Source organism: Curvibacter soli, from assembly GCF_029211125.1.
GTDB classification, from domain to species: Bacteria; Pseudomonadota; Gammaproteobacteria; order Burkholderiales; family Burkholderiaceae_C; genus Curvibacter_A; species Curvibacter_A soli.
Window position 1 is genome coordinate 1 of the sequence record NZ_JARGEN010000019.1, and the last position, 50,844, is coordinate 50,844.

At 68.1% G+C, this 50,844-nt stretch carries 38 protein-coding genes and 1 riboswitch; of the genes, 17 read left to right on the forward strand and 21 right to left on the reverse strand.

Translation table 11 applies throughout. The features are described 5' to 3' along the window. Positions 1-104 precede the first annotated feature (104 nt). On the reverse strand, positions 105-1,892 hold the full coding sequence (locus tag PY257_RS04535) for a serine/threonine protein kinase (protein ID WP_275739307.1): 1,788 nt from the start codon (positions 1,890-1,892) through the stop codon (positions 105-107). A 185-nt stretch (positions 1,893-2,077) separates the two neighbouring features. Here PY257_RS04535 and PY257_RS04540 point away from each other — a divergent pair, with 185 nt between their 5' ends. Beyond that, positions 2,078-2,935: a 23S rRNA (adenine(2030)-N(6))-methyltransferase RlmJ gene (locus tag PY257_RS04540; protein ID WP_275739309.1), complete on the forward strand. Its 858-nt coding sequence runs from the start codon at positions 2,078-2,080 to the stop codon at positions 2,933-2,935. A 2-nt stretch (positions 2,936-2,937) separates the two neighbouring features. On the opposite strand, the gene PY257_RS04545 is transcribed toward PY257_RS04540, so the two are convergent. The 6 genes from PY257_RS04545 to PY257_RS04570 all read right to left on the reverse strand — a co-directional run bounded on the left by PY257_RS04545 (position 2,938) and on the right by PY257_RS04570 (position 9,871). Continuing rightward, positions 2,938-3,474: a septal ring lytic transglycosylase RlpA family protein gene (locus PY257_RS04545; RefSeq protein ID WP_275739311.1), complete on the reverse strand. Its 537-nt coding sequence runs from the start codon at positions 3,472-3,474 to the stop codon at positions 2,938-2,940. Further along, positions 3,458-4,312 (reverse strand): methylenetetrahydrofolate reductase [NAD(P)H], encoded by an 855-nt coding sequence (gene metF / locus PY257_RS04550; protein ID WP_275739313.1) that lies wholly within the window; start codon positions 4,310-4,312, stop codon positions 3,458-3,460. Before metF ends, PY257_RS04545 begins: the two co-directional genes overlap by 17 nt. Beyond that, positions 4,309-5,097: a TlyA family RNA methyltransferase gene (locus PY257_RS04555; RefSeq protein WP_275739315.1), complete on the reverse strand. Its 789-nt coding sequence runs from the start codon at positions 5,095-5,097 to the stop codon at positions 4,309-4,311. Before PY257_RS04555 ends, metF begins: the two co-directional genes overlap by 4 nt. A gap of 4 nt (positions 5,098-5,101) precedes the next feature. Next, positions 5,102-6,532 carry an adenosylhomocysteinase gene (gene ahcY, locus PY257_RS04560; protein ID WP_275739317.1) on the reverse strand — a complete coding sequence of 477 codons (1,431 nt, stop codon included), beginning with the start codon at positions 6,530-6,532 and terminating at the stop codon, positions 5,102-5,104. Between the two features lie 68 nt (positions 6,533-6,600). Continuing rightward, positions 6,601-6,680: riboswitch (S-adenosyl-L-homocysteine riboswitch) on the reverse strand. Between the two features lie 32 nt (positions 6,681-6,712). Further along, a complete protein-coding gene (locus tag PY257_RS04565; protein WP_275739318.1) occupies positions 6,713-8,128 on the reverse strand; it encodes a hypothetical protein in 1,416 nt (471 codons plus the stop codon). Positions 8,129-8,326: 198 nt separating this feature from the next. Then, on the reverse strand, positions 8,327-9,871 hold the full coding sequence (locus PY257_RS04570) for a hypothetical protein (protein WP_275739320.1): 1,545 nt from the start codon (positions 9,869-9,871) through the stop codon (positions 8,327-8,329). Positions 9,872-10,145: 274 nt separating this feature from the next. On the opposite strand from PY257_RS04570, the gene PY257_RS04575 reads away from it, so the two are divergent. The 5 genes from PY257_RS04575 (at position 10,146) to PY257_RS04595 (ending at position 15,404) form a co-directional block, all read left to right on the forward strand. Further along, positions 10,146-11,789 carry a peptide chain release factor 3 gene (locus PY257_RS04575; RefSeq protein ID WP_275739322.1) on the forward strand — a complete coding sequence of 548 codons (1,644 nt, stop codon included), beginning with the start codon at positions 10,146-10,148 and terminating at the stop codon, positions 11,787-11,789. Between the two features lie 9 nt (positions 11,790-11,798). Next, entirely contained in the window at positions 11,799-12,839 is a 1,041-nt protein-coding gene (locus PY257_RS04580; RefSeq protein WP_275739324.1) for an acyltransferase family protein, read from the forward strand. Positions 12,840-13,020: 181 nt separating this feature from the next. Beyond that, on the forward strand, positions 13,021-13,509 hold the full coding sequence (locus tag PY257_RS04585) for a hypothetical protein (protein ID WP_275739327.1): 489 nt from the start codon (positions 13,021-13,023) through the stop codon (positions 13,507-13,509). After that, complete coding sequence (locus PY257_RS04590; RefSeq protein WP_275739329.1) at positions 13,506-14,546, forward strand: acyltransferase family protein; 1,041 nt, start codon at positions 13,506-13,508, stop codon at positions 14,544-14,546. The genes PY257_RS04585 and PY257_RS04590 overlap by 4 nt, the downstream gene beginning before the upstream one ends. A gap of 30 nt (positions 14,547-14,576) precedes the next feature. Then, positions 14,577-15,404 (forward strand): HAD family hydrolase, encoded by an 828-nt coding sequence (locus PY257_RS04595; RefSeq protein ID WP_275739331.1) that lies wholly within the window; start codon positions 14,577-14,579, stop codon positions 15,402-15,404. Positions 15,405-15,410: 6 nt separating this feature from the next. On the opposite strand, the gene PY257_RS04600 is transcribed toward PY257_RS04595, so the two are convergent. The 8 genes from PY257_RS04600 to PY257_RS04635 all read right to left on the reverse strand — a co-directional run bounded on the left by PY257_RS04600 (position 15,411) and on the right by PY257_RS04635 (position 28,244). Beyond that, positions 15,411-16,520 (reverse strand): mechanosensitive ion channel family protein, encoded by a 1,110-nt coding sequence (locus tag PY257_RS04600; RefSeq protein WP_419095657.1) that lies wholly within the window; start codon positions 16,518-16,520, stop codon positions 15,411-15,413. Between the two features lie 105 nt (positions 16,521-16,625). Then, complete coding sequence (uvrA, locus tag PY257_RS04605; RefSeq protein WP_275739333.1) at positions 16,626-22,556, reverse strand: excinuclease ABC subunit UvrA; 5,931 nt, start codon at positions 22,554-22,556, stop codon at positions 16,626-16,628. Between the two features lie 232 nt (positions 22,557-22,788). Further along, positions 22,789-23,811 carry a porin gene (locus PY257_RS04610; RefSeq protein ID WP_275739335.1) on the reverse strand — a complete coding sequence of 341 codons (1,023 nt, stop codon included), beginning with the start codon at positions 23,809-23,811 and terminating at the stop codon, positions 22,789-22,791. Positions 23,812-24,058: 247 nt separating this feature from the next. After that, positions 24,059-25,732 carry an MFS transporter gene (locus PY257_RS04615; RefSeq protein ID WP_275739337.1) on the reverse strand — a complete coding sequence of 558 codons (1,674 nt, stop codon included), beginning with the start codon at positions 25,730-25,732 and terminating at the stop codon, positions 24,059-24,061. 190 nt (positions 25,733-25,922) lie between these two features. Then, positions 25,923-26,555 (reverse strand): 2-hydroxychromene-2-carboxylate isomerase, encoded by a 633-nt coding sequence (locus PY257_RS04620; protein ID WP_275739339.1) that lies wholly within the window; start codon positions 26,553-26,555, stop codon positions 25,923-25,925. A gap of 23 nt (positions 26,556-26,578) precedes the next feature. Continuing rightward, positions 26,579-26,827, reverse strand: coding sequence for a DUF1289 domain-containing protein (locus PY257_RS04625; RefSeq protein ID WP_275739341.1), 249 nt, complete (start codon positions 26,825-26,827; stop codon positions 26,579-26,581). Beyond that, the gene (locus PY257_RS04630) at positions 26,824-27,327 is read right to left on the reverse strand and encodes a YbaK/EbsC family protein (RefSeq protein WP_275739343.1); all 504 of its coding nucleotides are present in this window, start codon (positions 27,325-27,327) and stop codon (positions 26,824-26,826) included. The genes PY257_RS04625 and PY257_RS04630 overlap by 4 nt, the downstream gene beginning before the upstream one ends. Positions 27,328-27,335: 8 nt before the next feature. Further along, positions 27,336-28,244, reverse strand: coding sequence for a hydroxymethylglutaryl-CoA lyase (locus tag PY257_RS04635; protein ID WP_275739345.1), 909 nt, complete (start codon positions 28,242-28,244; stop codon positions 27,336-27,338). A gap of 237 nt (positions 28,245-28,481) precedes the next feature. On the opposite strand from PY257_RS04635, the gene PY257_RS04640 reads away from it, so the two are divergent. After that, on the forward strand, positions 28,482-30,323 hold the full coding sequence (locus PY257_RS04640; protein ID WP_275739347.1) for a M48 family metallopeptidase: 1,842 nt from the start codon (positions 28,482-28,484) through the stop codon (positions 30,321-30,323). Positions 30,324-30,532: 209 nt separating this feature from the next. Here the strand turns inward: PY257_RS04640 and PY257_RS04645 are convergent, their stop codons facing one another. From PY257_RS04645 to PY257_RS04665, 5 genes are all read right to left on the reverse strand, one after another. After that, positions 30,533-32,554, reverse strand: a complete 2,022-nt coding sequence (locus PY257_RS04645) for an acetyl-CoA carboxylase biotin carboxylase subunit (RefSeq protein WP_275739349.1) — start codon at positions 32,552-32,554, stop codon at positions 30,533-30,535. 305 nt (positions 32,555-32,859) lie between these two features. After that, a complete protein-coding gene (locus PY257_RS04650; protein ID WP_275739351.1) occupies positions 32,860-33,642 on the reverse strand; it encodes an enoyl-CoA hydratase/isomerase family protein in 783 nt (260 codons plus the stop codon). A gap of 14 nt (positions 33,643-33,656) precedes the next feature. After that, a complete protein-coding gene (locus tag PY257_RS04655; RefSeq protein ID WP_275739353.1) occupies positions 33,657-35,264 on the reverse strand; it encodes a carboxyl transferase domain-containing protein in 1,608 nt (535 codons plus the stop codon). Next, the gene (locus PY257_RS04660; RefSeq protein WP_275739355.1) at positions 35,261-36,988 is read right to left on the reverse strand and encodes an AMP-binding protein; all 1,728 of its coding nucleotides are present in this window, start codon (positions 36,986-36,988) and stop codon (positions 35,261-35,263) included. The genes PY257_RS04655 and PY257_RS04660 overlap by 4 nt, the downstream gene beginning before the upstream one ends. 33 nt (positions 36,989-37,021) lie before the next feature. Beyond that, positions 37,022-38,200: an isovaleryl-CoA dehydrogenase gene (locus PY257_RS04665; RefSeq protein ID WP_275739357.1), complete on the reverse strand. Its 1,179-nt coding sequence runs from the start codon at positions 38,198-38,200 to the stop codon at positions 37,022-37,024. Between the two features lie 86 nt (positions 38,201-38,286). Between PY257_RS04665 and PY257_RS04670 the strand changes: the two genes are divergently transcribed. The 10 genes from PY257_RS04670 (at position 38,287) to PY257_RS04715 (ending at position 48,075) form a co-directional block, all read left to right on the forward strand. Further along, the gene (locus tag PY257_RS04670; RefSeq protein ID WP_275739360.1) at positions 38,287-39,333 is read left to right on the forward strand and encodes an AraC family transcriptional regulator; all 1,047 of its coding nucleotides are present in this window, start codon (positions 38,287-38,289) and stop codon (positions 39,331-39,333) included. 132 nt (positions 39,334-39,465) lie between these two features. Then, a complete protein-coding gene (locus tag PY257_RS04675; protein WP_275739362.1) occupies positions 39,466-40,425 on the forward strand; it encodes an ATP-binding cassette domain-containing protein in 960 nt (319 codons plus the stop codon). 97 nt (positions 40,426-40,522) lie between these two features. Then, the gene (locus PY257_RS04680) at positions 40,523-41,284 is read left to right on the forward strand and encodes a GGDEF domain-containing protein (protein ID WP_275739364.1); all 762 of its coding nucleotides are present in this window, start codon (positions 40,523-40,525) and stop codon (positions 41,282-41,284) included. Next, complete coding sequence (locus tag PY257_RS04685; RefSeq protein WP_275739366.1) at positions 41,281-42,120, forward strand: ABC transporter permease; 840 nt, start codon at positions 41,281-41,283, stop codon at positions 42,118-42,120. Before PY257_RS04680 ends, PY257_RS04685 begins: the two co-directional genes overlap by 4 nt. 152 nt (positions 42,121-42,272) lie before the next feature. Continuing rightward, positions 42,273-43,121 (forward strand): 3-hydroxybutyryl-CoA dehydrogenase, encoded by an 849-nt coding sequence (locus PY257_RS04690; RefSeq protein WP_275739368.1) that lies wholly within the window; start codon positions 42,273-42,275, stop codon positions 43,119-43,121. 380 nt (positions 43,122-43,501) lie between these two features. Then, positions 43,502-43,975 carry a MarR family winged helix-turn-helix transcriptional regulator gene (locus PY257_RS04695; RefSeq protein ID WP_275739369.1) on the forward strand — a complete coding sequence of 158 codons (474 nt, stop codon included), beginning with the start codon at positions 43,502-43,504 and terminating at the stop codon, positions 43,973-43,975. A 65-nt stretch (positions 43,976-44,040) separates the two neighbouring features. Beyond that, entirely contained in the window at positions 44,041-44,472 is a 432-nt protein-coding gene (locus PY257_RS04700) for an organic hydroperoxide resistance protein (protein WP_275739371.1), read from the forward strand. A 42-nt stretch (positions 44,473-44,514) separates the two neighbouring features. Next, on the forward strand, positions 44,515-45,552 hold the full coding sequence (locus tag PY257_RS04705; protein ID WP_275739373.1) for a serine/threonine protein kinase: 1,038 nt from the start codon (positions 44,515-44,517) through the stop codon (positions 45,550-45,552). Between the two features lie 67 nt (positions 45,553-45,619). Further along, positions 45,620-45,769, forward strand: a complete 150-nt coding sequence (locus PY257_RS04710) for a hypothetical protein (protein WP_275739381.1) — start codon at positions 45,620-45,622, stop codon at positions 45,767-45,769. Next, positions 45,766-48,075 carry an FAD-dependent oxidoreductase gene (locus PY257_RS04715; protein ID WP_275739375.1) on the forward strand — a complete coding sequence of 770 codons (2,310 nt, stop codon included), beginning with the start codon at positions 45,766-45,768 and terminating at the stop codon, positions 48,073-48,075. Before PY257_RS04710 ends, PY257_RS04715 begins: the two co-directional genes overlap by 4 nt. A gap of 476 nt (positions 48,076-48,551) precedes the next feature. On the opposite strand, the gene htpG is transcribed toward PY257_RS04715, so the two are convergent. After that, positions 48,552-50,603, reverse strand: a complete 2,052-nt coding sequence (htpG, locus tag PY257_RS04720; protein WP_275739377.1) for a molecular chaperone HtpG — start codon at positions 50,601-50,603, stop codon at positions 48,552-48,554. Positions 50,604-50,844 lie beyond the last annotated feature (241 nt).

The following is a 50,844-nucleotide window of genomic DNA, read 5'->3' on the forward strand; positions in this document are numbered from 1 at the left end:
TTCATCCTCTGATGGCCTCCTGGGCCAGGGACAGGCGTGTCCTGGTGGGCGCTTCTTTCACGCTAAACAGTATTGGGCTCATGCCTGAATTGGAAAAGACTTGGCTATCGCAATTCGGTTTCCTGCTCACGGCGGCGGCGCAGTTCCACGCATTGCGGGTGCTGGGCCAGCGCGGGCTTTTCACACTCGCGGTAGACGCAGAGGGAGCGCGTGAAGAACCCCTCGCTGGCGCATAGTGGAGCAGGCGCAGCGGGCGGGCGAACCACCTTGACAGGAGCTGGTGCCAAAACCGGTGCTTCGGGCGATGCATCTGCACCGTCCGGTGGCGGCGCGGGCAGGGGTGCCTGGGCTGCGGCGGTCTTGGCGGCGGCATGGCCGCCTGCCGGGGCCGGCTTGCGGGCAGCAGGCGGGGCGGACGCGCCTGCCGCGGGTGCGGGCAGGCTGGCGGCAGACGCCGCCGGTGCGGGTGCCGCGTACTCGGTAATGATGTCGTCGGCAGGCCGTGCCGCCTCGGGCGCCACGCCAGACGGTGCAGATGGGGCGGCCGGTTGCAGCGCCCACCAGGCCAGCGCCACCAGCACCACGGCGGTTGCAGCGGCCCACGCGAGCTTGCGGCGCGGCGACGGCCCGGCGCCGTCGGTGTCAGTTGCGGCAGGTGGCAGTGCCGCATCCGGCAGGGTTGCGAACGGCGGTACGGTGAACGCCGTGGCGGACACGGGCACGAATGGCGGCACGGGTGACGGGGCGGCGGTGTCGCCCTCCTCTTCGCCCTCTTCGCCCTCTTCCTCCTTGCGCGGCGGCAGCCGGTGCGTGCGCTGCTCCACGGCGGCATCGGCGGTAAGGCCCGCAGGCGCGTCCTGCAGCGCGGGGCCGCCGCCGGCCAGGACTGGCTGCCAGATGCCGCCCAGCTCCGCACGCCAGTCGAACCCGGCCAGCCCAGCGGACGGCGCCGCCAGGTCCATGGCGGCGATGAAATCCTCGATGCGCTGCGGGCGCTCCTCGGGCCGCACGGCCAGCGCCCGGTCCAGGGCTGCCACGAATGCCGGCGAATAGCGCTGGCCGAACTGCTCATCGAGCACGCGCGCCAACTCGGCCATAGGCTGCATGCGGTCCTTGAGCACGCGGAAGGTCGAGGGCGGCGGCGGCTCGTTGCTCAGACAGCCGTGCACCACGGCGGCCAGTGCGTACAGGTCGGTCCATGCCCCCTGGCGCAGTTCCTCGGTGCCCCCGCCGTACTGCTCGATGGGGGCGTAGTTCACCTTGAGGATGGCCGTATGGCTGCGCGTGCGGTCGCCGATGGCGCGGCGCGCGGCGCCCAGGTCCAGCAGCACGGGCGCGCCGCTGTCCTGCAAAAAGATGTTGTCGGGCGAGATGTCGCGGTGCAGGGTGTCGCTTTCGTGCAGCACGCGCAGCGCACCGAGCACCGACCACAGCAGCTTGCGCAGCCAATCCTCCGGCGGGGCTTGGCGCATCTGCGCGCGCGCCTGCTTGAGCGTCATGCCCTTGTACAGCGGCATGACCATGTACGCGGTGTTGTTGGCCTCCCAGAAGCGGAACACCTTGACCAGCGACGGGTGGTCGAAGCGGGCCAGCAGGCGCGCCTCGGCCACGAACGAGCGCAGGCCGGCGAGGAAGGTCTGCTCGTCGGCGGACGATCTGATGGAAAGCGACATGCCCGCGGAGCGGCCCACGAGCGCCGAGGGCATGTATTCCTTGATGGCCACCTCGCGGAACAGTGAATGGTCGAAGGCCCGGTAGACCATGCCGAAGCCGCCCACGCCCAGCAGGCCCTGCACCTCGAACTCGGCCAGGCGCGTGCCCGGCGGCAGCGCGTCGATGTGGGTGATGTCCCCGGCGCTCGGATGCACGGACGCGGCGGCAGATTTGGACATGGGATGGTGGGCGCAATGGACGGGTGTGAATCCGCATCATGGTGGAAATAAGGCCATGTGCGTGCAAGCAAACGCGCGCAAAGCGCCAAAAACCTCACGGCGGATGTCGCATTCTGTAGCCCAGCGTTGCAGCATGCAACCGCGATGCGCGCGGCCGGCCCCGGCAAGGTGGGTACTATGGGCCCATGTTCAGTTACCGCCACGCCTTCCATGCCGGAAACCACGCCGATGTGCTCAAGCACACCGTGCTGATCGCCACGCTGCAGCACCTGACCGCCAAGGACACGGCGCTCATGGTGTTCGACACCCATGCCGGCGCCGGCCTGTACCGCCTAGACGGCGACTACGCCACGACCAGCGGCGAGGCCGCCGATGGCGTTCTGCGGCTGGCCGCGGCCACCGTGCCGCTGGCGCCCGCGCTGCAGGACTATCTGGACATGGTGCGCGCATTCAATGCCGGCAGCGCGCTGAAGATCTATCCCGGCTCGCCGTTCATCGCCCACCGGCTGATGCGCGCGCAGGACAAGCTCAAGCTGTTCGAGCTGCACCCGACGGACGCGAAGACGCTGGCGGCCAACATCGCCCAGCTCGACGCGGGGCGGCAGATCGCGGTGCTGCGCGAGGACGGCTTCGCGGGCGTGAACAAGCTGCTGCCCCCGCCCTCGCGCCGCGCGCTGCTGCTGTGCGACCCGAGCTACGAGCTGAAGGAGGACTACGCGCGCGCCGCCGCGCTGCTGGCCGACGCGCTCCAGCGCTTCGCCACCGGCACCTACGCCGTGTGGTACCCGATCATCCCGCGCACCGAGGCGCACGCGCTGCCGCGCCGACTGAAGACCCTGGCCGCCAAGGCCGGCAAGCCGTGGCTGCACGCCGCGCTGACGGTCAAGTCCGGCAAGCAGGCGCATGGCCTGCCCGCCAGCGGCATGTTCCTGGTCAACCCGCCCTTCACGCTGCGGCCCGCGCTGGCGGCGGCGCTGCCGCAACTGGTGGAGCTGCTGGCGCAGGACCGCAATGCGGCGTTCACGCTCGAAACCGGCGGCTGAGCCTACCGCGCCCCACCGCAGGCGTGGCCGGTCTCTCCAGGCAGGAACAGCGCCACCTCCTTGATGCCCAGCCCCATCATGCCGATCGCCTCCGCCGCCGCGCGGCTCAGGTCGATGATGCGGCCCGGCACGTGCGGGCCGCGGTCGTTGATGCGCACCGGCACCTCGCGGCCATTGACCAGGCTGCGCACGCACACCAGCGTGCCGAACGGCAGCGTGCGGTGCGCCGCGGTGTAGGCAGCCATGTCGTAGCGTTCGCCGCTCGCTGTGCGTCGGCGGTGGAACCGCAGCCCGTACCACGAGGCGCCGCCACGCTCGAAAAAGACGCCGGCATCCCGCGGCGCCGCCGCGCCGGGCATGCCGAACAGCGAAAAGCCGTCGTCGTCCATGCCGCTGGCGGCGGGCGGCGCATCCGGGGCGACCGCGCCATCCTCGGCGGGCTGCTGGGCATGGACGCCCAGCGCCCAGCACAGCGCCCAGGTCGCGCCCAGCCACAACCCCGCTCGGCGGGGCGGGCGGCCTTCAGCCGCGCGCGCCATCCTGCCCCAGCCGCTCGCACAGGGCCAGCGTGGCCGCGCTCTGGTTCATGGTGTAGAAGTGCAGCCCCGGCGCGCCGCCTGCGCGCAGGCGTTCGCACAGCGCTGCCACCACGTCTAGGCCGAAGTCCTTGATGGACGCCACGTCGTCGCCGAAAGCCTGCAGCCGCAGCCGCAGCCAGCGCGGGATCTCGGCGCCGCAGGCGTCGGAAAACCGCAGCAACTGCGACGAACTGGCTATGGGCATGATGCCCGGCACCACCGGCACGTCCACGCCCAGGCGGCGCGCGTCGTCCACGAAGCGGAAGTAGGCGTCGGCGTTGTAGAAGTACTGGGTGATGGCCGCGTCGGCCCCGGCCTGCACCTTCGCGGCGAAGGCCTGCAGGTCGGCCTGCGGGCTGCGGGCCTGCGGATGCACCTCGGGGTAGGCCGCCACCTCGATGTGGAATGCGCGGCCCGTCTCCGCGCGGATGAAGGCCACGAGGTCGCTCGCGAACTGGAACTCGCCGCCGCTGCCGTAGCCGCTGGGCAGGTCGCCGCGCAACGCCACCAGGCGCTTGACGCCCATGGCCCGCAGTTGCGCGAGCTGGGCGCGCACCGTGTCGCGCGTGGCACCGACGCATGAGAAATGGCTGGCCGCGTCCACTCCCTCGGCCAGGATCTCGGCCACGGTGTCGAACGTGCCCTGCTGGGTGGAGCCGCCCGCGCCGTAGGTGACCGAGCAGAACTGCGGCGCCAGCGCGTAGAGCCGCTGGCGCGCGGCGCGCAGCTTGACCGCGCCCTCCGGCGTCTTGGGCGGGAAGAATTCGAAGCTGATGGGAAAGGCTGCCGCTGCCGTCATGGCGTCTTCCTTCTTGCATGGACAAAAAACTCGCGGTTGCCGTCGCCGCCCGCGATGGGGCTGGGCAGCCATTGCCGCACCGCCAGGCCGCAGTCCGCGCAGGCGGCGCGGATGCGCTGCTCGACCATGGCATGGAGGCCGGTGTCGCGCACGATGCCGCCCTTGCCGATCTGGCCGGGCTGCAGCTCGAACTGGGGCTTGACCAGCAGCAGCAGGTCGCCATCCGCCGCCAGCAGCGGCGCCAGGGCCGGCAGCACCAGCGTCAGCGAGATGAACGACACATCGCCCACGACCAGACCGAAATTTGCATCAAATCGGCCTCCAGCGCCCGAATTACCTGCGGTGGCAGCTATCAAAACAGAAGCATCCAGGCTGCGTGCGTTGATGCCCTCCAGGCACAGCACGCGTGCGTCGGCGCGCAGGCGCGGGTGCAACTGGCCGTGGCCCACGTCCACGCCCAGCACCTGCGCCGCGCCGTGCCGCAGCAGGCAGTCGGTGAAGCCCCCGGTGGACTGGCCCACGTCGAGGCAGCGCCGCCCCTGCGCGCTGACGCCGGTGGCGCGCAGCGCGCCTTCGAGCTTGAGGCCGCCGCGCGAGACGTAGCGCGCCTCGGCGGCATCCAGCAGATCCAGCGCGGCATCGGCGGGCAGTTCGTCGCCGTTCTTGGCCACGGCCTGCCACGCGCCGGCGCCGGCGCGCCACTGCACGCCGGCGGCGATGAGCCGCGCGGCCTGCGCGCGCGAGGCGGCCATGCCGCGCGCGACCAGGAGCTGGTCGGCCCGCATGGGCTCAGTATCTGTAGCTGTCGGGCTTGTACGGCCCGTTCTTGTCCACGCCGATGTAGGCGGCCTGCGCGTCGGTCAGTTCGGTGAGCTGGGCGCCGAGCTTGCTGAGCTGCAGCCGCGCGACTTTCTCGTCGAGCAGCTTGGGCAGCACATAGACCTTGCCGGCCTCGTATGCGTCGGGCTTGGTGAACAGCTCGATCTGCGCCAGCGTCTGGTTGGCAAACGAGCTGCTCATCACGTAGCTCGGGTGGCCGGTGGCGCAGCCCAGGTTCACCAGGCGGCCCTTGGCCAGCAGGATGATGCGGTGGCCGTCGGGGAAGATCACGTGGTCCACCTGCGGCTTGATCTCTTCCCACGGGTACTGCTCCAGCGAGGCGACGTCGATCTCGTTGTCGAAGTGGCCGATGTTGCAGACGATGGCCTCGTTCTTCATCGCTGCCATGTGCGCGTGGCGGATCACGTCCTTGTTGCCCGTGGTGGTGACGAAGATGTCGGCCTTGTCGGCGGCGTATTCCATCGTCACGACCTTGTAGCCTTCCATGCAGGCCTGCAGGGCGTTGATCGGGTCGATCTCGGTCACCCAGACCTGGGCGCGCAGGGCCGAGAGGGCCTGGGCGCAGCCCTTGCCCACATCGCCGTAGCCGGCCACCACGGCCACCTTGCCGGCGATCATCACGTCGGTGGCGCGCTTGATGCCGTCCACCAGCGATTCGCGGCAGCCGTAGAGGTTGTCGAACTTGCTCTTGGTCACCGAGTCATTCACGTTGATCGCGCGGAACATCAGCGTGCCCTTGGCCGACATTTCCTTGAGACGGTGCACGCCGGTGGTGGTTTCCTCGGTCACGCCGATGATCCGGGCGCTCTTGCGGCTGTACCAGGCGCCGTCCTCGGCCAGCTTGGCCTCGATGGCGGCGAACAGGATGCGCTCTTCCTCGCTCGCGGGGTGGGCCAGCACCGATGCGTCCTTCTCGGCCTTCTGGCCCAGGTGCATCAGCAGCGTGGCGTCGCCGCCGTCGTCGAGGATCATGTTCGGGCCCTCGCCGTCCGAACCCTTGGGGCCGAAGTCGAAGATGCGGTGCGTATAGTCCCAGTAGTCGGCCAGCGACTCACCCTTGATGGCGAACACCGGCGTGCCGCCCTCGGCGATGGCGGCGGCGGCATGGTCCTGCGTGCTGAAAATGTTGCACGAGGCCCAGCGCACCTGCGCGCCCAGGGCCTGCAGTGTCTCGATCAGCACGGCGGTCTGGATCGTCATGTGCAGCGAGCCAGTGATGCGCGCGCCCTTGAGCGGCTGGGTCTTGGCGAATTCCTCGCGGATCGCCATCAGGCCGGGCATCTCGGTCTCGGCGATGCGGATTTCCTTGCGGCCCCAGGCGGCCAGGGCGATGTCGGCGATGGCGCTGTCGGCGCCGGTGGATTTGGGAACAGCGTTCATGGTGGCTCCTGTTTGCTGCGAAACGGCGGGCACCACGGTTCGGGCGGACACACTCACGCCACGAAACTCGTGGGTGAGCGCGGTTGGGGAACATCGTCTTCGAGCCTGGCCCGCATGCGGTGGGCGGGTCGCAGCGCTCCTCGAAGATCGCGGCGGATTGTAAACCGGGGTTGTCCCGGCCTATTCGTCCTTCGAGCCCCCGGCCTGGTAGGCCATCACTTGGTAGAGCGCGGACTGAAAGACCAGCTTGATCGCCTGGATGCGCGTCACCTCTCCCCCATCGTCGAGGTGGAATTCGCGAAACGGATGGAAATGGTGGCCGGAGATCACCACCGTGGAATGGCCTTGCAGCCGCAAGGCATGCTGGTAGGGCTCCATCTGGGCCATGACGGGCGCAATCATCACGGCATGGGGCATGCCGCCGACATGCTCGATGCCGCACAGCGTGGTCAGCGATTCGGCCTGGAAACCCACCCAGCGGATCATGCCGGTCTGCCATGGCTTGCCCAGGCGCCGGTACGCCACGATTTCGCCTGGAATCAGGTGCTGGCTGTCCGACTCGCCCTGCAGCAGCATGCCGGAATCGCTGGTGTTGAGCACGTCGAATACGGTGCCCGCCTGCGCGCCGTCGCCCTGCTGGGCGATATCCCAGCAAACGGCCATGGAACTGACCATTTCGACCCGCTCCCCGTCCGCGCGGCTGCGGCGCTCATGGCGGCGCTGGGCGGGATACTGCCATTCCCGGCGCACGCGCTCATACACCTGCCGCTGCCGCCGCGACAGCGGTACGGCGCCGGCGCGCGGTTCATCCATTCGGCGCTGCAGCACTTCCACCGCCTCCTTGACGTCCACGACGTAGCGGGAACCACCTTCCGCCGGCGCAGGAGGCAGGCCGAATGCCGGCGGCTCGTCCTCGTCTAGCCGGAAGAGGAATGCCGCCTTGTCCTCCGCCATGCGGTGCGCCGCCACGATTCCGGTATGGGGGGCAGCCTCCGCCACGAGATCGATCAGGGTGCCGATCTGGTACGGCTCGTACCGGTTGGCCCCCGTCATGCTCATCAGCAGGATGCGGATGTAGGTTTCCTCCATGCTGGGTTCCGCAGGCCCGTGCGACTTGGATTCCCAGCCCTGCTCCACCGCGTGGGCGAAGAATTGATGGCACTCGGCCCAGAAGCGCGCCGGCAGCGCCGTGTAGGTGTGCGCATACACGCAGGCAAGCTCCCACCCCGTGAGCAGCGCAAGCGACAAAGCCTCCACCGCCGGACGCTGGCGCGCGAACAGCCCCTTGGTCAGGCTGCCCTGCGCCGCAGCCTGCTTGAACGCCTGGTGCATGGCGCGCGCGAGCTGCTGCGCCAGCCGCACCGCCGTGCGGGACTGTTCAGCGCTCGCGCCGTCGCTTCCGTGGACCCGGGCCAGCAACTGCGGCAGCAGATCCGCCACGCGCCCATGGTGTTGCCGCAGCAGTTGGAGGCGTTCATCGAGCTTTCCGCCGGCGGCATCGGGCGCACATACTGCGGCCAGCAGATCCAGCCCCTTGGCCAGCACAGGATCCTGCCGCAACTCCACCAGCGCGCCCGCCGCATCCGATGCGAGCAAACTGGGCGCATATACGGACAATTCTTGTGGAAATGTCAAAATAACATCCTTGTTCCGGCAAGAGCATCGGCATCGGCGGCGCCGCTGGCACGGCAAACCGGCCGTCCATCCCGTGCGAGATGCCGCCGTCCGAGGAAGGCGACCATTTGCGGCTAAAACAGAAATGGCGGGCACGACGGATGCGCGCCCGCGGCCAGATCAACCCTCGGCCGGACCCACCACCTGGTACTCCATGGCTTGGTACTGGATCGATTGCAGCACCAGCCGCACCGCCCGGATGCGCACCAGTGCCTGGGCGTCGCCCATCAGGAATTCGCGGAACGGATGAAAGTAGCGCCCCTCGACGACGATGACATTGCGCCCATTGATGCGTAGCGCCTGCTGATAGTCGCCCAGGCTCCCGGCCGTGACGGGGGCCACCATGACCGCCTCCAGCGAGCCCCCGAGGTATTCGATGCCGCACTGCGTCAGCATCGATTCGAGCCGGAAGTTGACCCAGCGGATGAGGCCGAGCCGCCACGACCTGCCGGGCCGCCGGTAGACCGCGACTTCGCCCGCGCCCAGCGGCTGGCTGCCCGGGTCGCCCTGCAGCAGCAGGCCGGAATGGCTGATGTTGGCGACGCTGAGCATCGCCGCCCGCGTGGGCAGTTCCGCCGGGGAGGCGCTCTCGGCGGCGGGCGCGTCCCGCGGCTCCGGCGCGAAGCGCTGCGCCCATGCGCCGGCATGCGCGCGCTCGCTGTCCACGACGGCCCAGCAGGCGGCGAGGGCACTGATCAACTCCACCCGGTCGTCGCCCGCGCGTCGCCTGCGCGTGTGCCGGCGCTGGGCAGGCCGGGTCCACTCCTGCTGCAGCCGCTGGTAGAGCTGCAGCCGGCGCGGGGACGACACGGCGGCGTTCTGCTGCGCGTCGATGCGGCGCTGCAACTCCGCCTCCACGCGGCGCGTATCCACCGCCAGGTAGGGATGCTCGCCGCCCGCATGCGGCAGCGGGGCCGTGAACAGCGGCGGGCGGTCACTGTGCTCCTGGCAGACGAAGGCGCCCTGGGGGGCGGTGCGCGGCCCCAGCCAGCCAACGCCAAGTTGCGGGGCGGATTCCTCGATCAGCTCGATGAGCATGCCCAGTTGGTCCGCCTCGTAGCGGTTGCTGCCCGTCATGCCGAGCAGCAGGATGCGGCGGTAGCTTTCGCCCAATGGCGTCGGCACATCCGCGCCGGGCGCCTTGTCGTCCCACCCTTGTCCCGCGGCATAGACGAACAGCCGGTGGCAATCGCTCCAGAAACCGGGCGGCAGGGCCGTGTAGGCGCGGGCATGCAGCACGGCCAGTTGCCAGCCGCTCCACATGGCGAGCGCGAAGGCCTCGATCGTGGGCCGGTGGCGCGCGAACAGGCCCTTGGCCGCGCTCCCGTCGACCGCCGCGCGCTTGAAACCCTGGTGCGCGGCCTGCAGCATCTGTTGCGCCAGCCGCAGGGTCCAGCGCGCTTGCCGCGGGCTGGACAATTGCGCATCGTCGGCGCGCGCGCGCAAGCGCGGCGCCAACTCCAGCGCCGCGTCGAGGTGCGCGCGCAGGCGCGGCAGCCGCTCCGGCAGCGGCCCCCCGGATTCATCCGCCCGCGCCAGTGCCGCGAGCAGTTGCAGGCCGCTGGCCACAGCGGGGTCTTGCTGCAGGGCCTTCAGCTCTTCCCCCAGGTCCTCTGGCAGCAGGCTGGAAAGACGCGACGAAGTGGGAGAGGAAAGGCTCAGCATGGCAGTCCGCAAGAGGGGGTGGCGCCGAACCGGGGCCGACGCCGTGTTCCGTTTATAGCTCGTGCCCGGCCCGCGGCCCACCGCGCCATGCGCGCTGCGCGCGCTCTTGCCCGGGCCGCCTGTGGACTGCAGTCACCTAAAATCGGCGATTCCGCCCCGCGCCCGCGTCCACCTTCCTCTGCAGGGCGACACTGCGCCCCTGCTTCTTTAGGCATGCGTGGACACATCCTCCAGGCACGCCCGCAGCGGCCCCGACATCGACAGGATTTTTCTCATGGCAAGTGGTTCTTCGTACGCGCAGCAGGTCCGGGCAAGACGGTCGTTCGCGATCATCTCCCACCCCGACGCGGGCAAGACCACGCTGACGGAAAAACTGCTGCTGTTCTCCGGCGCGATCCAGATCGCCGGCAGCGTGAAGGCCCGCAAGGCCAGCCGCCACGCCACCAGCGACTGGATGGAGATCGAAAAGCAGCGCGGCATCTCGGTGGCGTCGAGCGTGATGCAGATGCTCTATCGCGACCACGTCATCAACCTGCTGGACACGCCGGGCCACAAGGACTTCAGCGAGGACACCTACCGCGTGCTCACCGCCGTGGATTCTGCGCTCATGGTGATCGATGCGGCCAACGGCGTGGAGGCGCAAACGCGCCGGCTCATCGAAGTCTGCCGCCAGCGCGACACGCCCATCATCACCTTCGTCAACAAGATGGACCGCGAGGTGCGCGAGCCGCTCGACATCCTCGACGAGGTGGAGCGCGAGCTCGGCATGCCCTGCGTACCCATGACCTGGCCCGTGGGCCAGGGCAAATCGTTCGGCGGCATCATCAACCTGCGCACGCGGGCCATGACGGTGTTCGAGGCCGGCAGCGAACGGCGCCCGCAGGATTTCGAGACCATTGCGCTGACCGAGGCCGGCGCCCTGCGCGCACGCTTCGGCAGCGAGTTCGACGCCGCGCTGGAGAGCATGGAGCTGGCCACGGGCGCCTCGCCGGCATGGGACCACGAGGCCTTCCTCGCAGGCAGGCAGACGCCCGTGTTCTTCGGCTCGGGCGTGAACAACTTCGGCGTGATGGAAGTGCTCGACGCGCTGGTGGACCTGGCCCCGCCGCCACGCCCGCGCGTGAGCACCATGACCGTCAACCGCCAGACAGTGGAGCGCACCGTGCAGCCCGACGAGGAGACGTTCTCGGGCGTCGTGTTCAAGGTGCAGGCCAACATGGACGCCAACCACCGCGACCGCATCGCCTTCGTGCGCGTGGCCTCGGGCAGGTACGCGCCAGGCATGAAGCTCAAGGTGCAGCGCACGGGCAAGGAGTTGCGCCCCACGAGCGTCGTCACCTTCATGAGCCAGCGCCGCGAAGCCGTGGAGGAAGCCTATGCGGGCGACATCATCGGCTTCACCACCCATGGCGGCGTGCAACTGGGCGACACCATCACCGACGGCGCCACCTTGCAGTACACCGGCCTGCCCTTCTTCGCCCCCGAGCTGTTCATGACGGTGGTGCTGAAGAACCCGCTGCGCACCAAGCAACTCCAGCAGGGCCTGGCGCAATTGGGCGAAGAGGGCGCCATCCAGGTCTTCAAGCCCGATGCCGGCGGCGCCATGCTGCTGGGCGCCGTGGGGCAGTTGCAGTTCGAGGTGGTGCAGCACCGGCTGAAGGCGGAATACGACGCCGACGTGCGGCTGGAAGGCTGCCAGTACACGGGCGCGCGCTGGATCACCGCCGATACGCCGCAGGACCTGCGCACCTTCACCGACACCTACCCCTTGCGCATGGCGCACGATGCGGCCAATGCGCTGGCCTACCTGTGCACCTCGCCGTATGACGTCCGGCTGGCACAGGAGCGGTTTCCGAAGATCCATTTCCATCCGCTGCGCGAGCATGCGGGGCTGGCATTGCAGGCCAACAACAACTGAGTTTTTGCAATGATGCCCTCCTCACATACGTCACCCCCGGTAGCCCATCCGGGCAACAACTTTGATGCCATCCGTGTCGTAGCGGCGTCCATGGTCCTGATTAGCCATCACTATGCGTTGACAGGTCAAACGGAGCCCTCCTTCTTCAACATCCACAGCCTCGGCGGCCTAGCCGTTACGATTTTTTTCGTCGTAAGCGGCTATCTGGTAAACGCCAGCTGGCAGCGTGACCCAAATGTGTGGAGATTCGCGCTAAGACGATTTCTGCGCATCTGGCCCGCTTTGACGGCGGTACTCATCCTCACCGCATACGGGCTTGGCGCTTGGGTGACCGAATTACCGGTCAAGGAATACCTGCTGCAACGCGCTACTGCTGACTATCTACAAGGGCTGTGGATGAAAATTCACTTTGTTCTACCGGGAGTTTTTGAACATAACCCCTCCCCACGCGGAGTCAATGGCTCGCTATGGACTATCCCAATCGAAGTACGGTGTTACATCCTACTGGGGTTGGCCGGGTTGCTTGGACTTCTGAAGTACCGTCCTATTCTATTGCTCTGCATTGCGCTATACATGACCTGGTTTATATTTCGGAGCAACGCTGACCTAACAGGTGTTGTCAGCTACGGCAGCGAACTCAGCGCATTTTTTTTGATGGGAGTTGCACAGTTCACACTACAGCCATATTGGAGCCGCCGCCCAGTATTCTGGGCCACAGCGATCAGCCTCGGCACTGCAGCCGCATGGGCGGTAGGCTGGCGCCACACTGCCTTGCTGATCGGATTGCCATTTATGGTCATCTACGCGGGGACACGCGCCACTCCCATTATTAGGCGTGCTGGTCGCTGGGGCGATCCTTCATATGGCATTTACCTTCTCGCGTTTCCAATCCAACAAACAGTCATTCTATATAAGTGGCCGAATCTAGGTTTTTCCGGCACTCTTGCATTGGCCTTTGCGACGACCATTTTATTGTCATATGCGAGTTGGCACATGGTTGAAAAACAAGCGCTTATATTCAAGCCAAGGAATGCGGCAAAGCCAAAATAAACACATACGCAATCCGACCCCAGTCATTTTATACGCGATTCATCCCTGCTTGGAAGCCACGAATCATTTCAGCAGCAGCCTATGTACCTGAATCCGTGAGCTAAACTGTATTTTTTGATTTCTCTTTGTGAATCAACAACTTATTTTTATAATGGCGTCTAACCCTGCAGGTGAGCGCGCCATGACCGATTTCATTATCAAGAAGCTACCCTACGACCTGAGTTCCAACGCCGGCTTGGCACTCGTTGGGCAGTATCTGAAGCGCATCCATCTGAACGCCCTGGTCGATCCGGCCTTTCCTGTGCGCTCGGGCATCTCCAACAGCGACATCGTGCGCACCTGTCTGGCGCTGCTGTGCATGGGCAAGAGCGACTTCGAGGCGGCCGAGGCGTTTCGCTCCAGTGCCTTCGCCCTGCACGCGCTGGGCATGCGCCAGGCGCCATCGTGCGCGACCTTACGTCAGCGCCTGGACGCCCAGGGCAGTGCCTGGTTCGAGCTGGTCGATCAGATCAACGAGCGGCTGCTGGCGCTGCGCCTCGATGGTCGGCCCATCGATTTCGGCCTGCTGGCCAACGGCTACTGCCCCGTGGACATCCCTAACCCCATCCCATTACACACATCTTCCCTGAGTTCCAATAGAGGCGCAGCCGCCACCCCGCTCACGCCATGAAGAATGAATTGCGATGGCTGCAGGCGCTGCGCGGCATTGCGGCGCTGATGGTGCTTTTCTTCCACATGCGCCCCCATTGGGAATTGGTGCCAAGCCTGTCTGTTTTTGCGCCCGCCATGCAATGGGGATTTTCTGGCGTGGACATATTCTTCACGCTCAGTGGATTCGTGGTGTACCGATCCGCCCAACGGACCATCCCGGACCGCGGCATCGTGCCTTTTGCCAAGAAAAGGCTGCTGCGCATCTACCTCGGCTATTGGCCCGTGCTCGTGCTCATCGCCCTGACCACGGTGTACGTCTACGACGAGAGTCTTCCGGAACTCCGGAAAATCATCTTCAGCGCGCTTCTGCTGTACCCCAACATATGGGACAACTGGCTGCCGCCGGCATGGTCGCTGACGATGGAGATTTATTTCTATCTGTGGGTTGCGCTCATCGTCCTGGCAGCCAGGAGGCACCCGCTCAAAGCCCTATGGAGCGTCATTGCCGTTCTGGTCGCATGGAACGTCGGCTGGCTCATCATGGACCCACCGCTGGTATACAACGGACAACAGCCGCTTCGCTATGGCTTGACAGGACTGGGCATCGAGTTTCTCGCGGGCGCACTGGTTGCACGCTCCTATGATCGAAAGCACTGGATCTTCAGCGGCACGAAGTGGACGCCCCTTGTGTGCGTCACGCTCATGATCGCCGGGGTCTGCCTCGGCATGACATCGCCCTACTTTGACCGTGTCGAAATCATGCGTGCTGCCAGCTTTGGACTGATGGGGCTGGGCGCACTGGTGCTCGCACTGACAATGGAACAAACGCCGTGGGCCCCTCCGGCATGGCTGGTGGCCGTAGGCGATGCGTCCTACAGCCTCTATCTGCTGCACACCTTTCTTCTCGATGCCAGCAGCAAGGCGCGCGTCTGTTGGGGCATATCGGAACCGCCGACCCTGCGCATATTCCTGCTCGGGTTGCCGGTTGCCATTGTTCTCATCAGCATGCTGTGGTACCGCTGGGTTGAAAAACCCATCATGAGGGCTGCGATCTGACGATCCGGCCTTCACCAGCCCCTTGGCTCCATGCTCCCTCTGACCCAATGGCCTGCCGGGGCTCGTTCGCGCATCATGGGCCTGCTCACCGACATCGACGACACCCTGACCACCGCAGGAGCAATCACGCCCGACGCCTTGCAGGCACTGGGCAACCTGAAAGCCGCCGGCCTGCATGTGGCAGCCATCACCGGGCGGCCCGTGGGCTGGAGCGCGCCCTTTGCAGCCGCCTGGCCCATCGATGCCATCGTGGCCGAGAGCGGCGCCGTGGCGCTGTTGCCGGATACAAGCCAAATCGGGCTCCAGCGCCCGCCAAATCTGCGCGGGCAGCTATCAAAAATATACCAACAGGACGCCGCCACGCGCACCGCCAACTTCACCCGCATGCAGGCCGTGCTGGCGCGCATCGAGCGCGAGGTGCCAGGCGCGAAGCGCGCCACCGATTCCGCGGGCCGCGAATGCGACATCGCCATCGACCATAGCGAGTTCACTCACCTGCCCCAGTCCGCGATCGACCAGGTGGTGGCACTGATGCGCAGCGAGGGCATGCACGCCACGGTGAGCAGCATCCACATCAACGGCTGGTATGGCGACCACGACAAGCTGACCGGCGCGCGCTGGATCGTGCGCATGCTGTGGGGCCGCGACCTCGATGCGGAGATCGACCGCTGGGTCTACGTGGGCGACTCCACCAACGACCAGAAGATGTTCGAGCGCTTCCCGCTCAGCGTGGGCGTGGCCAACGTCCGCCGCTTCGCGTCGCAGCTCGCGCACTGGCCGCGCTATGTCACCCAGGGTGAGCGCGGGGCGGGCTTTGCCGAGGTAGCGCGCGCCATTCTCGGCACGCGCCGGGATTGAGGCCGGCTACCGCGCCGCACCGTCCGCAACGGCGTTGGCCACCATCCCCGGCACGGGCACGGCCTCGGGCAGCGGTGCCCCGTGCTCCACGCGCACGCGCGGCAGGTGCTGCGGGTATTCGCGCTGCATGAAGTCGATCATCGCCTCGCGCACCTTGCAGCGCAGGTCGAACGCCTGCGGCGACGACTGCGCCGTGACCAGGATGCGCAGTTGCATGGTGCGCTCGGTGGTGTCCGTCACCTGCAGGATGGCGACGCGGCCATCCCATTCGGAAAAGGTGGGCACCACGCGCTCCAGCTCCGCGCGCAGCGGCGCCAGCGGCATGCCGAAATCCACGTTCAGGAACACCGTGCCGAGCAGCTCGGCGCTGCTGCGCGTCCAGTTCTGGAACGGGTTCTCGATGAACCACTGCAGCGGGATGATGAGGCGGCGCTCGTCCCAGATCTTCAGCACCACGTAGGTGCCGGTGATTTCTTCCACGCGGCCCCACTCGCCCTGCACGATGAGCACGTCGTCGATGCGGATCGGCTGCGCCAGCGCGATCTGCAGCCCGGCGATGAGGTTGCTGAACACGGGCCGTGCGGCAATACCGGCCACCAGCCCGACCACGCCCGCCGATGCCAGCAGGCTCGCGCCCACCTGCCGTGCGCCAGGAAAGGTCATGAGCATGAACGACGCCCCCGCCAGCAGCACGCCGAAGCTCGCGCTGCGCGCCAGCACGCGCGCCTGCGTGTGGATGCGCCGGGCCTGCAGGTTGTCGACCACATCGGCCGGATGCCGGGCGATGACCCCGTCGGCCAGGCCGCCGATGGCGCGCATGGCAAGCGCGGTGAACGCCGCGATCAGCAGCAGCGCGGTCGCATGGCGCACGCCGCCGATGAAGCGCAGGTCGTCGGGCGCACCCTGCCATACCAGTTGCAGGGCCAGCAGCGGCAGGGCCCATTGCGCGGGCTGGCGGATTGCCCGCACGATGGCCTGGGGCACGATGGTGCCCCGCGTGACCCGCCGCAGCACAACGCCGCCGGCGCGGTAGGCAAGCCAGCCGACGGCCACGGCCAGCGCCGCGGCGATGGCGGCCCGCAGCCAGGGCGGGGAAAGCAGTTCATCTAGCAGCATGGGCACGGCGCTCCTTCGTTTCAGCCAGGGAAAGTATGGGGAAGGCGCTGCAGTTCGCCCGAATGTTGGCTGTCCTGCCAGGCCGGGGGGCGGCGGCACTTTCCGTCATGCCGCCAGGGCCGCGCTGCCGTCGCCGCGCGCCAGCACCGGCGCCAGCGCGCGGCCCGTATGGGTGCCCAGGCGCACCACGTCCTGCGGCGCGGCGGTGGCCACTACGCGCCCACCGCCCGCGCCGCCCTCGGGCCCCAGGTCGATGACCCAGTCGGCCTCGGCGATCACGTCGAGGTCGTGCTCGATCACCACCACGCTGTGGCCGCCGTCCACCAAGCGGTGCAGCACGTGGACGAGCTTTTCCACGTCGGCCATGTGCAGGCCCACCGTGGGCTCGTCGAGCACGTAGAAGGTGTGCGGCGCCTTCTGGCCGCGCCGCGTCACGTCGTCGCGCACCTTGCTGAGTTCGGTCACGAGCTTGATGCGCTGCGCCTCGCCGCCCGACAGCGTGGGCGAGGGCTGGCCCAGCGTGAGGTAGCCCAGGCCCACGTCCTTGAGCAGTTGCAGCGGATGGCCGATGACGGGCATGCTGGCGAAGAACTCCACCGCCTCGTCCACCGCCATGCGCAGCACGTCGCCAATGCTTTTGCCGCGCCAGGTGACGGCCAGCGTCTCGGTGTTGAAGCGCGCGCCGTGGCAGGCTTCGCAAGGCACTTTCACGTCGGGCAGAAAGCTCATCTCGATGGTGCGCACGCCCTGCCCCTCGCACACGGGGCAGCGGCCTTGGCCGGTATTGAACGAGAACCGGGCCGGGCCGTAGCCGCGCGCCTTGGCCTCCAGCGTGTCGGCGAAAAGGCGGCGGATGGTGTCCCAGAAGCCGATGTAGGTGGCGGGGCAACTGCGCGGCGTCTTGCCGATGGGCGTCTGATCCACTTCGAGCACCCGGTCCACCACCTGGTAGCCGTCCAGGCTTTCGCAGCCCGCCCACACGGGGTGCCGGCCCGCGTCGTCCTGCTCGCGTCCGGCCTTGCTGGCGCGCTGCTGCACGGCGGCGGCCACGTTGGCCAGCAGCACGTCGCGCGCCAGCGTGGACTTGCCCGAGCCGCTGACGCCGGTGATGGCCACCAGGCGCCTGAGCGGCACGTCGATGTCCACCTGCCGCAGGTTGTGCAGGCCGGCGCCGCGCAGCGCGAGCCAGTCGATGGCGAACTCGGGCGCGGCCTGCAGGCCGCCCGCATTCAGCGCCGGCGCCACCGGGCGGCGCGCGCCCAGCGGGTGGCGCATGGCGTGCAGCAGGTAGCGCCCGGTGACCGAATCCGCCGCGCCCTCCACGTCGGCCAGCGTGCCCTGCGCCACCACGCGCCCGCCGCGCCTGCCCGCGCCAGGGCCGATGTCGATGATGTGGGAGGCCGCGCGGATGGTGTCCTCGTCGTGCTCCACCACCACCAGCGTGTTGCCCTTGTCGCTCAACTGGCGCAGGGCGTTCAGCAGGATGTGGTTGTCGCGCGCATGCAGGCCGATGGTGGGCTCGTCGAGCACGTAGCACACGCCCTGCAGGTTGCTGCCGAGCTGCGCGGCCAGGCGGATGCGCTGGGCCTCGCCGCCCGAGAGCGTGGGCGCGCCGCGGTCGAGCGTGAGATAGCCCAGGCCCACTTCCTGCAGGAACGCCAGCCGACCCTGGATCTCGGGCACGAGGTCGCGCGCGATGCCGGCATCGCGCCCGGCCAGGCGCAGGTCGGCGACCCAGAGCGCCACGTCGGCCACCGGCAGGCGCGCGATGTCGGTGATGGCGCTGCCGGCGAAGCGCACCGCGCGCGCCACCGCGTTCAGGCGCGTGCCGCCGCAGGCGGGGCAGGCGGCATCCGCCACGTCCTCCACCTCGGGCTCGGCGAAGGTCTGCTCGCGCCCGCGGTTGTCCTCGCCCAGCATCGAATCGTCGAGCGCGCGGCGCTGCTCGCGCGTGAGGGCCACGCCCGTGCCCACGCAGTCCGGACACCAGCCGTGCTTGCTGTTGTACGAGAACAGGCGCGGGTCCAGCTCGGCATAGCTGGTGGCGCAGACGGGGCAGGCGCGCTTGGTGGAAAACACGTCGAGCTGGCCGATGCCCGCCGTGGCCGCGCCCTGCTCCATGGCCTGGCGCAGGCCGCCGAGCGCGCTCAGCACGTGCACCACGCCCTTGCCGTGCTCCAGCGCGGCGGCGAGCCGATTGCGCAGCAGCGCCTCGTTGGCGGGCGTGACGTCGAGGCTGGCCACGGGCAGCTCGATGGTGTGCTCCTTGAAGCGGTCGATGCGCGGGAACTTCGTGGTCGGCAGGAAGTTGCCGTCCACGCGCAGGTGGGTATGGCCGCGCGGGCGGGCCCAGTCCGCCAGTTCGGTATAGACGCCCTTGCGGTTGACCACCAGCGGCGCGAGCAGCCCGATGTGCTGGCCGCGAAAGCGCCGCATGATCTGCGCGGCGATGCTCTCGGGCGTCTGCGGCTGCACGGGCGTGCCGTCGTGGATGCAGTGTTGCACGCCGAGCTTCACGTACAGCAGGCGCAGGAAGTGCCACACCTCGGTGGTGGTGCCCACCGTGCTCTTGCGCCCGCCGCGCGAGAGGCGCTGCTCGATGGCCACCGTGGGCGGGATGCCGTACACCGCGTCCACCTCGGGCCGGCCCGCGGGCTGCACGATGCTGCGCGCGTAGGCGTTCAGGCTTTCCAGGTATCGGCGCTGGCCTTCGTTGAACAGGATGTCGAACGCCAGCGTCGATTTGCCCGAGCCGCTGACGCCCGTGATGACGTTGAACTTGCCGCGCGGGATGTCCACGCTCACGCCCTGCAGGTTGTGCTCGCGCGCGTTGACGATCTGGATCGCGTCGGCGCCATGGGCGGGCGCGGCGCGCCGGGCACGGGCGATGGCCTGCAGCGGGCGGCCCTCCTCCACCGCGTGCGCGCCGGTGCCCAGCACCTGCTCGTAGGCCCGCAGCGCCGCGCCGGTGTGCGACGAGGGGTGCCGGCGCAGATCGTCGGGCGTGCCGGCGGCGACCACCTGGCCGCCCGCGTCGCCGCCCTCGGGGCCCATGTCGATGAGCCAGTCGCTGGCGCGGATCACGTCGAGGTTGTGCTCGATCACGATCAGCGAATTCCCCGCGTCGAGCAGCCGGCGCAGCGCGCGCATGAGCTTGGCGATGTCGTCGAAGTGCAGGCCCGTGGTCGGCTCGTCGAACAGGAACAGCGTGCCCTTCCTGGCCAGCGGCTGCTTCGCCTTGCCGCGCGCGGCCTCGGCCAGGAAGCCGGCGAGCTTGAGGCGCTGCGCCTCGCCGCCGCTGAGCGTGGGCACGGGCTGGCCGAGCTTCACGTATTCCAGACCAACATCCAAAATGGGCTGCAGCGCCCGCAGTACCTCGCGATCCCCTTCAAAAAATATAGCAGCCTCGCTGACCGTGAGGTCCAGCACGTCGGCCACGTTGAGGCGGCGGCTACCGCAGGGACCTCCCGTCCCGCGCTCCACCGCGATCTCCAGGATCTCGGGGCGGTAGCGCTTGCCGTCGCAGTCGGGGCAGCGCAGGTATACGTCGGACAGGAACTGCATCTCCACGTGCTCGAAGCCCGAGCCGCCGCAGGTGGGGCAGCGCCCGTCGCCCGAGTTGAAGCTGAACTTGGCGGCGGTGTAGCCGCGCTGCCGGGCCTGTGGCACGGTGGCGAAAATCTCGCGCACGGCGTCCCACGCGCCCACATAGCTCACAGGGTTGGAGCGCGCGGTCTTGCCGATGGGCGACTGGTCCACGAACACCACGTCGCCGAGGTGATCGGCGCCGAGCAGCCGGTCGTGCGCGCCGGGCGTCTCGGTGGCGCGGCCGAAGTGGCGCAGCAGCGCGGGCGCCAGCACGTCCTGGATCAGCGTGGACTTGCCCGAGCCCGATACGCCCGTGACGGTAACGAGCCGCTGGAGCGGGAACTCCACCGTCACGTCGCGCAGGTTGTGCTCGCGCGCGCCTTCGAGGATCAGGCGCGGTGTGCTGTCGGCCACCAGGCGCTGCAGGCCCAGGCCGATGTGCTTGCGCCCGCCCAGGTAGGCGCCGGTGAGCGTGTCGGCATGGCGCAGTGCCTCGGGCGTGCCGTCGAACACGATCTGCCCACCGCGCTCGCCGGGGCCGGGGCCCATGTCGATCATGCGGTCGGCGGCCAGCATGACGGCGGGGTCGTGCTCCACCACCACCAGCGTGTTGCCGGCGTCGCGCAGCCGCCGCATGGCTTCGATGATGCGGTCCATGTCGCGCGGGTGCAGGCCGATGCTGGGCTCGTCGAGCACGAACAGCGTGTTCACCAGCGAGGTGCCAAGCGCCGTGGTGAGGTTGATGCGCTGCACCTCGCCGCCGCTGAGTGTGCGGCTTTGCCGCTCCAGCGTGAGGTAGCCGATGCCGACCTCGTGCAGGTAGCGCAGGCGCGTGGTGATTTCCCCCAGCAGCAGGCGCAACGCCTGGCGTTCCGCGGGGGCCGCCGCGGTTTTTGCATGAAATTGGCCTCCAGCGCTTGTTCCACCTGCGGTGGCAGCTATGTTTTCAGTAGCATCGTCGGCCTGCGCGATGCGGTCGAAGAAGCGCCGCAGCCGCTCGATGGGCAGCAGCATGAGGTCGTGCAGGCCCAGGCCCGGCAGCGCTTCGAGCTGCGCGCGCGACCACTGGGCGCCCACCGGCAGAAAACGCTTTTCGGGGGGCAGCACGGCGTCGGCATCCTCCTTGCCGCCGATGCGCCAAAGCAGGCTTTCGAGCTTCAGGCGCGCGCCGCCGCAGGCCGGGCATTGCGTGTAGCTGCGGTACTTGGACAGCAACACGCGGATGTGCATCTTGTACGCCTTGCTCTCCAGGTAGGCAAAGAAGCGGCGGATGCCGTACCACTGCTTGTTCCAGTTGCCCTCTTTGTAGTTGGGCGTGCCCTCGATCACCCACTGCCGCTGCTCGGGCGCGAGCTTGTACCACGGCGTGTCGCGCGGGATGCCGGCGGCCTCGGCGTGGCGCATGAGATCGTCCTGGCATTCCTTCCATGCCGGGGTCTGGATGGTCTTGACGGCGCCGGCGCGCAGGGTCTTCTTCTCGTCGGGCACGACGAGGCCCCAGTCCACGCCGATCACGCGGCCGAAGCCGCGGCACGATTCGCACGCGCCCACGGGCGAGTTGAACGAGAACATCGAGGGCGTGGGCTCGGCGTAGCGGCGGTCGCTTTCGGGGCAGTGCAGGCCGGTGGAGAACTTCCAGCGCAGCGGCTCGCCGCCCTCCTCGCCCAGCACGTAGACCGTGAGCCGCCCGCTGCCGCGCTTGAACGCCACCTCCAGCGCCTCGATCACGCGCGCGCGCTCGGCGCTGGCAATGCGGAAGCGGTCGGCCACCACATCCAGCACTTTGCGCGGCCCCGTCGGGGTAGCCACCTCGCGCTCGGCCTGCACGCGCGTGAAGCCGCTGGCCGACAGCCATTGCTGCACCTCGTCGGCGCTGGTGTTGGCGGGCAATTCCACGGGGAATGTCACCGCCAGGCGCGGGTCATCGGCCCCCGCGCTCCCCGCTGCACGTGGTTCGCCGCCGCCAGCGCCGACTGCTTCACCTTGGCGCGGCCCGACCGTGAGTCGCTGCGCCGTGCGCTCCACGAGCTGCGCGTAAATGCTGTCGGGCGAATCATGCCGCACAGGCAGCGCCGTGCTGGCATCGAAAAGCCGCGCGGCGCGCGCGTAGAGCAGTTTGAGGTGGTCGTTCAACTCCGTCATCGTGCCGACCGTGGAGCGCGACGAGCGCACGGGGTTGGTCTGGTCGATGGCGATGGCCGGCGGCACGCCTTCCACCTTGTCCACCGCCGGCTTGTCCATGCGGTCGAGAAACTGGCGCGCGTAGGCGCTGAACGTCTCCACGTAGCGACGCTGGCCCTCGGCATACAGCGTGTCGAACACCAGGCTCGACTTGCCGGAGCCGCTCGGCCCCGTCACCACGGTGAGTTCACCGGTATGGATGTCGAGGTCGAGGTTCTTGAGGTTGTGCTGGCGCGCGCCTCGGATCCGGATGCTGCCCTGGGTCATGGTGCGGTCGTGTGGGGAGTGAGGCCAAGCATTCTAGGCCCGCCCCCTGCGCCAAGCGCGGCGCACCGCGCAATACCCGCCCGGCCTGCCCGCACCCGTGGGGTTCAGCGTGGCACGCGCGTGAAAAAAGCCTCGCGCCAATGAAGACACGAGGCTTTGGAAGGCACGAGGCTTTGGTTTCTTGCGCGCAGAGCGCCGGACCAGCCGGCGCCATGCGTTCAACTCAACGCCATCAGAAGTTGTGGCGAATGCCCACGCCGAACGAGCTGAAATCGTCACCGGCGACACCAGAGGCGTACGTGCCACCGCTCTTGTTGTTCACCTTGGTGTAAGCGCCATACACCTTGGTGCGCTTGCTCAGGTTGTAGTTGTAGCCCACCGTGTACTGCGTGGCGTCGCTGTTCGCCACGTTGTCCCATTCACCCGAGTGGCCCACGCTCAGGATCACTTCGGAGGCACCGAAGAAGTAGCCGCCCGTCACGCGGTAGACGTCACGCTTGCCCAGGCCGTAGTTGTCATCCTTGACGTTCTGGTAGTAGGCGCCGATCTGGAACGGGCCAGTGGTGTAGTGGGCACGAATGCCGAAATCGTTGTAGTCCTGGTATTTGGTGTAGCCAGCGCCCAGAGCCAAGTTACCGCCTTCCCAGTTGGCAGCTAGTTCGTACTGGTTCTTGTTGTCGCCATAGCTGCCGCCGGTCTTCTCGTGCAGCCCCATGGTACCTTCCACCGTCAGGCCGCCGAACGCGGGAGTACGGTACGCGATCTTGTTGGTGTCCGCACCGGCTAGGTGGGCCCAGTCTCCACCCTCTTGATAACCGTAGTAGCTGTACAGCGCGTCAGAGAACACGCCCGTGTCGTGGTTGGGCTGGTCGAGCACGCCATAGTCGGCCACGGCGTAGTACGCCTCGGACGTCCAGGTGCCCAGGCGCAGCATGCCGAAGCCGCCGGACAGGTTCACTTCGCTTTGACGGCCGAAGTTGATGCCGCCGCCAGCAGCACCACCCGAGCCGCTGCTCGAATCAAAACCGGCTTCCAGAACGAAGCCGGCCTTCAGGCCGCCGCCCAGGTCTTCCTCGCCCTTGAAACCGAAGCGGGAAGCGTTGTTGAATTCACCGTTGGTTGTGACGCCACCGATCTTGCGGTGCTCGATGGAGGTATTGACGCGACCGTAGAGGGTCACGCTGCTTTGCGCGAAAGCGGCGCCGGAACCGATGACGGCCAGGGCTGCAACAAGCAGACGATGGGAGTTTTGCATTGGGGGTTTCCTTCAAAAATTAAGATTCCGCAACCGGTATGGGGCGTCTTTTCTTGTGGATTCGGACGCGCTTTGCGGTCAACCAGAACCTGAATTTTATGTGGCCCCCGCCTGCAATCCTCGGATTGACACATACAAAGCAAGCCAACTGACGTATTGCTGCCACAATTTTCCGGTATGCACCGAAAACGCGCGGCAGCAACTGTTTGATGGTGCAAGTTATGCACCAGTTCGATGCAGATAATGCTCAGTCGTTGGCGTAAATGTCCACATCCTTGGTTTCACGGATGAACAGGGCGCCGATCACCAGCGTTGCCGCCGCGATGACGATGGGATACCACAGGCCGCTGTACATGCTGCCTGTCGACGCCACGATGGCGAACGACGTGGTCGGCAGCAGGCCACCGAACCAGCCGTTGCCGATGTGGTAGGGCAGGCTCATCGAGGTGTAGCGGATGCGCGTGGGGAACAGCTCCACCAGCATGGCGGCGATGGGGCCGTACACCATGGTCACCAGCAGCACCAGGTAGAACAGCACCAGCACCATCATCGGCTTGTTCATCTTGGCCGGGTCGGCCTTGGTCGGGTAGCCATGGGCCTTCAGCTCGTCGGCCACGGTCTTCTTGAAGGCGGCGATGGCCTTGCTCGAATCCTCGTCGAACTTGAGGTTCACCACGTTGCCCACGGGCGCGTTGATCGTCTTGTCGCCGATCTTGACGACGGCGGGCACGCCTGCGGGGCCGGCGATGTTTTCGTAGCTCACGGAGTTCTGCACCAGGTAGCGCTTGGCGATGTCGCAGGAACTCTTGAAGTCGATCTCGCGCGCCACCGGATTGCCCTGGAACGAGCAGTCCTGCGGGTCGGCGGACACGGTGACCTGCGAATTCTTCTGGGCCAGCGCCAGGTCGGGGTTGGAAGCCTCGGTCAGCGCCTTGAACACCGGGAAGTAGGTCAGCGCGGCCAGCAGGCAGCCGGCCAGGATGATGGGCTTGCGACCGATCTTGTCCGACAGGGTGCCGAACACAACGAAGAACGGCGTGCCGATCAGCAGCGCGGCGGCGATCATGAGGTTGGCCGTCACCGCGTCCACCTTCAACTGCTGCGTCAGGAAGAACAGCGAATAGAACTGGCCCGTATACCAGACCACCGCCTGGCCCATGGTCAGGCCGAGCAGCGCCAGGATCACGACCTTCAGGTTCTTCCACTCGCCGAACGACTCCGACAGCGGCGCCTTGGAGGTCTTGCCCTCGGCCTTCATCTTCTGGAACGCGGGCGACTCCGACAGCGACAGGCGGATCCACACCGACACGCCCAGCAGCAGGATGGACACCAGGAACGGCACGCGCCAGGCCCAGGCCGCGAACGCATCCTCGCCCACGCCCATGCGCACGCCCAGGATGACGATCAGCGACAGGAACAGCCCCAGCGTGGCGGTGGTCTGGATCCACGACGTGTAGGCCCCGCGCCTGCCCTGCGGCGCGTGCTCGGCCACGTAGGTGGCCGCGCCGCCGTATTCGCCGCCCAGCGCCAGGCCCTGCAGCATGCGCAGCGCGATCAGGATCACCGGCGCCGCCACGCCGATGGTGGCGTAGCTGGGCAGCAAGCCGACGATGAAGGTCGACAGGCCCATGATGAGGATGGTGACGAGGAAGGTGTACTTGCGCCCGATCATGTCGCCCAGGCGGCCGAACACGATGGCGCCGAAGGGCCGCACCAGGAAGCCCGCGGCGAAGGCCAGCAGCGCGAAGATGAAGGCGGCCCCGGCGTCCAGTCCGCTGAAGAACTGCTTGGCGATGATGGCCGCGAGCGAGCCGTAGAGATAGAAGTCGTACCACTCGAACACGGTGCCGAGCGACGAGGCGAAGATGACTTTCTTTTCCTCGGACGTCATGGGCCGAGGCGGTGCGGCGAGAGTAGCCATGGTGTGTTGTCTCCTTGCAGGTTGGGCCAGCCCACATGAGGGGCCGTAGCCTGCAGCCATTCTTGGCGGCGGCACTGACCCGCCTCTGACGTGAAACCAACACAGGCTTGCGCGAAACTGACCGCGCTCTGACGGTTTAGGGTGAAACCCGCTGCGCCGCTTTCAGGATGCGGTACGGCCCGTGCGGGCGTCAGTGCAAACCCGAGGGCAGGTGCGCCGCGGCGGTCCAGCCGGGGCCGTCGAACCAGGCGTCGCCGCCCAGGTAGTCGCGCAGCATGGGCAGCGCATCCAGGCCCCAGAACAGCCGCCCGTCCACCACCATCGTCGGCACGCCGAACACGCCCAGCGCCGCAGCCTCGTCGGTATTGGCGCGCAGCAGTTGCTTGGCCTGCGCATCCTGCGGGTCGTGCGCGGGGGCGACCGCCTGCGCCAGCGCCTGCAGGCGGTCGGGCGCCAGCGGATCGCCGCCGCCTTGCCAGACGTGGCGCAGCACCGCGCCGGTGACGAAGCGGTTGCTGGTGCCGTCGCCCGCACGCGCCAGCGCCAGGCGCAGCAGCGGCAGCGAATCGAACGGGTGCAGCGCCGGCATCTCCATGGGCACGCCATGCGCGCGGGCCAGCCACAGCGCCTGGCGGTAGATCCATTCGCGCTTGGGCGGCACATCCACCGGCGCCTTCTGCCCGCGCTGGCGCAGCAGCGGCCCCAGGAACACGGGCCGGTACGTCACAGCGTAGCTCAAGCCCTCCAGCACCACGGGCAAGCGCTCGAACGCAAGGTAGGCGTAGGGCGATACGAAGTCGAGGTAGAAGACGATGTGCTTCATGGCGGCGCGGCCTTCCTTCAGGATCAGAACAGCGTGACGCCCGCGCGCTTGGCCACGCGGGCCCAGATGGTGCGGCGGGCGGGGGCATCGGCCATGGCCCACTGGCGGATCTCGTCAACGGTGCGAAAGCACCCTTCGCACAGCCCGGTCTGCGCGTTCATGCGGCATACCGACACGCAGGGCGACGGTGGGCCTTCCTCATTATTTGGGTCAAAATAGCCCGCAGCGCTTATGAAACCTGCGCGGGCAGCTATCACTTCAGTAGCATTCATGGTGCCGGCTCCTGCACCACGTCGGCCACGGGCGCGCCCGTCAGCGTTTCCAGGTCCTGCGGACGCAGCCTGAACACGCCGTGCGGATGGCCCGCTGCGGCCCAGATTTCCTCGAAGCGGAACAGCTCGCGGTCGATCAGCGCCACCGGCGGCTCCGCATGCGCCACGGGCGCCACGCCGCCGATGGTGAAGCCGGTCTTCGCCTTCACGAAATCGGCGTCGGCGCGGCCCGTCTCGCCCACCAGCGCATCGACCTTTTTTTCGTCCACGCGCCGGTCGCCCGAGGTGACGACCAGCACCGCAGCGCCATCGGCCTTGCGGCGAAAGATGATGCTCTTGGCGATCTGCCCCACGGCGATGCCCAGCGCGTGCGCCGCCTGCTGCGCGGTGCGCGCGGCGCCGTCGAGCATCACGGGGGCATGGGGATGGCCCATGGATTGCAGCGCAGCGGCCACGCGCTGCACGCCTTCGGGAAGGGGTTTGGGTTCTGATCCGCACATGGCGGACATTATCCAGCGCGCTTGTTCAGCAAAGCCGTGGCCGCGCGCGAATTGGGCTTGCGGCCCAGGTAGTCGCTGATGTAGGCGCCCGCATCCACCAGGCGGTCGAGGTCGATGCCGGTGTCGATGCCCATGCCGTGCAGCATGTAGACCACGTCCTCGGTGGCCACGTTGCCCGTGGCACCCTTGGCGTAGGGGCAGCCGCCCAGGCCGGCGACCGAGGCGTCGAACTGCCACACGCCCAGCTCCAGCGCGGCCAGCGTATTGGCCAGCGCCTGGCCGTAGGTGTCGTGGAAGTGGCCCGAAACATCGTCGATGCCGTAATGCGCGAGCGTGGCCTCGATGGCGCGCTGCACTTTCACCGGCGTGCCCACGCCGATGGTGTCGGCCACGCCCACATGCTGCACGCCGATGCCCTTCATGAGCCCTGCCAGGTAGCCCACGCGCTCGGGCGCCACCTCGCCCTCGTAGGGGCAGCCCACGGTGCAGCTCATGGCGCCGCGCACATGGATGCCCGCCGCGCGCGCGGCCTCGACCACGGGCGCGAAGCGCTCGATGCTCTCGGCAATGGAGCAGTTGATGTTCTTCCGGCTGAACGCCTCGCTGGCCGAGCCGAACACCACGATTTCGCCGGGCCGGTCACGCAGCGCCGCTTCAAAACCCTGGAGGTTGGGCGTGAGCACCGAGTAAACGACGCCACCCTGGCGCGCGATGCCGCTCATCACCTCGTGGTTGTCCGCCATCTGCGGCACCCATTTGGGCGACACATAGCTGGTGACCTCGATGTTCTTGACGCCCGCGTCCTGCAGGCGGTGCACCAGGCCGATCTTGACGGCGGCGGGCACGGGGGATTTTTCGTTCTGCAGGCCGTCGCGCGGGCCTACGTCGACGATCTTGACGCTGGGGGGATGGCGCATCGGAGTCTCCTTGGTGGGTATCGTTAGGTGTGGATTGTCCCGCCGTCTCGATAGCCCTGCGCGCCGTCCGCCATGCCCGCGAGGGGCTCGCCGCGCGAGCGTGCGCGCCGCGGTGCGGGCGTGGTGGCGGTCTTCGGGTGGGCGCGAAACGGATGGTCCGCGGGGCCGCATCGGCGACACTACGGCCCTCGCAACGAGTTTGCGATCTCGCGCATGAAGGAGGGCGAGGAAACGCACATGGACCGCGCGGAGTTCATCCACCTGGTGCGCCTGTCGGAGCACGACAGCGCCGACGACCCGCGCGCCTACCGCCGCAGCGTGGCGCGCTTCGCCGCCCTGGGCTACGCCTGGGTGGTCGGCTGCCTGCTGCTGGCGGTGGCGCTGCTCGCCTGGCTGGCGGCGCAGTGGCTGGAGGGGGCGCGCTTTCACGGCTACTGGGTGTTGCTGGGCCTGTTCGCCGCCGGCCTGCTGTGGAGCAGCCTGCGCGCGCTGCGCGTGCCGATGGAGCCGCCCGCGGGCCTGCCGCTCGCGCGCACCGACGCGCCGACGCTGTTCGACGCGCTGGAGCGCATCCGCCGCAAGATCAAGGGCCCGGCCATCGACCACGTGCTGCTGACCGACGACTTCAACGCCGCCATCGTGCAACTGCCGCGCTTCGGCCTGCTCGGCGGCTCCACCAACTACCTGGCGCTGGGCCTGCCGCTGATGATGGCCGTGGACCGCCGCCGCCTGCTGGCCGTGCTGGCGCACGAATACGGCCACCTGCGCGGCGGCCACGGGCGCTTCTCGGCCTGGGTCTACCGCAGCCGCATGGCCTGGGGCCGTCTGTGGCAGGACATGCAGCAGCGCGCGGACATCGTATCGGCCCTCTCGCGCAGCTTCTTCGCCTGGTACTTCCCGCGCTTCCATGCGCGCAGCTTCGCCATGGCGCGCCAGGACGAGTACGAGGCCGACCGCATCGCGCGCAAGCTGCTGGGCGCCGATGCCATCAGCGCCGCGCTGATGGAGATCGAGATCAAGGGCGCCTGGCTGGCGCGCAGCTTCTGGACCACGCACTGGCGCCAGGCGCGCGACACCGCCGTGCCGCGCGGCCCCTACAGCGCCATGGCGCGCGCGCTGGCGCTGGAGCCCGATGCCGCGTTCGCCCACGACAGCCTGCGCGCCGCGCTGCGCCGCATGTCGGGCGACGACGACACCCACCCCGTGCTGCGCGACCGCCTGGAGGCGCTGCAGCCCGACGTGACGCGCTTCTCGCCCCCGCTCTGGTCGGCCCGCCCGGCGCTGCGCCTGCTGAAAGACCCGGTGCGCTGGACCCAGCACTTCGACACCGCCTGGCGGCGCGACCACGCCGGCGCCTGGAAGCTGCAGCACGCCTGGTTCAGCCGGCTGCGCGAGCGCGTGGCCGCGCTCACCGAAAGCCTGGGCCGCAACAACGCGCAGGAGATGGTGGAGCTCGCCGACCTGGCGCGCCGGCTCGACCCGCAGGCGCCGGCCCGGGCCTGGTACGAGCGCGCCCTGGCGCTGTCGCCCGACCTGCCCGCCGCCCTGCGCGGCCTGGCCGACTGCACGCCGCCCGCGCGGCGGGCCGAGCGCCTGGAGCTGCTGCAGCGCCTGTTCGACGCCAACGCCGCCTACCGCTGGTGGGCCAGCCGCGAAGCCGTGGCCCTGCTGGAGCAGCCCATGGACGACGAGGCCGCCCTGCGGCGCTGGCGCGAGCGCCTGCGCGCAGCCGAGGTGGCGGAAGAACGCGCCCAGGCCGAGCTGCGCGACCAGCCCGCGCTGGGCGGCCTGATGCGCCCCGACCTGAGCGACTTCGAGCGCGGCGAGCTGCAAGCCGAGCTGCGCCTCTGGCCCGCCGTGGCGACGGCCTGGGTGGCGAGCAAGCCGCTGAAGGAATTCCCGTGGCGGCGCTGCTACCTGCTGGTGGTCGAATCGCCCCGCCTGCCCCCCGCCGATCTGCTGGAGCTGTGCGGTGCGCTGGAGGCCGCGCTGCCGCTGCCCGGCCCCGTGCTGGCCGTATCCACCGCGCACGGCGTGCACCTGGCGCACCCGCCAAGCGCGCTGGAACGCGTGAAATAGCGCCACCGCAACGCATACTCCCAGGGAGTATGTTATATCACCGCCCGTATTCATTGCGGTGGCGGCCTGCATAGTGGGGAGTATATGGAAGCAGGCGCATATTCATCCATGGTGCCCCACCGCAGCGCAGGCAACCGGCGCGCCCTCGCCCGCCCGATGGCTGTGGAGCCAGGCCATGCCAGCGGCGCAGCCGCTCGGGGGGTTGTGCCTCATTGCAGGCGCAGCAGCTCCGCGCCCTCGGCCACCTGGTCGCCGGGCGCGTAGAGCAGCTCCCGCACCACGCCGTCGGCGGGGGCGGCGATGGTGTGCTCCATCTTCATCGCCTCCATCACCGCCAGCGGCTGGCCCCGCGCCACCTTGTCGCCGGCCCGCACCGCGAACGACACCACCTTGCCCGGCATGGGCGCGGTCAGGCGCCCGCCCTCCGCATGCGCGGCGCCGGCTTGCAGCAGGCGGTCGATGACGCCTATCTTCGTGGCGCCCTGCGCCGTGAACACATGCGCCGCGGCCTGGCTCTCATAGACATCGACGGTGTGGCGCGCGCCGTTGAACCGCACGTCGAGCGCGCCGCCGGGCAGCCGCTCCACGGCCAGCGGACCGGCCACGCCGCCCACGTCCAGCCACAGGCCGTCGCGGCGGTAGGCCAGCAGGGCCGCGGCAGGCTCGCCATGGAAGTCGAAGTCGAAGCGCCGCACGCCGTCGGCCAGCCCGCGCCAGCCGTCGCGCCGCGCGAACGGGTCGTCCGTGCTGCCGTCCTGCTCCAGCACGACCGTGCGCGCGATGGCCGCCGCCGCCGCCAGCGGCAGGCCCAGCGGCTCGCGGTCGAACAGGTGGGCGCGCTCGCGCTCGATCAGCGCGGTGTCCAGCCGCGCCTGGGCGAACGAGCCGCTGGCCAGCACGCCGCGCAGGAACTGCACGTTGGTCGCCACGCCGACGATGTGCACCCGCGCCAGCGCCGCGTCGAGCCGCGCCAGCGCCTGCGCGCGCGTGTCGCCGTGCACGATGAGCTTGGCGACCATGGAGTCGTAGAACGGGCTGATGGCGTCGCCCTCGCGCACGCCGTCGTCGATGCGCACCGCGACGCCCGTGTCGCTGCGATTCGCGCGCGCGAACGCCGCGGCCTCGGGCTTGCGGTACACGGCCAGCGTGCCGGTGGCGGGCAGAAAGTTGTTGTCGGGGTTCTCGGCGCAGATGCGCGCCTCGATCGCGTGGCCGGTGATGCGCAACTGCTCCTGCGCCAGCGGCAGCGGCTCGCCGGCGGCCACGCGCAACTGCCATTCCACCAGGTCCAGGCCGGTGATGGCCTCGGTCACCGGGTGCTCCACCTGCAGGCGGGTGTTCATCTCCATGAAGTAGAACTTCATCGCCTCGGGCTGGTCGTAGCCGCCGGTCTGCTCCACGATGAATTCCACCGTGCCCGCGCCCACGTAGCCCACGGCGCGCGCCGCGCTCACCGCCGCCTGGCCCATCTGCTGGCGCAGCGCGGGCGGCATGCCGGGCGCGGGCGCCTCCTCCAGCACCTTCTGGTGGCGGCGCTGCACGGAGCAGTCGCGCTCGAACAGGTAGACATAGTGGCCCTGGGTGTCGCCGAACACCTGGATTTCGATGTGGCGCGGGCGCTGCACGTATTTCTCGACCAGCACCGCGTCGCTGCCGAAGCTGTTGATCGCCTCGCGCTTGCAGCTCTCCAGCGCGGCGGCGAAATCGGCGCTGCGCTCCACCAGCCGCATGCCCTTGCCGCCGCCGCCCGCGCTGGCCTTGATGAGCACGGGGTAGCCGATGGCGTCGGCCTGGCGCTGCAGCAGCGCCGGGTTCTGGTCGTGGCCGTGGTAGCCGGGCACCAGCGGCACGCCGGCTTTCTCCATGAGCTGCTTCGATTGCGCCTTCAGCCCCATGGCCTGGATGGCCGCGGGCGGCGGGCCGATGAAGACCAGCCCGGACTCGGCGCAGGCGCGGGCGAAGTCCTCGTTCTCGCTCAGGAAGCCATAGCCGGGGTGGATGGCCTCGGCGCCCGTGGCGCGGGCCGCCGCGATGATCTTCTCCCAGCGCAGGTAGCTGTCCTTGGGGGCGCTCGCGCCCAGGTGCGCGGACTCGTCGCAGGCGCGCACGTGCTTGGCGTCGGCATCGGCGTCGGAATACACGGCCACGGTCTGTATCGCCATGCGGCGCGCGGTGGCGGCCACACGGCAGGCGATTTCGCCGCGATTGGCGATGAGGATTTTCTTAAACATGGCTCCCTCCGCGGCTCATCGCCTGCGCACGCTGCGCGTGCCATGCAATTTGGCATGCCCGCGCTGACGCGCGAACGCCGCGATTGGCGATGAGGATTTTCTTGAACATATGCATGTCTCCAAAAAACGGGGGGGTACACCGGCACGCCGTGCAACAGCCCGCCCACGCGGCGCGGTACGCGCCGCAGAAACTTGAACGGCGGCGCGGCGGCCAGCGCCAGCAGGCGGGGCAGGCCCAGCGTGTGCGGCCACTGCGCCACGCGCTCCGCCAGACCGGCCTGCTGCGCGTCCATGGAGGGCTTTCTTCAGCCCGCCAGCCAGCCCGGCTTGCGCTTTTGCAGGAAGGACTGCACGCCCTCCTTGCCTTCGGCGCTGGCGCGGATGTCGGCGATGCCTTCCACCGTGGCCTGCACCAGCGCGTCGTCGATGGCGCGCCCGGCCACGTCCTGCACCAGCTTCTTGCCGGCGCGCACGGCGTTCGGGCTGGCCGCGGCGAGTGCCTGGGCCAGCGCATCGACGCGGGCGTCGAGCGCGTCGGCGGCCACGACCTCGTGCACGAAGCCGATGCGCAGCGCCTCGGCGGCGCCGAAGCGCTCCGCCGTCAGAAAGTAGCGGTGCGCGGCGCGCGCGCCCATGGCACGGATGACGTAGGGCGCGATGGTGGCGGGGATCAGGCCCAGCTTCACTTCGCTCAGGCAGAAAGCCGCCGAGTCCACCGCCACCGCCATGTCGCAGGCCGCGGCCAGCCCCATGCCGCCCGCGTACACGTCGCCCTGGATGCGGGCGATGGTGGGCCTGGGGCATTCGTAGATGGCGCGCAGCATGGCGGCCAGCCGGGCGGCGTCGGCCACGTTCTCGCCGCGCGTGTAGTCGGCCATGCGGCGCATCCAGTGCAGGTCGGCGCCGGCGCAGAAGGCCGGGCCCTCGGCGGCGAGGACGATGCAGCGCACGTCCTCGCGCGCGCCAGCCTCCGCGAAGGCGTGCGTGAGCGCGGCGATAACCTCGTCGTTGAATGCGTTGCGCACCTCGGGGCGGCACAGCGTGATGGTGGCGCGGGGGCCTTCGTAGCGGATGTCCAGGGCGGTCATGGCGGCCTTCCTCGTCACATGCGGAACACGCCGAACTTCGTCTGCGGCACGGGCAGGTTGCGCGCCGCGGCCAGGCCGAGCGCCAGCACGCGGCGGGTGTCGGCGGGGTCGATCACGCCGTCGTCCCACAGCCGCGCGGTGGCGTAGTACGGGTGGCCCTGGGCCTCGTACTGCTGGCGGATCGGGGCCTTGAAGGCTTCCTCGTCCTCGGCGCTCCACTGGCCGCCCTTGGCCTCGATGCCGTCGCGCCGCACGGTGGCCAGCACGCTGGCGGCCTGCTCGCCGCCCATCACGCTGATGCGCGCGTTGGGCCACATCCACAGGAAGCGCGGCGAGTAAGCCCGCCCGCACATGCCATAGTTGCCCGCGCCAAAGCTGCCGCCGATGATGACGGTGAACTTGGGCACCTGGGCGCAGGCCACCGCCGTGACCAGCTTGGCGCCGTGGCGGGCGATGCCCTCGTTCTCGTATTTGCGGCCCACCATGAAGCCGGTGATGTTCTGCAGGAACACCAGCGGCACCTTGCGCTGGCAGCACAGCTCGATGAAGTGCGCGCCCTTTTGTGCCGATTCGCTGAACAAAATGCCGTTGTTGGCGATGATGCCCACGGCCATGCCCTCGATGCGCGCGAAGCCGCACACCAGCGTGCTGCCGAAGCGGGCCTTGAACTCGTCGAACTCCGAGCCATCGGCGATGCGGGCGATGATCTCGCGCACGTCGAAGGGCTTGCGGGTGTCGGTGGGGATCACGCCGTACAGTTCTTCCGCTACGTATTTAGGAGCTACAACCGCAGTATTTGCGGGCGCTGGAGGCTTGTTTTTATTCAAATTGCGCACTGCCTGCCGGGCCAGCGCCAGCGCGTGCAGGTCGTTTTCGGCCAGGTGGTCGGCCACGCCGGAGAGGCGCGTGTGTACGTCGCCGCCGCCCAGGTCTTCGGCACTGACCACCTCGCCCGTGGCGGCCTTCACCAGCGGCGGGCCGCCGAGGAAGATGGTGCCCTGGTTGCGCACGATGATGGATTCGTCGCTCATCGCCGGCACGTAGGCACCGCCCGCCGTGCAGCTACCCATGACCACGGCGATCTGCGCGATGCCCTGCGCGCTCATGTTGGCCTGGTTGTAGAAGATGCGGCCGAAGTGGTCGCGGTCGGGAAACACCTCGTCCTGGTTGGGCAGGTTGGCGCCGCCGCTGTCCACCAGGTAGATGCAGGGCAGGCCGTTCTGCTGCGCCACCTCCTGCGCGCGCAAGTGCTTCTTGACGGTCATCGGGTAGTAGGTGCCGCCCTTCACGGTGGCGTCGTTGCAGACCACCATGCAGTCCACCCCGCTCACGCGCCCGATGCCGACGATCAGTCCCGCGCAGGGCGCGTCGCCGTTGTACATGCCGTAGGCGGCCAGGGGAGCGAGTTCGAGAAACGGCGTGCCCGGGTCGAGCAGCATCTGCACGCGCTCGCGCGGCAACAGCTTGCCGCGCGCGGTGTGCTTGGCGCGCAGGGCCTCGCCGCCGCCCTGCTCCACTTGCGCGAACCGCGCGCGCAGGTCATCCACCAGCGCGCGCATGGCCTGCGCGTTGGCCTGGAAGTCGTCCGAGCGCGGGTTGAGTTGGCTCTCCAGGATGGTCATGCCGTCTTCACTTCCTGCAATCCGAGTTGCTGCGCCATCTGCTCGCGGATCTTGAATTTCTGGATCTTGCCGGTCACCGTCATCGGGAACGCATCGACGAAGCGGATGTAGCGCGGCACCTTGTAGTGCGCGATCTGGCCTTTGCAGAAATCGCGCACAGCCTCTTCGGTGAGCACCTGGCCGGGCTTGGGCACGACCCAGGCGCAAAGCTCCTCGCCATATTTCTGGTCGGGCACGCCGACCACCTGCACGTCCTGTATCTGCGGGTGGCCGTAGAGGAACTCCTCGATCTCGCGCGGGTAGACGTTCTCGCCACCGCGGATCACCATGTCCTTGATGCGGCCGACGATGTTGACGTAGCCCTCGGCATCCATCGTCCCCATGTCGCCGGTGTGCATCCAGCGCTCGGCATCGATGGCCTCGGCGGTCCTCTGCGGGTCGTCCCAGTAGCCGTGCATCACCGAATAGCCGCGCACGCACAGTTCGCCGGGCGAGCCGGGCGGAATGGTGGCGCCGCTCTCGGGGTCGATGATCTTCACCTCCAGGTGCGGCTGCACCGTGCCGACGGTGGCCACGCGGCGGTCCAGCGGCGTGTCGGTGCTGCTCTGGCAGCTCACGGGGCTGGTCTCTGTCATGCCGTAGGCGATGGTGATTTCAGCCAGGTGCATGTCGCGCACCACGCGCTTCATCACCTCTATCGGACAGGGCGAGCCGGACATGATGCCGGTGCGCAGCGTGGAGAGGTCGAACTCGGCGAAGCGCGGGTGGTCCAGTTCGGCGATGAACATCGTGGGCACGCCGTGCAGGCCCGTGCAGCGCTCGGCCTGCACGGCGCTCAGCACGGCCAGTGGGTCGAAGCCGTCCCCCGGGTAGACGATGGCAGAGCCGTGCGTAAAGCAGGCCAGGTTGCCAAGCACCATGCCGAAGCAGTGGTATAGCGGCACCGGAATGCAGAGCTTGTCCTGCGGCCCGAGGCGCATGCATTCGCCGATGAAGAAGCCGTTGTTGAGGATGTTGCGGTGCGTGAGCGTGGCGCCCTTGGGGAAGCCGGTGGTGCCGCTGGTGAACTGGATGTTGACGGGGTCGGTGTTCTTCAGCGTGCGGCCCACCTCGGCCACCCGCGCGTCGCTGGCGTCGCCGCGCGCAAGCAGTTCGGAAAAGCGCAGCATGCCGGGTTCATCATGGGTGTCGCCCGCCGCGTTGCCGCCCGTGCCTGGTGAATCAATCCACACCACGGTCTGAAGGTGCGGCAGGCGCTCGGACTGCAGTTGGCCCGGCGCGCAGCGCGCGAGTTCGGGCGCCAGCTCGCGCAGCATGCCGAGGTAGTCGCTGGTCTTGAAGCGCGCCATCGTGACCAGCGCCTTGCAATCGACCTTGTTGAGCGCGTATTCGAGCTCCGAAGTGCGGTAGGCCGGGTTGATGTTGACCAGCACCAGCCCCGCCTTGGCGGTGGCGATCTGCATCAGCACCCACTCGGCGTTGTTGTGGCTCCAGATGCCCACGCGGTCGCCGGGCGACAGGTTCTGCCGCAGCAGCGCACTGGCCAATTGATGGGCGGCGGCGCGCAGGCCCGCGTAGCTGTAGCGCAGGTTCTGGTGCAGGCAGACCAGCGCATCGCGCTCGGGCTGGCGCTGCACCATGCCATCGAAGAAATCGCCGATGGTCTGCTCGATCAGCGGCACGTCGGTTGCGCCGCGGTCCAGGCTCTGGGTCAGGTGTTTCATCGCTATCTCCTTTTCTCTCGCGCGCCCTGTCTTTCAGCAGGTTTCGGCGAACAGTTCGCGGCCGATCAGCATGCGGCGGATTTCACTGGTGCCCGCGCCGATCTCGTAGAGCTTGGCGTCGCGCCACAGGCGCTCGACCGGGAAGTCCCTGGTGTAGCCCACGCCACCCAGGGCCTGGATCGCCTCGCCGGCCATCCATGTGGCCTTCTCCGCCGCGTAGAGGATGGCGCCCGCCGCGTCCTTGCGGAAGCTGCGCGCGTGGTCGTTGCGGTCGCAGGCCTGGCCCACGGCGTACACGTAGGCGCGCGTGGCCTGCCAGGTGCTGTACAGGTCGGCCAGCTTGCCCTGCATGAGCTGGAATTCGCCGATCGCCTGGCCGAACTGCTTGCGCTCGTGCACATAGGGCACCACCGCGTCCATGCAGGCGGCCATGATGCCCAGCGGCCCGCCCGCGAGCACGGCGCGCTCGTAGTCGAGCCCGCTCATCAGCACCTTGGCGCCGTTGCCCTCGCCGCCGAGCACGTTTTCCTCGGGCACCTCGCAGTCGTCGAAGAACAGCGGGAAGGTGTTGCTGCCGCGCATGCCGAGCTTGTCGAGCTTGGTGCCGGCGGAAAAGCCCTTGAAGCCCTTCTCGACGATGAAGGCCGTCATGCCGCGCGCGCCCATCTCGGGCTCGGTCTTGGCATAGATGACCAGCGTGTCGGCGTCGCCGCCGTTGGTGATCCACATCTTGGTGCCGTTGAGCACGTAGCGGTCGCCCTTTTTCTCGGCGCGCAGCTTCATGCTCACCACGTCGCTGCCGGCGCCGGGCTCGCTCATGGCCAGCGCGCCCACGTGCTCGCCGCTCACCAGCTTGGGCAGGTACTTCTGCTTCTGCGCCGCGCTGCCGTTGCGGTGGATCTGGTTCACGCACAGGTTGCTGTGCGCGCCGTAGGACAGGCCCACCGAGGCGCTGGCGCGCGAGACTTCTTCCATCGCCACGATGTGCGCGAGGTAGCCGAGCTGCGTGCCGCCGTATTCCTCGGCCACCGTCATGCCGTGCAGGCCCAGGTCGCCGAGCTTCTTCCACAGGTCGGCGGGGAACAGGTTGTCGCGGTCCACCTCCGCGGCGCGCGGCGCGATCTCGCTGGCGGCGAAGCCGGCGATGGCTTCGCGCAGCGCGTCGATGGTGTCGCCGAGGCCGAAATTCAGGCCGGGCAGGGCTGGTGGCATGGCTGTCTCCTTGTCTTGACTTGTGTTTCAGGTTACTCCCGCGCAGGCTGCATTTGCGGCCACAATGGTTGCAGATCATGCCAGCCATGCCCACTCCCCGCCACTTTCATGCCCCCGTGGCCGCCACCCCGATGGCGTTCGCACGCGCCATCGTGCAAGCGTACGCGCGCTATGGCGTCGATCCGGCGGCGGCCCTGCGCCAGGCACAGATCGCGCCGCGCCAGCTCATGCAGGCCGATGCGCGCATCACCGCCGCGCAGTTCGAGGCGCTTTCCAGCTACGCCATGCAGCAGCTCGACGACGAGAGCCTGGGCTGGTTCGTCCGCCGCCTGCCCTGGGGCAGCTACGGGCTGCTGTGCCGCGCGTCCGTGACGGCGCCCACGCTGGGGGTGGCGCTCAAGCGCTGGTGCCGCCACCACCGCCTGCTGACCGACGATGTGCTGCTGCGGCTGGAGGTGGCAGGCGGCCTGGCGCGCATCACCGTCGCGGAGCAGCGCCCACTGGCCGCGGAGTTCCGCGAGTTCTGCCTGGTCACGCTGCTGCGCTACGTGCACGGCTTCGCCTGCTGGGCCATCGACTCGCGCATCGCGCTGCGCGAGACCACGTTCCCGTTCGCCGCCCCGCGGCACGCCGGCGCCTATCCGCTGATGTTCCCCGGGCCGGTGCATTTCGGCGCCGGGCAGGCCGGCTACAGCTTCGACCCCGCCTACCTGGCCCTGCCCCTGGTGCGCGACGAGGACGCCATGCGCGCCATGCTGCAGCGCGCGCTGCCGCTGACCGTGCGGCAGTACCGGCGCGACCGGCTGCTGGTGGCGCGCGTGCGCGAGGCGCTGCGCGCCCATCCGCTCGCAACCGCCACCGCCGACAGCATGGCCGGCTGGCTGCACATGTCGGTGCGCACGCTGCACCGGCAGCTCAAGGAAGAAGGCGCCTCGCTGCAGGCGCTCAAGGACGAGGCCCGCCAGGCCCTGGCCGCCGGGCTGCTGCGGCGCACGCGCAAGCCGCTCAAGCAGGTGGCGCTGGCGGCGGGCTTCCGCAACGAGAAGAGCTTTGCGCGCGCGTTCCGCGGCTGGACGGGCATGCCGCCGGGCGAGTACCGGCTGGGCCAGCGGCCCGGCGCGGCGAAGGCGTGACTACGCGCGGCCTGCCGCGCGCGGCTTGACTTTGGGCGCCGAGGGGGAAAGGAGGGGCCGAGAGTGGTCACGGGAAAAAGCCTCGCGCAGCGAAACAATCCGGGAATGGAGCCCGAACAATAATAGATGTCCATGCCCCAGCAGACGCCCGACCAGCCCATCTTCCAAGCCGAGCACCTGCGCAAGCGCTACGGCGGCAGCCTGGTCGTCGACGATCTGTCGTTCGCCATCGCGCCCGGCGAATGCCTGGGCGTGATCGGCCCCAACGGCGCGGGCAAGACCACCACCATCCGCATGTGCCTGGGCCTGACCGCACCCGACGCCGGCAGCGTGCGCTACTTTCCCGCGGGCGGCGGCGCGCCGCTCGCCATGCCGCGCGACGCGCTGGCGATCAAGGCGCAGCTCGGCGTGGTGACGCAGTTCGACACACTGGACCCGGACTTCGATTGCGCCGAGAACCTGCTGGTCTATGGCCGCTACTTCGGCCTGTCGCGCGCGTCCATGCGCGAGCGCGTGCCGCGGCTGCTCGAATTCGCCTCGCTCGGCCACAAGGCGCAGGCCAAGCCCGGCGAGCTGTCGGGCGGCATGAAGCGGCGCCTGTCGCTAGCGCGCGCGCTGGTCAACGACCCACGCCTGCTGCTGCTCGACGAACCCACCACGGGCCTGGACCCGCAGGCGCGCCACCTGATGTGGGAGCGGCTGCAACTGCTGCTGCAGCAGGGCAAGTCGATCCTGCTGACCACGCACTTCATGGACGAGGCCGAGCGCCTGTGTTCGCGCCTGCTGGTGCTGGACCATGGCCGCAAGATCGCCGAGGGCCGCCCGCGCGACCTGATCGCCCAACACCTGGAGCCCGACGTGGTGGAGGTGTACGGCCAGGGCGCGCTGGCGCTGGCGCAGGACGCCGCGCTGCGACCGCTGGCCGCGCGCACCGAGGTGAGCGGCGAGACGGTGTTCTTCTACACCCAGGACGCCCGCGCCCTGCTCGCCGCCCTGGCCGCGCATCCGCAGCAGCGCACGCTGCACCGGCCTGCGAACCTGGAGGATCTTTTCCTCAAACTCACGGGCCGGCAGATCCGCGAGGACAGTTGAGCGCGGCCCCGGCATACGGCATGCTTGAGCCTGCCCATTGCAACCCGCGCCGCAATTTCCTAGGATGCCTGCCAGCCATCAACCCCAGGAGCGCCTCGTGACATCTACCGAAACCGACGAACAGTTTCTGCAGCGCCTTTGCGAAGTGATGCAGCGTATTGCCCTGCAGGGCGACTTGCGGGCCGTCGGCCCGCTGATGGACATGACCGGCCAGCGCCCGGAACACACGCTGCTGGCGCGGCTGGCGGAATCGTTCGCACACATGGTGGTCAAGATCGAAGCGCGCGAGTTCGAGCTGGAATGCCGCATCGCCGACCTGGGCCAGACGCGGCAGGAACTGGAGCTGGCCAACCTGGACCCGCTCACCAGCCTGCCCAACCGCATGATCGCGCGCGACCGGCTGCGCCAGTCCATAACCGAAGCACGCGCGCGCCAGGGCGCCATGTCGGTGCTGTTCCTCGACCTCGACCGCTTCAAGCAGGTCAACGACACGCTCGGCCACGCGGCTGGCGACGAGCTGCTCTGCCGGGTCACGCAGCGCCTGCAGGGCTGCCTGCGCGAAGGCGACACGCTGGCCCGACTGGGCGGCGACGAGTTCCTGTGCGTGCTGCCCACCTGCGGCGAGCCCGAGGCGGCCCAGGCGCTGGCCGGACGCATGATCGGCGCCCTGACCCAGCGCTTCCCGCTCGCCGCGGGCGTGGCCGACATCGGCACCAGCATCGGGCTGGCGCATTTCCCGCGTGACGGGCAGAGCGTGGACGAGCTGATCGCCAGCGCCGACGCCGGGCTCTACGAAGCCAAGCGCAGCGGCCGCAACTGCTGGCGCTACGCACCGCCCGCGGCGGGCAATCCCGCATGAGCGCGGCTTGCGCCGCCGACGGCTGCGGCGCCCCGCCCGCGCAGCCGTCCCTGTGGCGCCCGCCGGCGGTATCTGCGCGCTGGTGGCCCGTGTTCCTGCGCAACCTGCTGGTGTGGCGCAAGCTGGCCATCCCGAGCCTGGTGGGCAACATCGCCGAGCCGCTGATGTGGCTCGTGGCCTTCGGCTACGGCATGGGCGCGCTGGTGGGACAGGTGGACGTGGGCGGCGCGCGCGTGCCCTACATCCTGTTCCTGGCCAGCGGCTCGATCTGTATGAGCGCGATGAACGCAGCGAGCTTCGAGGCGCTGTACTCGGCCTTCTCGCGCATGCACGTGCAGCGCACCTGGGACGGCATCATGAACGCCCCCGTGGGCCTAGACGACGTGGTGCTCGCCGAGATGCTCTGGGCCGCGTTCAAGTCGATCTTCACCGTGACGGCCATCCTCGGCGTGATGCTGGCGCTGGGCATCAGCCACAGCCCCAAGCTGCTCGTGGCCTGGCCGGTGCTGCTGTGCGTGGGCGTCATGTTTTCCAGCATCGCGCTGGTCTTCAACGCGCTGGCCAAGGGCTACGACTTCTTCACCTACTACTTCACGCTGGTGCTCACGCCGATGATGTTCCTCTCGGGCGTGTTCTTCCCGCGCGCGCAACTGCCGGCCACGGTGCGCGCCATCTCCGACTGGCTGCCGCTCACCAACGCGGTGGAACTGGTGCGCCCGCTGTTCATGGACCAGTGGCCCGCGCAGCCGCTGCGCCACGGGCTGGTGCTGGCCGCCACCACCGTGGCGGCATTCTGGATCGCGCTCGCGTTCACGCGCCGGCGGTTCAGGGGCTGATCCGGAGGCAGGCGCGCCACGAACGGGACTGGCGCCCCTGGGCACACACCCGGCGGTCCGCGCCATGCGCTGGCGCAAAGGTGGCGCGGATGAATCCCGATACCATAGGCGCGGCACCACCTTTTCCATCCTCACCGCAAGGAGTACACGACATGAGCATCAAGACCGTAGGCGTCATCGGCGCCGGCACCATGGGCAACGGCATCGCGCAGACCTGCGCCGTGGCAGGCATCGACGTGGTGATGGTAGACATCTCCGACGCCGCCGTGCAGAAAGGCTTGGCCACCATCGGCGGCAGCCTGGACCGGCTGATCAAGAAGGAAAAGCTGACCGAGGCGCAAAAGGCCGCAGCCCTGTCGCACATCAAGACCTCCACCAGCTACGACGATCTGAAGGCCGCGCAACTCGTGATCGAGGCGGCCACCGAGAACTACGAGCTCAAGCTCAAGATCCTCAAGCAGGTGGATGCCCTGGTGGCACCCGAGGTGATCATCGCGTCGAACACCTCGTCGATCTCCATCACCAAGCTGGCCGCGGCCACCGGCCGTGCCGACAAGTTCATCGGCATGCACTTCTTCAACCCTGTGCCGATGATGGCGCTGGTGGAGATCATCCGCGGCCTGCAGACCAGCGACGCTACGCACGACACGGTGCAGGCGCTGGCCAAGGAACTCGGCAAGAGCCCCATCACGGTGAAGAACGCGCCGGGCTTTGTCGTCAACCGCATCCTGGTGCCGATGATCAACGAGGCATTCTTCGTGCTGGCCGACGGCCTGGCCACGGCCGAGGACATCGACGCGGGCATGAAGCTCGGCTGCAACCAGCCCATCGGGCCGCTGGCACTGGCCGACATGATCGGCCTAGACGTGTGCCTGGCGGTGACGGAGGTCTACCTCTCCGAATTCGGCGACAGCAAGTACCGCCCCTGCCCGCTGCTCAAGGAAATGGTGGCTGCGGGCCGCCTGGGCCGCAAGACCGGGCGCGGCGTGTACATCTACTGATTGGGCCATTCCATGCGCGGCCCGCACGCGGGCGCGCCGCACCGCGGGCGACACACATCCACATCGGCGTTGCGGCTTTTCTTCAATTAAACCTGGAAACGGCAGTTGGATGCGCCTGCCGGTGCCGTGATCGGGGTGCCAGGCAAGACCGGGCGACGCGGCGGGCTTGGTGCCCGCAAGGAGGAGCAACGCCGCATGGCGCGCCGAGCGCGGTGCTGGCAGGTGCATGGCGCTCTCACCCACCAGGTGAACCCCATCGAAGCCGTCAACGCTCGATTTCATGCGGCCTGGCAAGGGATGCAAAGCGGTCAACTGCCGTTTCCAGGTTAAATTGCACGCTATTTAATAGCGGTCAATAATAGCGGTCAATAATTTTGGCCATGGCATCCGCATCACGCCCCGACACCGCCCGGCAGCTCGTGCTGGACAACCAGCTCTGCTTCGCGCTGTATTCCGCGTCGCTCGGCATGACGCGCGTGTACAAGCCGCTGCTGGCCGGGCTGGGCCTGACCTACCCGCAGTACATTGCCATGCTGGCGCTGTGGGAGCGCGACGGACTCATGGTGTCCGAGCTGGGCGAGCGGCTGTTCCTCGACTCCGGCACGCTCACGCCGCTGCTCAAGCGCCTCGAAACCCTGGGCCTGGTCGCGCGACAGCGCGACAGCACCGACGAGCGCCGCGTGCGCATCCACCTCACGCCCGCGGGCCGCAGGCTCAAGGGCCGCGCCGCCGCCATCCCCGGCTGCCTGCTCGCAGCCAGCCGCTGCACCCTACCGCAGGTGGCGGCGCTCACCCAGCAGTTGCAGGCCCTGCGCGACCAGTTGGCGCAATCCGCCGCCGAACCCGCGGGCTGAAAGAACACCCGATTCACCAACCCGCCCTGCCCATCCGGGCCGGACATCCACAGGAGAGAGCCGCCATGCCCACCACCCTCGACAAAGTCGTCTATACCGCCCGCACCCATACCACGGGCGGGCGCGACGGCCACAGCGCATCCAGCGACGGCATGCTCGCCGTCGATCTCAAGCCGCCCAAGGAAATGGGCGGCCCCGGCGGCGGCGCCAACCCCGAGCAATTGTTCGCCGCGGGCTACTCGGCCTGCTTCATGGGCGCGCTGAAGCTCGTGGCCGGTCAGAAGAAGATCGCCGTGCCGGCGGACACATCGATCGACGCCGAGGTCGACATCGGCCCCATTCCGCAGGGCTTCGGCATCGCCGCGCGCCTGACGGTCAACCTGCCCGGCATGGACCAGGCCGGCGCCCAGGCGCTGGTGGACGCCGCACACCAGGTCTGCCCGTATTCCAACGCCACGCGCGGCAACATCGAGGTGGCGCTGGCCGTGAAGGTCTGACCTTCGGGCGCGCGCGCCGCATGCCCCGCCGATAATCGGGGCATGCCTTCCACCCTGCCGCCGGCGCCTGCCGCCTCTTCCCATCCTTACGAAGCGCTCACACCTGCGGCGGTGCTGGACGCGCTGGCGCAAGTAGGCCTGAACGGCGATGGCCGCCTCATGGCGCTCAGTTCTTACGAGAACCGGGTCTACCAGGCATCGCTCGAAGACGGCACGCGCGTGGTCGCCAAGTTCTACCGGCCCGGCCGCTGGAGCGCGGCGCAGATCCTTGAGGAGCACGCCTTCGCGGCGGAACTGGCGCAAGCCGAGGTACCCGTGGTCGCGCCCCTGGCGCTGCATGGCACGACGCTGCACCACTTCGGCGGCTTCGCATTCAGCGTGAGTCCCTGGCGCGGCGGACGCCCGCCCGAACTGGACGATTTCGAGGTGCTGGAATGGGTGGGCCGCTTCCTGGCCCGCATCCACACCGTGGGTGCCGCGCGCCCCTTCGCCGAGCGGCCCGCGCTCGATCTGCAGAGCTTGGGTACCGCATCGCGCGATTGGCTGCTGGCACAGCGCGCCATTCCACTCGACATGGAAGGCGAATGGCGCACAGCCTGCGACTGCGCTCTCAAAATGATAGCTGCAAGCGCAATCAATACGGGCGCCAGAGGCCAATCAGGTATTGAATTCCTGCGCCTGCACGGTGACTGCCACCCAGGCAACATCCTCTGGACGCCGACCGACAAACCCGGCGGCGGCCCGCACTTCGTGGACCTCGACGACACCCGCAGCGGCCCGGCGGTGCAGGACTTGTGGATGCTGCTGTCGGGCGAACGCCCGCAGCGCACGCAGCAGTTGTCGGCGCTGCTGGACGGCTACGAGCAGTTCCGCGCCTTCGACCGGCGCGAGCTGGCACTCATCGAGCCGCTGCGCACGCTGCGCCTGATCCACTACAGCGCCTGGCTCGCGCGCCGCTGGAGCGACCCGATCTTCCCGATCAACTTCCCCTGGTTCGGCAGCAGCGATTACTGGCGCGGGCAGGTGGACATGCTGCGCGAGCAGATCGAGGCGATGGGGGAGGAGCCGCTGGCCGCATAGGCAGGCCAACCCTTGCCTCGCATCCTGATAAAAGCGTGCCCTTGAACCAGAACATGGAAGATTGACGATGAGTGACCTGAAAGGGAAAGTCGCCGTGGTGACCTGCTATGCAATGCTCGGCAGTACCATCGACGGCATCCTCACGACGCACGAGGACGTGGCGCAAACGGCGCTGCTCCACTCGGCGTTCCCGCGCGCGGCGGGATATTTTCGATGACGTATCAGAAAATCGACTTCCTTTTGATCGGGGGAGGGCTGGCGAGTGCGACGGCAGCCGAGACGCTGCGGCGGGAAGGCGCAACCGGCTCCATCCTGATCCTGTCGGCCGAATCGACGCTGCCGTATCAGCGCCCGGCGCTGTCCAAGCGCTATCTGCTCGGTGATGCCAACGTGCAGCAGATACTCATTCATCCGGCGCAGTATTACCGCGAACAGCAAATCGAGGTCGCGCTGGAAACCACGGCGCTCTCGGTCGATACCGCCCGCCAACGGGTGGAAACCTCGACCGGGCGGCAGATTCATTATGAAAAACTCCTGATCGCCACCGGCGCATCGCCCCGGCCCATTGCTTTACCCGGTGCGTCGCTGCCGGGCATTCATGTGCTGAGGTCGCGCGACGATTGCGATGCCCTGCGGCAGCGTGCCTCGAAGGCCAAGCGTGCCGTTGTGGTGGGCGGCAGCTTTCACGGCATCGAGGTCGCGATGACGCTGCGCGACCTCGGCCTCGAAGTCACCATCGTGGAAGAGGACACGCGACTGCTGCGGCATCTGGAATCGGCGATGCTGTCTGATTTCTTCCTGCAGTACGCAAGCCAGCAAGGCGCGACCGTGTTGCTCGACGAGCCGGTGGTCGCGTTTCATGGAGAAAGAAAAATCCGGGAAGTCGAAACTGGCTCGGGGGCGCGCATACCGTGCGATTTCGCGGTGGCCTGCATGGGCGTGCGTCCCGCCACGCAATTTCTCCACGGCAGCGGCATTGCGCTCGAAGAGGGCCAGGTCGTGGTTGATGCTCGGCTGGCCACCAATGCGCCCAACGTCTGGGCGGCCGGCGACGTGACGAGCTTTCTGGACCCGGTGTTTTCCCGCCGGCGCCATATCGAGCACTGGGACAACGCGGTCAAGCAAGGGCGTCTCGCCGCGCTGAACATGCTGGGGCGCCGCATGCGCTATGACCAGGTGTCCTATTTCTTTTGCGAAGTCGGCGACATCGGGTTCGACGTGCTCGGCGCGCCGGAAGACGCCGACGAGTGGATCATGCGCGGCTCGCTGGCAGACCACTCCTTTGCGTTGTTTTACCTGAAGGACAGCGTGATGCGGGCAGCATTCTCGCTGGGCCGCCCGGCCGGGGAAACGCGTCTTGCCGAGGGGCTGATCCGTTACCGGACCAACCTGCAACTGCACAAGGAAATATTGCGGCAGCCGGACGTCGCGCTCGACCAGCTGCCGACGCAGACCGTGCTGGTGTTGCAGGGCGGCGGTGCGCTCGGCGCGTTCGAATGCGGGGTGGTCAAGGCGCTGGAGGAAGAGCAGATATTTCCAGACATCGTGGCAGGCATTTCGATTGGCGCGCTCAACGGCGCGATCATTGCCGGCAATCCGCGCAACGCCACGGGCGCGCTGGAGGCCTTCTGGTCGGAGTTGCAGGTGGCATCCTCGCCGCTGCTATCGGAGCCGATGCGGCGCGCCACAACCGCCATGCAGATCCTGCAGTTCGGCGTGCCGAAATTTTTCCGGCCGCGCTGGATGCCGTCGTTCGGAGAGCCCTGGGTGGCGCCGTGGAACTGGAGCGGCTTTTACGATACGTCGCCGATGAAGCAGTTGCTGGCGAAGTACGTGGACTTCACGTCGCTCAAGGAAAGCCCGGTGCGACTCGTGGTCGGCGCGGTCAACGTGCTGACCGGCGAGCTCGAGGTGTTCGACAGCTATGTCGACGATCTGACGCCGGACCATATTCTGGCCAGCGGCAGCTTGCCTCCCGGTTTTTCCTGGACCTTCGTCGACGGCAAACCCTACTGGGATGGCGGCATTGTCAGCAACTCGCCGCTCGATCTGGTGTTCGACCGCTGCGGCCCGGACGGCAAGCGGGTCTTCATCGTGGACCTGTTTGCGGGCGCGAAGTCCTCCTTGCCTTCCAACATGATGGAAATCCAGGCACGCCGTGACGAAATCGTGTATTCGGAACGTGTGCGCAGCGATCTGCGCATGCGTGAACTGAAGGATGCCTATCGCGGCCTGGTCGAGAGCCTGCTGCAGGAGATCGAGCCGGTGGAGCGCGAGAAGATCATGCAGCGTCCCCGGTATATCCAGTTGATGGGCGACGGCGCAAAGATGCAGATCACGCGCTTCGTGCGCAAGGGGGTGGGCGATGAGCCCTCGTGGCGGGACTACGATTTCTCGGATGTTTCGATTCGCGCCAATCAGGCCCAGGGCTACGCGCTGGTCAAGGAAATGCTCGGTGCCCCGAGGGGGGTTGTTGCGGCCGACCGGCCTGTCGAGAGCACATCCGACACCGTCGAGCGGTAGGGGCCTGCCGTTTTCCGGCGCTTCGGTTTTTGGTCTCTTTTGAGGTAGTGGTGCGAGGCGCAGCCCAGGGAGCTGCGCTGGCCCATGGCTGGATGCAGCGGGGCTTATGCATCCGGCCATGGAGACATGAGCGGCGAGCGCCGAAGCGATGATCCTGGAAACGGCAGTTGGATGCGCCTGCCGGTGCCGTGATTGGGGTGCCAGGCAAGACGCGACGACGCGGCGGGCTACTGCCCGCAAGGAGGAGCAACGCCGCATGGCGCGCCGAGCGCGGTGCTGGCAGGTGCATAGCGCTCTCACCCACGAGGTGAACCCCATCGAAGCCGTGAACGCTCGATTTCATGCGGCCTGGCAAGGGATACGAAGCGGTCAACTGCCGTTTCCAGGATGATGGGCGCCCACCGTGCCCCGGCGTGTGCCGGTTGCGCAGGCGTGTTGCCCACCAGCAGCATGCGAGCAGCACGCCGCAGGCCGCGTCACACCAGCAGCGCGTTCACCCGCTTCACATAAGCCGCCGGATCCTCCGGCAGCCCACCCTCGGCCAGCAGCGCCTGGTCGAACAGGATGCTGGCCAGGTCGTGGAAGTGCACGGCGTCGGTCTCCAGCTTCTTCACGAGCGGATGCTGGGGGTTCACTTCGAGAATGGGCTTGGCTTCGGGCGCCTGCTGGCCTGCCTGCTTGAGCAGCCGCGCGAGCTGCGTACTCATGCCGTGCTCCTGCACCACCAGGCAGGCGGGCGAATCGACCAGGCGGGTGGTCACGCGCACGTCCTCGGCCTTGTCCTTCAGCGCGTCCTTGAGCCGGGCGAGCAGGGGCTTGAAGCTCTCTGCCGCTTCCTCGGCGGCCTTCTTCTCGGCCTCGTCCTGCAGCCGGCCCAGATCGACCGCGCCCTTGGCCACGCTTTGCAGCGGCGTGCCGTCGAATTCGTTGAGGTAGCCCAGCGCCCATTCGTCCACCCGGTCGGTCATCAGCAGCACCTCGATGCCCTTCTTCCTGAAGACTTCGAGCTGCGGGCTGTTCTTGGCCGCGGCCAGCGTTTCGGCGGTGATGTAGTAGATGGCCTCCTGGCCTTCCTTCATGCGGCTCTTGTAGTCGGCGAAGCTCACGCTCGCCGTGTCGCTGGCGGTGGAGGCGAAGCGCAGCAGCCGGGCGATGCGCTCACGGTGCGAGAAATCCTCGCCCAGCCCCTCCTTGAGCACGGCGCCGAACTCGGCGTAGAAGCGCGCGTATTTCTCCGATTCGTCGGCGTATTCGGCGGCAGCCTCGGCGGCGGGCGTGGTGGCATCGGCGCGCTTGTCCGCCACGTCGGTCACGTCCTGCGTGGGCGTGGGCGCGGGCACGGCCTCGCCCGAGCCGATGTCGATCTTGCCTTCGCCGCTTTCAGGCCCGGTTTTCTGCTTGTTGGCCAGGTCTTCGAGCATCGACAGCACGCGGCGCGTGTTGCCGTCGCGGATGGCGCGCACGTCGCGGCTTTCCTGCAGCAGCTCGCGGCTCACGTTGAGCGGCAGGTCCGCCGAATCGACCACGCCCTTGACGAAACGCAGGTAGGCGGGCAGCAGGGCCTCGGCCTCGTCCATGATGAAAACGCGCTTGACGTAGAGCTTGACGCCGGCCTTCTTGTCGCGGTTCCACAGGTCGAACGGCGCCTTGGCCGGGATGTAGAGCAACTGCGTGTATTCGGTGCTGCCTTCCACGCGGTTGTGGCTCCAGGCCAGCGGCGGCTCGCTGTCGTGGCTGATCTGCTTGTAGAACTCGATGTACTGCTCGGGCGCGAGGTCCTTCTTGGGCCGGGTCCAGAGCGCGCTGGCCTGGTTGACGGTCTCCCACTCGTCGGTGAGCACCATGTCGCCGCCCTTGCCTTCTTCGCCTTCCTTCCACTCTTCCTTGCGCATGAGGATGGGCAGAGAGATGTGGTCGGAATACTTGGCGATGATGCCTTTCAGCTTCCAGGTGTTGAGGTACTCGTCGGCGTCGGCGCGCAGGTGCAGCGTGACGCTGGTGCCGCGCTGCGGGCGGTCGATGCGCTCCACCTCGAAGTCACCCGAGCCGGCGCTCACCCAGCGCACGCCTTCACTGGCGGGCAGGCCGGCGCGGCGCGACTCGACGGTGATCCGGTCGGCCACGATGAAGCCCGAATAGAAACCCACGCCGAACTGGCCGATCAACTGCCCCTGCTGCGAGGCGGTGGCCTTCTGGTCGCTGGAGAGGCGGCTCATGAAGTCCTTGGTGCCGCTCTTGGCGATGGTGCCCAGGTTGTCGATGGCCTCCTGCTCGGAGAGGCCGATGCCGTTGTCGCTGATGGTGAGGGTCCTGGCGGCCTTGTCGAAAGTGACGCGCACCTCCAGGTTCGGCGCGTCTTCGTACAGCGCGGGCTGGTCGAGCGCCTCGAAGCGCAGCTTGTCGCAGGCGTCCGATGCGTTGGAGACCAGCTCGCGCAGGAAGATCTCCTTGTTGGAGTACAGCGAATGCGTGACCAGGTGCAGCAACTGCGCGACTTCGGCCTGGAAGGAGAGGGTTTGTTTGCTCATGGTGGCTGATTCGGAAAAAAACAAAGCGGGGACGCCCCGCACCTGGGGGCGCCGGGCCGATTATCAACGCCGGCTCCGGCACGCAAGGCCAGCCGGCGCGCGCCCATGTCAACTGTTGGCAATCTGTTGGTATTTGCACCCATTTTCCGTTATTTACAGCCCACAAGATCGGCCGAGTCTTGTCCAACGAGGTATGAGCCTGGAGCCGGGCTCGTGATTCCACTGAGCAATGAGCCTGGCG

Excerpts from the sequence above, each read along its gene's own strand:
- PY257_RS04535 (WP_275739307.1), bottom strand. The coding sequence starts at position 1,892 with ATGTCCAAATCTGCCGCCGCGTCCGTGCATCCGAGCGCCGGGGACATC.
- PY257_RS04540 (WP_275739309.1), top strand. The coding sequence starts at position 2,078 with ATGTTCAGTTACCGCCACGCCTTCCATGCCGGAAACCACGCCGATGTG.
- PY257_RS04545 (WP_275739311.1), bottom strand. The coding sequence starts at position 3,474 with ATGGCGCGCGCGGCTGAAGGCCGCCCGCCCCGCCGAGCGGGGTTGTGG.
- metF (WP_275739313.1), bottom strand. The coding sequence starts at position 4,312 with ATGACGGCAGCGGCAGCCTTTCCCATCAGCTTCGAATTCTTCCCGCCC.
- PY257_RS04555 (WP_275739315.1), bottom strand. The coding sequence starts at position 5,097 with ATGCGGGCCGACCAGCTCCTGGTCGCGCGCGGCATGGCCGCCTCGCGC.
- ahcY (WP_275739317.1), bottom strand. The coding sequence starts at position 6,532 with ATGAACGCTGTTCCCAAATCCACCGGCGCCGACAGCGCCATCGCCGAC.
- PY257_RS04570 (WP_275739320.1), bottom strand. The coding sequence starts at position 9,871 with ATGCTGAGCCTTTCCTCTCCCACTTCGTCGCGTCTTTCCAGCCTGCTG.
- PY257_RS04575 (WP_275739322.1), top strand. The coding sequence starts at position 10,146 with ATGGCAAGTGGTTCTTCGTACGCGCAGCAGGTCCGGGCAAGACGGTCG.
- PY257_RS04580 (WP_275739324.1), top strand. The coding sequence starts at position 11,799 with ATGATGCCCTCCTCACATACGTCACCCCCGGTAGCCCATCCGGGCAAC.
- PY257_RS04585 (WP_275739327.1), top strand. The coding sequence starts at position 13,021 with ATGACCGATTTCATTATCAAGAAGCTACCCTACGACCTGAGTTCCAAC.
- PY257_RS04590 (WP_275739329.1), top strand. The coding sequence starts at position 13,506 with ATGAAGAATGAATTGCGATGGCTGCAGGCGCTGCGCGGCATTGCGGCG.
- PY257_RS04595 (WP_275739331.1), top strand. The coding sequence starts at position 14,577 with ATGCTCCCTCTGACCCAATGGCCTGCCGGGGCTCGTTCGCGCATCATG.
- PY257_RS04600 (WP_419095657.1), bottom strand. The coding sequence starts at position 16,520 with ATGCTGCTAGATGAACTGCTTTCCCCGCCCTGGCTGCGGGCCGCCATC.
- uvrA (WP_275739333.1), bottom strand. The coding sequence starts at position 22,556 with ATGACCCAGGGCAGCATCCGGATCCGAGGCGCGCGCCAGCACAACCTC.
- PY257_RS04610 (WP_275739335.1), bottom strand. The coding sequence starts at position 23,811 with ATGCAAAACTCCCATCGTCTGCTTGTTGCAGCCCTGGCCGTCATCGGT.
- PY257_RS04615 (WP_275739337.1), bottom strand. The coding sequence starts at position 25,732 with ATGGCTACTCTCGCCGCACCGCCTCGGCCCATGACGTCCGAGGAAAAG.
- PY257_RS04620 (WP_275739339.1), bottom strand. The coding sequence starts at position 26,555 with ATGAAGCACATCGTCTTCTACCTCGACTTCGTATCGCCCTACGCCTAC.
- PY257_RS04625 (WP_275739341.1), bottom strand. The coding sequence starts at position 26,827 with ATGAATGCTACTGAAGTGATAGCTGCCCGCGCAGGTTTCATAAGCGCT.
- PY257_RS04630 (WP_275739343.1), bottom strand. The coding sequence starts at position 27,327 with ATGTGCGGATCAGAACCCAAACCCCTTCCCGAAGGCGTGCAGCGCGTG.
- PY257_RS04635 (WP_275739345.1), bottom strand. The coding sequence starts at position 28,244 with ATGCGCCATCCCCCCAGCGTCAAGATCGTCGACGTAGGCCCGCGCGAC.
- PY257_RS04640 (WP_275739347.1), top strand. The coding sequence starts at position 28,482 with ATGGACCGCGCGGAGTTCATCCACCTGGTGCGCCTGTCGGAGCACGAC.
- PY257_RS04645 (WP_275739349.1), bottom strand. The coding sequence starts at position 32,554 with ATGTTTAAGAAAATCCTCATCGCCAATCGCGGCGAAATCGCCTGCCGT.
- PY257_RS04650 (WP_275739351.1), bottom strand. The coding sequence starts at position 33,642 with ATGACCGCCCTGGACATCCGCTACGAAGGCCCCCGCGCCACCATCACG.
- PY257_RS04655 (WP_275739353.1), bottom strand. The coding sequence starts at position 35,264 with ATGACCATCCTGGAGAGCCAACTCAACCCGCGCTCGGACGACTTCCAG.
- PY257_RS04660 (WP_275739355.1), bottom strand. The coding sequence starts at position 36,988 with ATGAAACACCTGACCCAGAGCCTGGACCGCGGCGCAACCGACGTGCCG.
- PY257_RS04665 (WP_275739357.1), bottom strand. The coding sequence starts at position 38,200 with ATGCCACCAGCCCTGCCCGGCCTGAATTTCGGCCTCGGCGACACCATC.
- PY257_RS04670 (WP_275739360.1), top strand. The coding sequence starts at position 38,287 with ATGCCCACTCCCCGCCACTTTCATGCCCCCGTGGCCGCCACCCCGATG.
- PY257_RS04675 (WP_275739362.1), top strand. The coding sequence starts at position 39,466 with ATGCCCCAGCAGACGCCCGACCAGCCCATCTTCCAAGCCGAGCACCTG.
- PY257_RS04685 (WP_275739366.1), top strand. The coding sequence starts at position 41,281 with ATGAGCGCGGCTTGCGCCGCCGACGGCTGCGGCGCCCCGCCCGCGCAG.
- PY257_RS04690 (WP_275739368.1), top strand. The coding sequence starts at position 42,273 with ATGAGCATCAAGACCGTAGGCGTCATCGGCGCCGGCACCATGGGCAAC.
- PY257_RS04695 (WP_275739369.1), top strand. The coding sequence starts at position 43,502 with ATGGCATCCGCATCACGCCCCGACACCGCCCGGCAGCTCGTGCTGGAC.
- PY257_RS04700 (WP_275739371.1), top strand. The coding sequence starts at position 44,041 with ATGCCCACCACCCTCGACAAAGTCGTCTATACCGCCCGCACCCATACC.
- PY257_RS04705 (WP_275739373.1), top strand. The coding sequence starts at position 44,515 with ATGCCTTCCACCCTGCCGCCGGCGCCTGCCGCCTCTTCCCATCCTTAC.
- PY257_RS04710 (WP_275739381.1), top strand. The coding sequence starts at position 45,620 with ATGAGTGACCTGAAAGGGAAAGTCGCCGTGGTGACCTGCTATGCAATG.
- PY257_RS04715 (WP_275739375.1), top strand. The coding sequence starts at position 45,766 with ATGACGTATCAGAAAATCGACTTCCTTTTGATCGGGGGAGGGCTGGCG.
- htpG (WP_275739377.1), bottom strand. The coding sequence starts at position 50,603 with ATGAGCAAACAAACCCTCTCCTTCCAGGCCGAAGTCGCGCAGTTGCTG.